Genomic DNA, 55,089 nt, shown 5'->3' on the forward strand with positions numbered 1-55,089 from the left:
CGATCGAGCAACTGCTCTCGGTGCTGCCCGAGGACGTGCGGATCGGCGTCATCGGCGGCGCCGGCGGCAGCCTCGTCGCCGAGGGCGGCCCGCGCCTCGTCGACACCGAGGGCTTCGCGGACGAGTACAAGCCCGAAGCGCTCGAGGCGATCGGCATCCTCGAAGACCTCCAGACGCGCGCGGGCGACCGCGACTGGTTCTACATCCACCCCGCGGGCGGATTCGGTGCGTGGGCGCCGGGGGAGCGCACGGGCTCGTATCGCGACGGCGGCGACGTGCTCGTCGTCGACGAGAACGGCGAGTCGTTCATCTCGGGCGCCGACCTCGCCGTCGCCGTGCTCGACGAGATCGAGACGCCGCGTCACTCGCGGGAGCGTTTCACCGTCGGCTACTGAGCCGACGCGGGCGGATGCGGCGAGCTGCGGTCCGTGATCAGACCAGATCGCGCCAGTCGATCTCCTCGTCCTCATCGTCGTCCGTGTCGCGCGGCACGTAGTCGTCGCGCAGCACGGGGATGATCGAGGTCGCCTCGGTGGGCGGACCCACCACGGTCGCTTCATCGCGGCGGTGGCGCAGGACGTCGTCGATGTAGCTGGTGAGCACCTCCGCAAGCGGCACGGAGCGCCCGCGCGCCTGCGACATGTACCAGCTGTGCTCGAGCACCTGGTGGTAGACCTCCGCGGGCTCCAGCTTGGAGCGCAGGTCGAAGGGGATCGCCTTGACGACCGGCTCGAACTTCCGCGTGAGCCACTCGTGCGCGACCATCTCCTCGTCGGAGCCGACGCGGGAGATGCGCGCGCGGAACTCGTCGAGGTCGTTGAGCAGACGTCGCGCCTGGTTCTCCTCGACATCGAGCCCCGTCAGGCGCAGGAGGCGCCGCTGGTGGTGCCCGGCGTCGACGACCTTGGGCTGGATGGAGACGAGCGCTCCGTCTGTCGCAGTGTCGATCGACATCTCTCCGATGTCGAAGCCGAGCGCGTTCAGCCGCTGCACGCGCTCCGTGATCCGCCACGACTCCGCCGCGGAGAAGCTCTCCTTGTCGGTCAGCGCCGCCCAGAGCGAGCGGTAGGAGGAGACGATGCCGTCGGCGATGTCGAGCGCGTCGACGTCGCCGGCCAGGCGACCGCCGGCGGCGAGGTCCATGATCTCGCCCGCGATGTTCGTGCGCGCCACATCCAGGTCGTGCTCGCGCTGACCGCGCGTCAGGCCGCCCTCGTGGAGCTCGCCCGTCTCGGCGTCCACGAGATAGGCGGCGAAGGCGCCCGCATCCCGTCGGAAAAGAGTGTTGGAGAGCGAGACATCTCCCCAGAAGAACCCCACGTTGTGCAGACGCACGAGCAGGACCGCGAGCGCGTCGACGAGGCGGGAGGCGGTGTTCGGTCGCAGCACCTGGGTGAACAGCGCTCGGTAGGGCAGGGAGAACTTGAGGTGGGCGGTCACCAGAGCCGCCGGCAGCGGGTGGCCCGCCGCATCCGTCCGCCCGTCGATCACGGCGAAACGGTCGACGCACGGAACGTCGAGGCGGGCGAGGTTGCCGAGCATGTCGTACTCGCGTCGCGCCATCTCCCCGGTGGTCTCCTTGACGGCGATGACTTTGCCGCTGAGGGTCGAGAAGCGAACCAGGTGACGCGAGAGGCCCTTGGGGAGCTGAACGATGTCGTTGCTGGACCAGTCCGCGAGCGGCGTGCTCCATGGCAGCGTCAGCAGCGCGGGATCGATCGCACTGGCCGTGATGGTCAGCGAGTCCGCCATGGTGTCCCTCCACATATGTCGCGGCGCGGCGGATCCGGGTGGATCCGCCGCGCCGCGGGGGTCGTTCCGATCAGACCGAGGCGATCGCCTTGTCGTTCAGGCGCTCGCCGGTCTCGAGGTCGAACACGTGCACGTGTCCGGGCACGGGGGCGAGGATGACCGTCTCGCCGGCGCTCGGGTGACGGCGACCGTCGACGCGCGCCACGATGTCGGTGCGCTTGCCGTTGATCTCGGAGTGGCCGTACAGGTAGCCGTCGGCGCCGAGCTCTTCGATCAGGTCGACGACGACAGACAGGCCCTTGCCGTCGGCGGGAGCCACCTGGATGTCCTCGGGGCGCACACCGATGGTGACCTCGGTGCCGTGCGCCTTGCCGATCGTGTCGGCCTCGACGGGGACGATGAGGTCGCCGAAGCGGACGCCGCCCTCGGCCAGGTCGGCCGGGAAGAGGTTCATGGCGGGGGAGCCGATGAAGCCGGCGACGAACACGTTCTTGGGCTTCTCGTACAGGTCGCGCGGGGTGCCGACCTGCTGCAGCAGGCCGTCCTTCAGCACGGCGATGCGGTCACCCATGGTGAGGGCCTCGGTCTGGTCGTGCGTGACGTAGACCGTGGTGACGCCGAGGCGACGCACCAGCGACGCGATCTGCGTACGCGTCTGCACGCGCAGCTTGGCGTCGAGGTTCGACAGCGGCTCGTCCATGAGGAAGACCTGGGGCTGACGCACGATGGCGCGACCCATGGCGACACGCTGACGCTGACCACCCGAGAGGGCCTTCGGCTTGCGGGTCAGGTACTCCTCGAGGTCGAGGAGCTTGGCGGCCTCGAGGACACGCTGGGCGCGCTCCTCCTTGCCGACGCCGGCGATCTTGAGCGCGAAGCCCATGTTCTCGGCGACCGTCATGTGGGGGTAGAGGGCGTAGTTCTGGAACACCATCGCGATGTCGCGGTCCTTCGGCGGGACGTCGGTGACGTCGCGGTCGCCGATGCGGATGCTGCCCGAGTTGACCTCTTCGAGGCCGGCGAGCATGCGCAGCGAGGTGGACTTACCGCAACCGGAGGGGCCGACCAGGACGAGGAACTCGCCGTCTCCGACCTCGAGGTTGAGCTTGTCGACGGCCGGGCGGGTTCCGCCCGGGTACAGACGCGTTGCGTTGTCGAACGTGACAGTTGCCACTGTTTCTTCTCCTTCACCGGCAGGTACGTGCCGGACGATCCGTAGTGATGGATGCGCGGGGGTGACCCGCAACGCCCGCCATCGGGCGCACCTCTCAGTATGGCACGAGCGTCTGGGCATTTCTCAGGCTCTCTGGCTAGCATCGGATCGGCCGTTTCCCGTGCGGCCCGACCGGACTCCGCCGGTCCTACGTTTTCTTCAGAGGTCCTATGTCGAGCGACGACTCATCGAACGTCCCGGCGCCGAGCGACCGCCGCGAGGCGGTGCGCGAGAAGGCGCAGCGAGTGCGGCAGCGTCATGCGCGGGTCGGCCGACTCCGCGTGGCCGCGCTCTCGATCAGCGGCGTGGCGGTCGTCGGTGCCGTGGTCGCCGCCGTCGTTTTCGCGGTGAGCTCGTCGACTTCCTCCCCCCAGCTCCAGCCGAGCGGCGCCGTCGACGGCGGTTTCGCCGTCGCATCCGTCGCCGGCGTGTCGGTGCTCGGCGGGTCTGTGGACGAACCCGCACCGACCGAGTCCGCTTCGCCGCAGGGCGACACCACCCCCACGCCCGTGCCGACGAACCGTTCGTCCGTCGACATCCGCGTGTACGTGGACTACCTCGCGCCCGGGGCGAAGCAGTTCGAGACGGCGAATGCTCCCCAGCTCTCCTCGTGGGTGACGGAGGGGGCGGCGACGCTCTCGTACCACCCGGTCGCCATGCTCACCGCCAAATCGAACGGCACGAAGTACTCCCTGCGTGCAGCGGGCGCGGCGGCCTGTGTCGCGACCTATTCGCCCGACACGGTGTTCGCGTTCAACCACCAGCTGCTGCTGCAGCAGCCCGAGGCCACATCCGACGGGCTGAGCGACGACACGCTCGCCGACATGGCGCAGGCAGCGGGAGCGACCGAGCCTCGTCAGGTGCGTTCCTGCATCGAGAACGGTGAGTTCATGGCATGGGCCAAGAACGCGACCGACACGGCCGTCGCCGGCATCCCGGGCACGGACGGTCTGACGCTCACCAGCACGCCGATGATCTTCGTCAACGGCGAGCTCTACCAGGGTGCGCTCGACGATCCGAAGGAGTTCGCGCAGTTCGTGCTCACCACGGCGAGCGACGCGTACTACCGCACGGCCAGCCCCACGCCGACACCGACGCCCTCGTCGTAATCCGCCCGCGCCGAGCGCATAGACTCTTCCCTGCGCTCGCGAGGGCGTCAGGCCGCCAGGCGGTCACGCCGGCTTGGCGCAATTGGTAGCGCACCGTACTTGTAATACGGGGGTTGCAGGTTCAAGTCCTGTAGCCGGCACTTCAGACGTGGAGGGCGTCGACGCGCACGTTGTCATACGGGGGTTGCAGGTTCACGTCCTGTAGCCGGCACTTCAGACGTGGAGGGCGTCGACGCGCACGTTGTCATACGGGGGTTGCAGGTTCACGTCCTGTAGCCGGCACTTCAGACGTGGAGGGCGTCGACGCGCGCCTTATCGATACGAGCGAATCTCGAAGTCCAGCCGGCTGACGCGCACCCTCTGCGCCTCGCCGACCGCGTGCTGTGTGCACGACTCGCACTGTTCCGGGAGGGGGAGCCGGATGAGTTCGTGGGTGAACTGGTGGGTGAGTCCGCGCGCGACACCCGCTTCTCGGGGAGACCGAACCCGTATAAAGACCTAAGCAAGCGAAGCGACCGAGTGCGACGCGCGATCTGTTCCCAGCCCGAGCGGGGAGACGGCTGGTCGCCGCAGCCCGCGACTCGGGGGCGACAGAGTAATGGGAATTGATCGTTGTTCGATGTGAGTCAGGCCGAGCGGGCAGCACTGATCGGGCTCCGCGGCACTGATGAACTCGGGGCGTCACTTCTGCATCGGGTGGCCGCGATCTCGTCTTTGTCGCTCGCCGAAGCCGATGGTGCCGTCCGATTGCGCGCATCCAGCGGCGTCATCCTTGCTCGGCTGCAGATCGGTGCATACGCCGAAGCTCTCGAACTGGCCGAGCGCATCGCCGAGATGATGCCGGCCTCCGCGGGTGCGGTTCTCTCGCCTCTCGAGTGCAGCGTGATGTGGTCCGCGGTCGCCGAAGCGTTCGTGACGTCGGGACAGGCGCGCGACGGCGCAACGTTCTCCTACCGCGCTGCACATGCGGCCGAAGCAGCAGAGAGCGACACCGCCCTCTTCCGAGCTCATTCCTTGGTCTGTGTCTGCTCGGCGCTGTTCGGAGACTACGTCGCCGCTGCCGAGGCCGCGACAGCAGCCCACGCGATCTCGCAGAGGTCTGGCTGGGCGCCCGATGTGAGCAGTTTTCCGCTGATCCTGGGCGAGATCCTCATCCACTCCGCCGAGCTCGACCCGGACAGGCTCTCCGCGTCGGCCAGCGCCTTGAGGACGTTCGGGTCGAATCCGCGATATGCGGCCACCGCTGCTGCGGTGGAATCCATGGTCGCGCTCGTCAGCGGTGACACCGGTGCCGCTGTGACCATCGCGACCAACGTCGTGGCGAGCACGCGCGACGAGAGAGTGCTCCCCATGGTTCGCGGATTCGCGACGGGAATCCTCGCTGATGCCCTTCTGACTCGCGGTGAGCCGGACCGGGCGCTCACCGTGCTGGATCAGATCCCGTCCCCTCCCGGACACGCCCTCTGTTTCGATATGCAGCGCGCGTCGGCCTACCTGATGCGGGAAGACTATGCGGCTGTGCTTCGTGTCACGAGCGGCTGCGTGTCTCTGGGGATGGAGCACAGCCTGCGAACTCTGACGCCCATTCTCCTTCGCCGAGCGCTTGCGCACCTCGCGCTCGGAGACCACCGCATCGCGGACATCGAAGTCGAGGACGCCCTGAGGATGATGGCGGAATCAGGGTCGGCTACACCGCTGCTGACGCTGTCGACCACGCAGTTGCAGACGCTTCTGGCCAAGTTCGCCACGCGCAACGAGGCGTTGGAAGCTCTCGTGACCTCGCTGTCGCACCGGTTGAAGAAGCTGCCCAGGCTGTCCGGGTTGCGTGTTCGAGCGTTGCCGTTGCTTACTCCACGCGAGACCGAGCTGGCGTGGCAGTTGCGGGAGGATCTCACCCTCGATCAGATCGCTCGCGAACGGTTCGTCTCCAGGAACACGGTGAAGTCCCAGGTGCGATCGCTCTACGTCAAGCTCGGGGTGACGTCGCGGCAGGGTGCTGTGCAGCTTCTCGAGCGCGGCGGGTTCTACGAGCGTCAGCCGCCTCGCCGGACCTGACGCCGGTGAGCCCGCTCACGGCGCGAAGCCGTACGTGGCGGCGAGCGAGCGCAGTTCTTCCACGGACGAGATGCCGAGTTTGCGGTATGCACTGCGCATCTGGGACTTCACGGTGTTGACCGAGAGGTAGTGCTCCGTGGCGATCTCCTCGAGCGTCGCGTCCGTGAGGCGGACGCCGAGTACCGCTCGCTCGCGTGGTGTGAGCTTCTGAAACGGATCGCCCGCATCGACTCTTGCAGCGCGCACAATCGCGTCGACGACATCCGGTGAAAGTCCGTTGCTGTCAGCGGCGAGTCTGCGCACGTCCGCCCGCGGAAGCAGCACGAACGGCGAGTACAACTCCTGTTCCGACGCGATGGATGCGGCCAGACGGAAATCGTCCGCGCCCGCGCCGATCGTGAGATCGCGGGAGGCAGCGGCGCGCAGGGCGAGCGCTGCGACCAGCGCGCGCGGCGTGTGCGAGGTGCTCGCGCTCATGAGCGAAGCCGCGCGGAGCACTCTCTCGTCGAGTCCCGCGTGCGCGTCCGCGGCGATGCGCTGAATCCGCACGAGCGCGGAGACCACCTCGCCACCGAGGTCGTCGTCTGTGCCCAGGGCGTCGCGCGCGGCGGTGTGCATTCCCAGCCTTGTGAGAAGAGCATGCTTCGAAAGGGCGACGAATGCGGCGCTCTGGCCCCGCGAGGCGGAGTGCGCGATGGCCATTGCGGGCGCTTCCAAGCCCACCATCAGGCGCATGGCCTCGGCGGACGAGTCCGCCAGGAGCGCGCTGACGTACATGTGTGCGTGAGTCCGCTCGGTCGCCGCCTGCAGATCGACGAGGGAGAGGCGCTCTCTCGCCTCGTCGAAGCAGAGCCGGTCGTAGAGAAGCAACGCCTCGGCGAGCATGACCACGGCACGGCTACGGGGCACCCACCAGCCGTCCCTCATCTCGGGCACGCGCTGCAGCCAACGTCGGGCCTCCGAGTTCCGCCCGGCCAGCGCGTGGCACCATGCGATGGCCGCGGCGCTCCGGGCCCGACCCATGAGATCTCCCAGGAGCAGGGCGAGGTCGTAGCTGTAGGTGTACTCGCGGAACGCGGCGCGGAGATCGCCGGCCTGCTCCCACACGTAGCCCCACGCGTACGTCATCTCCGGGAGAGCGGGCTGCATGTTCTCACGTTCATCCGCCGCGCTCTCGTCCACGATCCGCCGCGCGCGCAGGGCGTACTGCGTCGCTTCGTCGAGGTCACCGCCGGCGCGTGCGGCGGCCGCTCGGATGGTCAGTTGCGTGACCCGGTCGAAGGCTGACTGCGCTTCGCTGGCGGACGTGCTGCCGCGGAACTTGGTCGTGTGAGCGGCCGGATCGTCGATGATCCTGTCCAGGTACACCTTCCCCTGGATGATGCGCGAGTTGCGCCGAGCGAAGTCTTCAGGGAACCGCAACAGCCACGCCCGCAGACGGTGGGGCTCCGAAAGCAGTGCTTCACCCCAGTGCGCCTCGACAAGAGCGGCTGCGCCGTTCCAATCGCGCGCCTCCAACAGCCGTTCAATCCGTCGGCCGATGGCACCAGTCAAAATCGTCACCCCCGAGACGGCGTCGACGCTGCCTCGGGCAGGCGCATCTCGTCCGCGTCCCGACACCCCTTGTCGGTCGCTTCGACCCTAACAGCGCAGCTCCAGCCGGCGTGGGCTTCTGGCCGCACTCAGCGGCGACGGCGCCTCAGCGGACCGTCTTGGCCATCGACTCGCGAAACGACCGGTCGGACGGGTTCCAGGCGAAGAGCCACTCGAGCGCCGGATACCGGTCCACCAGCCAGGTGATGATGAGCGGGGGCACGAAACCCAGCACGAGGGCGACCCCGAGCATCGTCCATGGTTCTGTGTCCCCGACGAAACGCAGGTAGGCGAGGGGGAACATGGTGAAGGGGACGTGCAGCACGTACAACCTGATCGTCCGGCGACCGATGTAGCGGAGGAAGGCGCACCATCGCGCCGACGCGAAGATGGCCACGCATCCGGCCGCACCGAGGAAGCCCGCGACGTAGAGCGGCATCTGCCACACCGCGATCGACAGGCGAGCGATCCCGAGCGTTCCTGCCGCGCTGAGGGCGATGGCCGCGCCGAGGAGGAAGATGCTCGTCCACCTGCGTCGGATGAACGCTGCGAGGGTCGGCAGGTGGGGCCCGAGTGTCACACCGATGAAGAAGGCGGCCGCATTGCTGAAGAATCGGGGGCCTTCGCCGGTCGACAGGAAGGCTCCGGCCATGATCAGCGCGAACACGACCACGAGGGGAGGGATTCTCCGCGTCGCAAGAGCGAGCAGGTAGTAGACGAAGAGGTAGGCGAGGAACCAGAGGTGATCGCCGGGGCGGATGAAGATCAACCAGAAATCGGGTTCCGGGTGGTATCCGAAGTTCTCGTACCACTGCGCCGCGATCCAGAACATGATGATCGCCCACAGCAGATACGGATACAGGACCCTCCTCACCTTGCCCGAGAGGTAGGTCCACGGCCCCTTCGCGAGCGATCTCGTAACGAGAAGCCCGGAGAGGATGAAGATGATCGGCATCCGTAACGGGGTGATGATCACGCCCACCGTTTCCAACCGATTGAAGGGGTGATCAGCGTAGAACCCGGCCAGTCCCACGCAGTGGAACAAGATGACGAGGATGATCGCGAGTCCCCGGAGGACATCCATCCAGTCCACGCGGGTGGAGCTCGAGGTGAACAACTGATGCCTCTCTGGTGAACATGGGGCAATCGTCGAACTCTATTCGATCGTCCCTGTTCGAGGCGAGGCGGGCTCGCCGTCCGTAACCTCGCTGGGGCGCAGGTCACATCCAGGAGGGCGAGGTGCGGGGGGCGCGTGTCGCGCGCGTCAGAAGCCCGGAAAGAGGACTCCGGCGGTGACGGCCGCGGCGATCGCGGTGAGGCCCGCCCACGTCGCGACCACGAACGGGATGCGCTCGCGTGCGTGCAATCTCCGACGATTGACCGGGTCGGAGACGACCGTCGTGAGCGAAGCCTTCGCGGCGGCGAGACTCGCGTAACGCCCTACAGGGGACGAGAAGCGGTCGAAGGCCACATAGCTGCCGTCGTCGTTGCGGTCGATGTAGCCGAAGAAATCCCCGTCGCGCTGAGCGACGTACAGTCCGTCGTCGGCCTCATTCCATGTGGTCCGAGTTGCGGCTGCGACGAACGGGGCGAGCGTTGTCGTCATGCCGCCCGCCGGCGTGGCTGCTGCTGAGCGGCGGGAACCTCGTCGTCGAGGTCGACCGTGAGCCCCGCCGTCGAACTGGCGGACTCGGCGAGCGACTGGAGGAAGACGGGGTTCAGGGATTCGGGTTCGGCGGAGGAGAAGACGAACCGCAGGGGGATCGATGAGTGGATCCAGAGCGTCTCGCGTCCGTCCGCCCCACGCAGGTTGAGCGTGAAGGACTCTTGGCGACGCAGCTTCGTGGTGGCGACCACCTTGACGTGGGCCAGCAGGCGATCGTTCATCTCGACCGGGGCAGTGGCGTTTGCGTAGTAGAGCTGTCCCATGGGGTGCCTTTCGATCGATACGAAGCTTGTTCGATGAGGACATTACTAGGTAGGCTAGCGATATGGCAAACAAACATTTCGCGAATCGTGAGTTTCGATGAGCGACCGCGCGATGTACTGGTACGACGCGAATGACGTCCGGCAGCACGCCGGCCGGCGAGTGCTCGACGCGCTTCGTACCTACCGCGCCTCCGAGATGGCGATGCGCCGCCGCACCCAGGAATCCATGGGCATGGGCGAGAACGACCTTCTCGTGCTGCAGTTCCTCATGGGTGCGGCCAAGCGGGGCGGGGAGGTCTCGCCGGTCGATATCGGCCGCCACCTCGGCGTCTCGACGCCCTCCGTCACCGGAATACTGGATCGGCTCGAGCGCAGCGGGCACCTCAAGCGCAAACCGCACCCGCAGGACCGACGGCGATTGCTCGTCGAGACGACCGAGCTCGCCCACATCGAGGTGCGCCGCACGCTGGACGGTATGCACGCGCGGATGATGGCTGCCGTCCGGCCTCTCGATCCGGACGATGCGGATGTCATCGTCGGCTTCCTCCACGCGATGACGGAGGCCGTGGATGCGGTGGATTCGCCCGGCAGCGTGGAAGCCTCCACTGCCTGAAGGGCGTCTCGGGGTGCCGGTCGTGCCGGGCGTGCACTCGCGCGTAAGGGGGAGGCGTCGCCGAGCGAAGGGTATCCGTGCCCGCTGGGGGTCCTGAACCTCGCCGCCGCGTAGTCTCGATCGGTGACCTCGCCCCACCCGCGTCGCCTGCCCCGACCGATCGCCGTCGCCGGCGCCGTTCTCGTGGGCGTCCTCACCGCGACGCAGGCGCAGATCAACGGCGCGCTCGGCGCAGCGATCGGCGATGCGCTGACGGCCGCCGCCATCTCGTTCGGATCGGGCTTCGTCATCCTGTTGGCCCTCAGCACCCTGCTGGCCGGCGGGCGCGTGGGAGTCGCCCGCCTCATCTCGGGGGTCCGCGAGCGCCGCATTCCGGTGTGGATGATCCTCGGCGGCGCCGCGGGAGCGTTCACCGTCTTCACGCAGGGACTCGCCGTCGCGGCGATCGGCGTCGCAGCCTTCACCGTCGGCGTGGTCGCAGGTCAGACTGTCAACGGCGTCGTCCTCGATCGGGTCGGCTACGGACCCGCCGGCGTCGTCGGGGTCACGATCGGCCGCCTCGTCGGGGCACTGCTCGTCGTTGCGGCGGTGGTGGTCTCACTGGTGGGCGAGGGAGCCGCATCCGTACCGATCTGGCTGCTCGTGCTGCCCCTGCTGGCGGGAGCGGGAATCGCTTGGCAGCAGGCGACGAACGGACGGCTGCGCAATGAGGTGGGCAGCCCCTTGACCGCCACACTCGTGAACTTCGCCGGTGGCACCGTGCTCCTGACGACGGCAGCCGCCGTCAGGCTCGGGATCGCAGGACCGCCTCGGCTGCCGTCCGAACCATGGCTGTACGTGGGCGGTGCCATCGGCGTCGTCTACATCTTCCTGTCGGCGGCGCTCGTCCGGCACACCGGTGTGCTGCAGCTGGGGCTCGGGTCGGTGGTCGGCTTGCTCGGTGCCTCGGTCGTCATCGACGCGCTCTTTCCCGGACATTCCGGACCGCCCATACAGCTTGCGTTGGTCGCCGTGGCCATCGCCGTCGTCGGCGTCGTCGTGGCGACCGTGCCACGCTGGCGACGCCGATGATCAGCGCGGGAGCCTGCTGAGGAACGCGGCACCGTCGATCTGCTTGACCCGCATCTCGCGGGCGAGCCCAGGCTTGCCTCCGACGTAGAGCCACCCCAACAGCCGTTCGTTCTTGCGCAGCCCGTGCGCCTTGGCGACGGCTTTGCTGCGGGTGTAGTGACCCGTGCGCCAGATCACGCCCCATCCGGCCTCGTCGAGAGCCAGGCTCAGCATGTGTGCGACTCCGGACGCGACCGCCTCCTGCTCCCAATCCGGCACTTTGTCCTTCTGGATGCGGGCGACGACCGCGATGAGCAGCGGGGCACGCAGCGGCTTGGTCGATGCGCCGTCCTTCTTCTCCGCCTTGTGGATCGCGCGTCCGAGACGCTCGCGGTCTTCGCCGCGCAGTTCGATCAGCCGCCACGGTCGCAGCGATGAGTGGTCGGCCACCCGTCCTGCGGCCGCGACCATGTCGACGAGTTCGTCATGCGTCGGCGCTTCGTCGGTCACTTTGGACCACGATCGGCGCACGCGCATCGCGTCGCGTGCGCCGGTGGTCATTCGCCGGCCTCCGGGGTGAACTCGAGCGCGATCGAGTTCATGCAGTACCGGTCGCCGGTGGGCGTGCCGAAGCCGTCGGGGAACACATGGCCGAGGTGCGAGCCGCAGGAGGCGCAGCGCACTTCGGTGCGCACCATCCCGTGGCTGTTGTCCTCGATCAGTTCCACGGCCTCGGGGCGGACCGACTCGTAGAAGCTCGGCCAGCCGCAGTGCGAATCGAACTTCGTTCCGCTCTGGAACAGTTCGGCGCCGCAGGCGGCACACGCGTACAGACCTGCTCGCGACTCATCGAGCAGCTCGCCCGTCCAGGCACGCTCGGTCGCCGCCTCGCGCAAGACCGCGTACTTGTCTGCTCCGAGCTCCTCGCGCCACTGCTCCTCGGACTTGTTCACTGCGTAGCTCATTGGTCCTCCTTCTGTTCCATTCAACCCGACCTGCGAGGGCACTGTTCCCGTGTGACCGAGAATGAGCGGGTGAGCGAACTCGAGGCAGTCATCGCGCGCTACCGGCGCTTCGCCGAGGAAGAGGCGCCGGGTCGCAGCACGCTCTACGAGCAGTGGGCGCACGCGGTGCATACCGCCCCGGAACTCGCCTCCGTTCTCGCGCGGATCCCGGCGACGCATCGGCAGCCGCCCCTCGTGTTCGCCGTCAGCAGGCTCCTGGGAGCGCCGGAGACGGAGGGTGAGGAGTGGGGAGCGTGGGTGCTCACGCACGCCGACGTCCTCGTGGCGGAGTCCGCGGCGCGCTCTGTGCAGACGAACGAGCCCGGGCGCTGCGCCGCGCTGCTTCCCGCGCTCTCGCAGATCGAAGGCCCCATCGCCCTCCTGGAGATCGGCGCGAGCGCGGGCCTGTGCCTCTACCCGGACCGCTACTCCTATCGCTACGTCGCGGATACGGGCCGGACACGACGGCTCGATCCGATCGCCGGTCCGGCACCCGTCGTGCTCTCATCCGACTGGAGCGGTCCGGACGCGGGGCTGCGGATCCCGACGGTCGTGTGGCGGGCGGGCATCGACCTGCATCCGCTCGACGCCCGCTCCGCCGGCGATCGCCGCTGGCTCACGGGGCTCGTGTGGCCGGGGGAGAGCGGAAGACGGGAGCGTATCGACGCGGCCCTCGACATGGCGGCCGAAGAGCCTCCGATCCTGCGAGCGGCGGATGCGGCGGCGCCCGGCGTCATCGCCGAGCTGGCGCTGGCCGCACCACCCGACGCGACCCTCGTGGTCACGACACCGGGAGTCCTGGCGCACGTCCCCTGGGAGGGGCGGCGTCGCATCATCGACGCGGCACGGGCATCAGGGCGCTGGATCACGATCGACGCACCGCGGCTGCACGACGGCTGGAGCGGGCCGATCGACGAGGCCGCCTGGCCGAAGGGTCGCTTCGCGCTGGCCCTGGATGGCGAGGTGCTCGCCGCAGTCGACCCGCTGGGGGCGGCCGTGGAGTGGCGTCCGGCTGCGGCGGGAACCCTCGGTTAGCGTTGCCTCGTGCCCGTGCGCGACTCCGCATCCGACGCTCTGAGCGAGCGCGACTCCCAGCTGCTCGCCTTCGAGGCGCGCTGGCTCGGACACACCGGCGCCAAGGAGGAAGCGATCCGGGTCGAGCTTCAGCTCGCGCCGGCACGGTACTACCAGCTGCTGGGGCGACTGATCGATTCGCAGGCCGCTCTGGCCCAGGATCCGCTCCTCGTCGGCCGGCTGCGCCGCATCCGCGACGATCGTCGGCGTGAGCGTTCGACAGCTCGCCGCGGCGCCTGAGGCCCGTTCCGCAGACGGAGCGAGGGGCTCCGGTAGCATCGTGGGGTGTCCCGAAACCCGCATCCCCGCGACCGATTCGACGACCTGCCGAACACCTCGGGGCGTGTCGGAGCCCACCGCGCCGAGAACCCGCGAATGCGGGCGGGCGTCGTCACGCTCTGGGCGATCGTCGTCACGATCGTCCTCATCGCTGCGGGGATCTTCGGGAGCCTGGTGCTTTCCGGGCGCATCGTGCTGGTGCCCTCGCCGACACCCACCCCGACTCCGACGCCCGAGGTGACGCCCGTGGTCGACATGTCCTTCTCCGTGCTGGTGCTCAACGCGACGCCGGAGACAGGCCTGGCGACCACCATGAAGGACGAGCTGATCGCCAAGGGCTGGGCTGCAGACCTCGTCAACGCGAGCAGTGCCAGTGCCACGGACTTCCCGCAGACGACGGTCTATTACGCGTTCCCGGGCGACGAGGCGGCGGCCAAGGGTCTCGCCGAGCTCATCGGCGGAGCGGACGTCGCCCAGAGCACGCAGTATCAGCCGACGGACGATGCAGGCACGGCCGATGTGGACGAGTCGCAGGCGAAGCAGCTGACGATCGTGATCGGACTCGACCGCACCGCCGCAGGGGCGCCCAGTCCCACGCCGACCCCCTGAGCCTCCCCATCGAGGGCCGCGTGTTTCCGCGGCGTAAATAGTTCGCTGCTGCTGTGTCAACTGTGTCGGATCCGTCGCTTCCACGCTGTTTCCGCTGCATACGATGACTGCGTTCTACAGCATCAGGAGACTCGTATGGCCCAGGGCACCGTCAAATGGTTCAACGCCGAGAAGGGGTATGGATTCATCACCTCCGGCGACGGTGAGGACGTCTTCGTCCACTACTCGAACATCGACATGACCGGATTCCGCGTCCTCGAAGAAGGGCAGGCCGTGGAGTTCACGGTCGGCAGCGGACAGAAGGGTCCGCAGGCGGAGTCGGTTCGCATCGTCGCCTGAGACCTCCTCTCACGAGACCCCCGCGCACCCGTCGGTGCGCGGGGGTCTCGCCGTGTGCTCCGCCTTCTTCCGGGCAACGCGCGGCGGCTTGCACTCCCAGGGGGCGAGTGCCAGAATGAGTTAGCACTCGATATCACTGAGTGCTAAAGACGCAAGCCAACGTCCGGGAGGGACGAGACACACATGGCAAAGATCATCGCTTTCGATGAGGAGGCCCGTCGTGGCCTCGAGCGCGGCCTCAACATCCTGGCCGACGCCGTCAAGGTGACCCTGGGTCCCCGTGGCCGCAACGTCGTCCTCGAGAAGAAGTGGGGCGCACCCACGATCACGAACGACGGTGTCTCCATCGCCAAGGAGATCGAGCTCGACGACCCGTACGAGAAGATCGGCGCGGAGCTCGTCAAGGAGGTCGCGAAGAAGACCGATGACGTCGCCGGTGACGGAACCACGACGGCCACGGTCCTCGCGCAGGCGCTCGTGCGTGAGGGTCTGCGCAACGTCGCGGCCGGCGCCGACCCCATCTCGCTCAAGAAGGGCATCGAGAAGGCTGTCGCCGCGGTGACCGAGGCGCTGCTGGCCGACGCCAAGGAGATCGAGTCCAAGGAGCAGATCGCCGCCACCGCGTCGATCTCCGCCGCTGACCCCGCGATCGGCGAGCTCATCGCCGAGGCGATCGACAAGGTCGGCAAGGAGGGTGTGGTCACCGTCGAGGAGTCCAACACCTTCGGCACCGAGCTCGAGCTCACCGAGGGTATGCGCTTCGACAAGGGCTACCTGAACCCCTACTTCGTGACCGACCCGGAGCGTCAGGAAGCGGTCTTCGAAGACCCCTACATCCTGATCGCCAACCAGAAGATCTCGAACATCAAGGATCTCCTGCCGATCGTCGACAAGGTGATCCAGGACGGCAAGGAGCTCCTCATCATCGCCGAGGACGTCGAGGGCGAAGCCCTCGCGACCCTGGTGCTGAACAAGATCCGCGGCATCTTCAAGTCGGCTGCCGTCAAGGCTCCCGGCTTCGGCGACCGCCGCAAGGCCCAGCTGCAGGACATCGCGATCCTCACGGGCGGACAGGTCATCACCGAGGAGGTCGGTCTCAAGCTCGAGAACGCCACCCTCGACCTGCTCGGCCGTGCCCGCAAGGTCATCATCACCAAGGACGAGACCACGATCGTCGAGGGTGCCGGCGACTCCGCTCAGATCGAGGGTCGCGTGACCCAGATCCGTCGCGAGATCGACAACACGGACAGCGACTACGACCGCGAGAAGCTGCAGGAGCGCCTCGCCAAGCTCGCAGGCGGCGTCGCCGTCATCAAGGCGGGCGCGGCCACCGAGGTCGAGCTCAAGGAGCGCAAGCACCGCATCGAAGACGCCGTCCGCAACGCGAAGGCCGCCGTCGAAGAAGGTGTCGTCGCCGGTGGTGGCGTCGCGCTCATCCAGGCCGGCAAGACCGCTTTCGAGGGTCTGCAGCTGACCGGTGACGAGGCGACGGGTGCGAACATCGTTCGCGTCGCCATCGAGGCTCCGCTCAAGCAGATCGCTCTGAACGCGGGCCTCGAGCCCGGTGTCGTCGCCAACAAGGTGGCGGACCTGCCCGTCGGTCACGGTCTGAACGCCGCGACCGGTGAGTACGGCGACCTCTTCGCGCAGGGCATCATCGACCCCGCCAAGGTCACCCGTTCGGCGCTGCAGAACGCCGCGTCGATCGCCGGTCTGTTCCTGACCACCGAGGCCGTCGTCGCCGACAAGCCGGAGAAGGCTGCCGCCGCTCCCGCTGACCCGTCGGGCGGCATGGACTTCTGAATCCAGACCTCACGAACGGATGCCCCGGTCCCGCAAGGGACCGGGGCATCCGCCGTTTCCGGTGGGGGGACCGGAGATCTCAGCGGAACAACGTCATGTTCGCCTGCTCCGCCTCGGTGTAGTGCTGTGCGGCCACACCGAGCGCCACGTGGATGCTCGCGAGGGCGTCCTCGACGGTGCGCTGCGCGGCCCGCCACTGTTCGATCGTGCCCTGGAACATGCCGGATGCGGCACCGGTCCACGAGCTCTGCAGCGCACCGAGCTGAGCGAGCAGTGCCGTGGACTCTCCCTGCAGCCGGTCGATGGTTCCGCGGATCGCGATGGTCGCTGCCGCCACTTGGTCGCTGTCTACGGCGAAGGTCGCCATGGGAGCTCCTCTCTGTCGGAGACTCCGACGTTAGAGGCCGCGCGCTGCGACATCGCGTCCGCTCCGACGGATGGGGACCACATGCCGGCTCTCGCCGATTGGGGAGATCAGGACAGCGGGAGATCCGGCAGACGCTCCAGCGGCTGGGTGTCGATGAGCAGGTGCGCGGAGGCGTCCTGGTCGACGGCGAGGGGGAGCGAGACCCGGAAGGTCGCTCCGCCGCCCTCGGTGTCGCGCACCTCGACGGTTCCCTGCAACGACTCCACGATGGAGGCGACGATCGACAGCCCAAGTCCCGATCCGCCCGTCTCCCGGGCGCGCGAGGTGTCGGCGCGCCAGAACCGCTGGAAGATCTGCGTGCGGATCTGCTCCGGAATGCCCTCGCCGTGGTCGATCACATCGATCCAGCCCATGCGGGTCTCGAGATCCGTGCCCACGCGAAGCTCGATGGGGGAGTCCGGCGCCGAGAAGCGCTGCGCGTTGCCCAGCAGATTCGCGACCACCTGACGGATGCGGTTCTCCTCGCCCATGACGACCGGCGGCATGATCGGCGTGCGCGGATGGAAGGCAACGGGCAGCGGATGCACCTCTCCGGTGTCGCCGCCGTCGCGCGGGCGCCGCCGCAGACGGGCAGCCAGGGTGATCGCGGCCGTGGGAACGGCTCCGCGCCGACGCGGGGGCACATCTGCGGGCGCCTGCGGCGAGGCCGATACCGGCGGTGTGCGCAGGGGCTCGGGAGCGGCGGAGGTCGTGTCGATCACGCTCACGCTGCGCTGCGGTGCCGATGCGCCCACATCCAGTGCCGCATCGCGGGCGATCGGGCGCAGATCGACGGGGGCGAGCACGAGATCGCGCTTCTCATCGAGGCGTGCGAGGGCGAGGAGATCCTCGACCATGGAGGTCATGCGCATGGCCTCCTTCTCGATGCGCTCCATGGCCTGCGCGGTGGCCTCCGCATCCGGGATCGCGCCCATCCGATAGAGCTCCGCGTAACCGCGCACGGTCACGAGAGGCGTGCGCAGCTCGTGGCTCGCATCGCCGATGAACCGGCGCATCTGACGCACGGTGGCGTCGCGCTGCGAGATCGCCGCGTCGACGCGCCCGAGCATCGTGTTGATGGCACGTTTGAGTCGGCCGACCTCGGTGGTGTCCGGCTCGATGTCGGTCATGCGCTGGCTGAAGTCGCCGCCGGCGATCGCATCGGCCGTGCGCTCGACCTGCCCGAGGCTGCGGAAAGTGAGGGTCACGACCCACCGGATGAGAAAGGCGCTCGCGATCACGATGACCAGCGCCAGGATCGCGTAGATGCCGAGATAGGTGGCGACGATCCGCTCTGTCGGCCCGGTGGGCACCGCCACCAGCTGCACGACGGTCGCGTTCGTCCCCTCTACCGGGGTCACGATCACCGTCGCGCGGAAGTGCGAGTTGTTGCTGCCGTCGAGCGTCGTGACGGTGTCCTGGTCGATGTACGCGCGATCGCAGGGGTAGGTGTCGGGCAGCACCGGCGTCGTCGACGCATCCTGGCCCCCCGCGACCGCGAGCCGAGCGCCCTCCGCCGTGCAGGCGTACAGCGCCACCGTGTACGCGGTGCCGCCGGCTTCCTCCCTCGGCGCGAACTCGAGGGTGCCGTCGGAGTCGATCGTGGCCTCCACCAGTGCACTCGCGATGGCCGACTGGGCCACCTGCTTGAGGTTCTGGTCGAGGTTCGTCAGCAGCGTCGTGCGCAGGAACACCATGGTTCCCAGACCCGCCGCGAGAAGGCCGATGACGAGCACCGCCACCGTCACCCCGGTCACCTTCGCGCGCAGGCTGATCCCGCGCCACCAGCGTGTGACGCTGTCGCTCTCGGTGCCCAGGGCGCGCTCCGGTGTCAGGACTTGGTCTTCAGCATGTAGCCGAAGCCGCGCTTGGTCTGGATGAGGGGCTCGGAGGAGTGCGGGTCGATCTTGCGGCGCAGGTACGAGATGTAGCTCTCGACGATGCCGGCGTCGCCGTTGAAGTCGTACTCCCAGACGTGATCGAGGATCTGCGCCTTGGACAGAACCCGGTTCGGGTTGAGCATGAGATAGCGCAGCAGCTTGAACTCGGTCGGGCTCAGCTCGATCTGCGCGTCGCCCACGTACACGTCATGCGTGTCCTGGTCCATGGTGAGCTCGCCGGCGCGGATCACGGACTCCTCGTCCGCCTGCATCGTGCGGCGCAGGATCGCCTGGATGCGGGCGACGATCTCATCGAGCGAGAACGGTTTGGTGACGTAGTCGTCGCCCCCCGCGTTCAGCCCGGTGATCTTGTCCTCCGTGTCGTCCTTCGCGGTCAGGAACAGGATCGGAGCGGTGTATCCGGCCTCGCGGAGGCGCTTGGTCACGCTGAAGCCGTTCATGTCGGGCAGCATGACATCGAGCACGATGAGATCCGGCTCCTCCTCGAGGACGGCCGAGATCGTCTGTGCCCCGTTGGAGACGGCGCGAACCTGGAAACCGGCGAACTTGAGACTCGTGATGAGCAGGTCGCGGATGTTCGGTTCGTCGTCGACGACGAGGATGCGCGGTGCGGTCATAGGCCCATTATGGTGACCGATTCGGTGGGATGGCTGGATGCGGGCGTTCCGGCGGGTCAGCGCGTTGCCGCCAGCAGGTCGTCCGCATCCAGGATCGTGTAGCTGTAGCCCTGCTCGGCGAGGAAGCGCTGACGGTTCTGCGCGAAGTCCTGATCGACCGTGTCGCGGGCGATGAGCGTGTAGAAGCTGGCCGTGTGGCCGTTGCTCTTCGGGCGGAGCAGGCGACCGAGGCGCTGCGCCTCCTCCTGGCGGGACCCGAACGATCCGGAGACCTGGATGGCGACGGACGCATCCGGCAGGTCGACCGAGAAGTTGGCGACCTTCGAGACCACGAGCAGCGGCACCGTGCCCTCGCGGAACGCCTGGTAGAGCTGTTCGCGCTCGTCGACCGGCGTCGCGCCGGTGATCTTCGGGGCGCCGAGCGCCTCGGCGATGATGTCGATCTGGTCGAGATACTGGCCGATCACGAGGATCTGCTCGTCGCTGTGCCGCGCAGCGAGCGCGCGGACGACATCGATCTTCGCCGGCGCGGTGGCGGCCAGACGATAGCGGTCCTCGTCGACGGCGGCGGCGTACTCGAGCCGCTCGTCGGCGGGCAGGTCGACGCGCACCTCGAAGCAGGCGGCGGGGGAGATGAAGCCCTGGGCTTCGATCTCCTTCCAGGGTGCGTCGAAGCGCTTGGGGCCGATGAGGCTGAAGACGTCGCCCTCGCGGCCGTCCTCGCGAACGAGCGTCGCCGTGAGGCCGAGGCGCCGCCGAGCCTGCAGGTCGGCGGTCAGCTTGAACACGGGCGCCGGCAGCAGATGCACCTCGTCGTAGACCACGAGGCCCCAGTCCAGCGCATCGAGCAGGGCGAGGTGGGCGTACTCGCCTTTCCGCTTCGCGGTGAGGATCTGATACGTCGCGATCGTGACGGGCTTGACCTCCTTGACCTGGCCCGAGTACTCGCCGATCTCCTCGGGGGTGAGGGTCGTGCGCTTGAGCAGTTCGTCGCGCCACTGGCGTGCGCTGACCGCGTTGGTCACGAGGATGAGTGTCGTGGTCTTCGTGTCGGCCATCGCAGCCGCTCCCACGAGGGTCTTGCCCGCGCCGCAGGGAAGCACGACGACGCCGGAACCGCCCTCCGTGAAGATGTCCACGGCCTGGCGCTGGTAGGGACGCAGCGACCAGTCCGTCTCTTCGAGATCGATCGGATGCGGGGTGCCGGGGGTGTAGCCGGCGAGGTCCTCGGCCGGCCAGCCGATCTTCAGCAGTTCCTGTTTGATCTGGCCCCGCGCCCACGCGTCGATCACGTGCACGCCGGGGGAGGGATGCGCGATGAGCAGAGGCTGGATGCGCTTGTTGCGGGAGACCTCGGCGAGCACGGCCGCATCCGTGGAGCGCAGCAGCAGCGCGTCGTCGTCGTCGCCGTACGGACCGCGTTCGATCACGAGGCGCCCGTAGCGGCCGACCGTCTCTCGGATGTCGGTGGCGACCGACGGCGGCACGGGGAAGCGCGACCAGCGGTCGAGGGTGTCGAGCATGTCCTGCGCGTCGTGTCCGGCGGCGCGGGCGTTCCACAGCCCGAGACGCGTGATGCGGTAGGTGTGGATGTGCTCCGGAGCGCGCTCGAGCTCGGCGAAGACGGCGAGCTCGTGCCGTGCGTTCTCGGACTCGGGGTGGGCGACTTCGAGCAGAACCGTGCGATCGCTCTGGACGATCAGGGGGCCGTCGGACATAACCGTCGAGTTTACCGGCGCCGAGGCGGATGCGGGTCGGCTCGCCGTCAGCGCGGACTCACCGAGACGATGCTCGTCATCGGCAGGGTGCGCTCGACATCGGCGGCGCGGTCGAGTCCGCGAAGGCGCCCGCCGCCGAGGCCCGTCGCCTCGAGCGCGAAGACCCGCGTCGATCCGTCGGGCAGGCTCACCGTGACGTCGATCGCCGCGCGGGTGCGTACGGCCTGCTCGAGCTCGCGCTCGAGCCATGCGGCATCCGCATCCCCGGACTGCGCACCGCGCAGTGCGGCGATGAGTGCTCCGTACTGCTCTCGCGGAGGAGGCTCGGTCGCGGCCTGCCTGGTCGTTCGACGCACGACCCGCTCGAGCTGGTCGTTCTCGTCGACGGCGACCACGGGGTAGCGCGCATCCACGAGCGACCAGTAGACGGCATCCCGTCCGGCACGCGAGACGAGGGCGCCCTCGTGCTCGACAAGACCCACGGGGCGCAGTGACTGGTCGACTCCGATGGTCGCGAGCAGCTGCGGGGACGAGCTGCGTACCACCGTACGGCCCGTGGCCGCATCCGTGCCGACACGGATCGCGCCGTGACGCGCGGCGGTCGCGTCGATGAGATACGCCAGCGGCTGGGGGATGCCGGTGAGGGAGATCTCGCTCAGGAAGGCGTGCACGGACTCGGCGCTCTCGCCGCCGCTCATCGCGGCCGTCAACGACTCGGCGGTGAAGCGATAGGTCGAGGCCTGCGCCCTGGTCTCACGCGTCGCCATCCGGCGCAACCGCTGCTCGAGCCGCGGCGCGAGCGGGCCGGGAGAGATGGCCGACAGGTCGGCCTGCAGGTAGATGTTGTCGACCTCCGGAGGCAGCGCCGCCGTGAGCGTGCGGGTGTCGACCTCTCCGGTGCTCGACAGCTGCGCGGTCCAGGGCAGCACGCCGTCTTCGGCGAGGACGCCCCACAGCACCCCCCGGCGCGTCAGGGCCGCAGCCTGATCCGGCCATTCGGGGTCGAGGCGGTACACGCCCGGCCACACCGGGGGCGGGAGGAAGCCGCCCTCGGGCGTGCGCAGTGCGTCGGGAAGAGCGCGCACGTACGCCGTCGCGACCTCACCCCACCGTTCGCTCGTACCCGAATCGAGCCACTCGGGCGCCGCATCCGTCGCCTGCCAGCTGCGATCCTCGTCGCTGAGCAATCCGGCGTCGGCTCCGAGGAGGATCAGATCCTCGAGCTGCTCGGACGAGGCGACCGCGCCGTCGTCGATGAGCCGGCGGCGTTCGGTCGCGCTGACCGCGCCGGCGCCCGTGCGCGACAGGGGAGCGGATGTGGCGGCGAGCAGGATGTCGGCGAGGGAGGCCACCTGCTCGAAAGCGCGTTCCGCCGCCGCCGCGGCGCTCTGCGGATCTGCGGGGACGAGCGGGCTCACCTCGGGCGAGGCGAACGCCTCGGACCCGGCGCGTTCGGCTAGTCGCGACCGCACCGCCTGGAACGGGACGCCGTCGGCATCGAGCAGGGCGCGGGATGCGAGCGCCGCGCGCAGGGGCGGAGCGACCGGCTCCGCCTGCGCCGATGCCAGGGCCGCGAGCTCGGGTGCGGCCAGTCGTGTCAGGGCGCGATCGATGCTGACGTCGCTGAGAAGCGTCGCCGCGACGTCGAAGAAGTCCTGCGCGGGAGTCGACGGCGCGAGCCTCCGGGCGGCGAAGAGCTGGGCCAGCTCCTCATCGCCGGACGCGGCAAGCAGCGACGCCAGCGCGCGTTCGTCCGAGGGGCCCGCCACCGTCACCCGGCTCGGTTGGCCCGAGCCCTTCTGATGAAGGCGCGGATGATGACGGTGAGCATGAGCACGAACGCCAGCGGGGGAGCGATGTAGACGATGGCGCTCACGGCCGGCCAGATGCCCGTGCCGTAGTCCTCGTGGGTGAGACCCATGGCCGTGCCGATCATGATCGACAGGAACGACAGCACCGAGAGCGCGAGCAGCCCCAGCGCCATGAACGCGAGGATGCGGTCGAGGCGGCTGACCGGGAGGTCGCTGTCGGGCGTGGGCTTGCTCATCCGCATCAGCCTATCGCCTCGGCGGGGGTGTCGTAGGCTGGAACGAGGGGATCTTCCGATCCGCGTTCCGTCGCGCCCGCGAACGATTTCCGGGTGCAGAGCAGCAGCGAGGTGTCCATGCCCACCGGCAAGGTCAGGTTCTACGACGAGGAGAAGGGGTTCGGCTTCATCTCCTCGGATGACGGTCAGGACGTCTTTCTTCACGCCACGGCTCTCCCGCAGGGCACGACCTCGGTCAAGCCCGGCACGCGGCTGGAGTTCGGCGTGGCCGACGGCAAGCGCGGACTGCAGGCGCTGTCGGTGCGGGTGCTCGATGCCCCCGTCAGCCTCGCGAAGCGTGCGCGCAAGCCCGCCGACGACATGGCGATCATCCTCGAGGACCTCGTGAAGCTGCTCGATGGGATCGGCGGCGACCTGCGCCGCGGGCGCTATCCCTCGTCGTCGCACTCGAAGAAGATCGCCGCTGTGCTGCGCAAGGTAGCCGATGACCTCGACGCCTGAGCCCGGCGCGGAGCCGGTCTGGGATGAGGCCGTCGATGCGGAGTTCGTCGCGCAGTCCGATGAGACCGTGGTGACGGAGGTGGCAGCGGAGGAAGCCGCCATCGCCGACGCTGTCGAGCTCGAGGTCGAGCCCCGTGAGCCCGATGCCGAGCTCCTCGCCGCTCACGCGCTGGCGCTGTCGGCGCTCCACGAGATCACCACGCCGCAGAGCGTCGGCCCGGCGGCCGGATACTCGCTCGAGCCCGACGGTGTCGTCTCGCTCCGTTTCGAGAACCGCCTGGCCGGATACCCGGGCTGGTACTGGACGGTCTCGCTGGCACGTGTCGAGGGGGCCGAGCCCACGGTCCTCGAGGTCGAGCTGCTCCCCGGCGACGGCGCCCTCCTCGCGCCCGAATGGGTGCCGTGGGCCACTCGCCTGGCGGAGTACCACGCCCAGCAGGCCGCGGCGGCGGAAGCGGCCGCGGAGGCCGAAGGCGATGAGGACGACGCCGAGGACGACGACTCCGATGAGGATGCGGACGATCTCGACGACGACGCCGATGAGGGCGACGAGTCGGAGGACGACGGCGAGTCGATCCTCCACGCGGGCGACGTCGACGGCGTCGACATCGACGAGCTCGACGACGACTACGACGAGGACGAAGAGTCCGACGATGAGGACGAGTCCGACGAGGACGAGCCCGATGAGGATGAGGACGAGCCCGACGAGGACTGAGTCGGCCACGGGCGACGCCCACTGAGCATCCGTTCGCCGGGTGAGCATCACATCGAATGCTCACCCGGCGAACGTGTACTCACCCGGCGGTGCGCGCAGACCCGCCCGATCAGAGGCGCTCGAGGGTGTAGTCGATGCTGCGCGTCAGCTGGCGCACGTCGTCGGGATCGATCGAGGTGAACGTCGCCACCCGCAGCTGGTTGCGGCCGAGCTTGCGGTACGGCTCCGTGTCGACGATGCCATTCGCGCGCAGGCTCGCGGCCACGGCCGCCGCATCCACGCTCTCGTCGAAGTCGATCGTGACGACCACGGGGGAGCGATCGGCGACGTCGGCGACGAAGGGCGTCGCGACGCTCGAGGCCTCGGCCCAGTCGTAGAGCACCTGCGACGACTCCGCGGTGCGTGCAGCCGCCCAGCCCAGGCCGCCGTTGCCGTTGATCCAGCGCACCTGCTCATCGAGCAGCACCAGCGTCGACAGTGCGGGGGTGTTGAGCGTCTGCTGCAGGCGGGAGTTGTCGAGCGCGTTCTTGAGGCTCAGGAACTCCGGGATGTAGCGACCGGATGCGGCGATGCGTTCGATGCGCTCGATCGCCGCGGGTGAGACCGCCGCGAAGAACAGGCCGCCGTCGGAGCCGAGGTTCTTCTGCGGGGCGAAGTAGTAGACATCGGTCTCGGCGACGTCGAAGTCGATGCCGCCCGCCGCGCTCGTCGCGTCGATCACCGTCAGCGCGCCGGCGCCGGCGTCGGCGGCGACGCGGGCGATGCGCGTGGCGACACCCGTCGAGGTCTCGTTATGCGGCCAGGCGTACACGTCGACGCCCTCCACGGCCTCGGGCGACGCGCTCGTGCCGGGTTCGGCTTTGCGGACGTCGGGCGCCTGCAGCCACGGTGCGGCCGCGGCCGCGGCGAACTTGCCGCCGAACTCGCCGAACACCAGGTTCTGCGCGCGGTTCTCGATGAGGCCGAAGGCGGCCGCATCCCAGAAAGCGGTCGATCCGCCGTTGCCGACGACGATCTCGTACCCCTCGGGCAGGCGCAGCAGCGCCGCGAGGCCCTCCCGCACACTCGCGACGAGGTTCTTCACGGGAGCCTGGCGATGCGAGGTGCCCAGCAGCGACGAACCGCGCTCGGCCAGAGCAGCGACCTGCTCCGGGCGGATCTTCGAGGGGCCGCATCCGAAGCGGCCGTCGGCGGGCAGGATCTCGCGAGGGAGCACGACGTGGGACATGGCTCGATTCTAGGGGCGTGCTCGCCGCCGACCGCCGTGACCATCGTCACGTTGGATAGGCTTTCTTCGGGCCCCCTATGACTTCGAGGACACGTTCATGACCGATCTGATCGACACGACAGAGATGTATCTGCGCACCATCCTCGAGCTCGAGGAGGAGAACATCGTTCCGTTGCGTGCACGCATCAGCGAACGCCTCGGTCACTCCGGCCCGACCGTCTCGCAGACCGTCGGGCGGATGGAGCGCGACGGCCTCGTCATCGTCTCCGACGATCGCTCGCTGGAGTTGACGGGCGCCGGCCGGCAGAAGGCCGTCGACGTCATGCGCAAGCACCGCCTCGCGGAGCGTCTGCTCAGCGACGTGATCGGGCTCGACTGGGCGTACGTCCACGAAGAGGCCTGCCGCTGGGAGCACGTCATGAGCGAGCAGGTCGAGCGTCGGCTCGTCGAGTTGCTCGGACACCCCACCGAGTCGCCCTACGGCAACCCCATCCCGGGCCTGGACCAGCTGGGCGACCTGCCCAGCTCCACGTTCGAAGAGGGCGTCGTCGGCCTCGTCCGCAAGCTCGACGCCGAGGGCGGCCCGATCGCCGGCACCGTGCGTCGCCTTGCCGAGCCCGCCCAGGTCGACCCCGAGCTCCTGCAGCAGCTGCGGGCCGCCGGCGTGGTCCCCGGTGCCGCCGGATCGTTCCAGTACAACGAGGGCTACGTCCTCGTGCAGATGGACGGTTCGGATGAGGGGCTGGAGCTCCCGGTCGAGGTCGCCGGCCACATCTTCCTCGTCGCCGACGCCCGCTGAGAGCTGCTCTCCACAGCCCGTCGGGGTATTGATCCGGCCGCCGCCGGCGTGACTTATTCGTTACCTTCGGGTAGCCTCGGACAGTCCGCAGGTGAGAAGCCCACCGATGGATCCCGCACGGATTGCCTCTCCGGCTCGTCGTCCGTGTGGTGCAACCCGCATATCGTGCCCCGACATCGAGTGCCGACGAGCCAGCGCCATGAGCGCGGAGGCGCCGGAGGATGATTTGGCTGAACAGAACGACGATTCGTCGGCAGGCGCGCCCGAGGCCGCCGCGAATCCCGTGACCAGTCGCCGCAGCATGCGCGAACTGGCTCGCACCGCCCAGGGTCAGGTGACCCGCACCAAGACCGCAGTCGTACGCGCCGCACGCCCGGCCCGCGCCGGCCGCAGCTTCCGCAAGCCCCTGCGCAGCGTCGTGATCCTCAGCATGGTCGGTGGTCTCGTCGCGACCGTCGCCCTTCCCGCCTACGCCGCGTTCAACGGCGGTACAGATGCGGCGACCATCGAGCAGGTGGCGGCAGAGAACCCGCAGTCGCTCGTCGTCGCCTCCACCGTCACCTCGGCGGGTCTCGACCGCGGCAGCTATGCGGCGACCACGCCCGAAGAGGTCGAGAAGAAGAAGGCCGCCGAAGCCGCCGCCGCGCGCATCGCCGCCGCCGGTTCCGCCGCCTCGTTCTCCGCCGCCAACATCGACCTGAACATGGTCGCCCCCGGCAGCGGTGCCGTGCGTTGGCCGCTCGACATGTCGCAGATCCGCGTCGGTCGCGGATTCGGAGCCGACGGCTATCACCAGGGCGTCGACCTGCTCGGCGCGGCCGGTACCCCCGAGTTCGCCGCCGCCGCAGGAACCGTGCGCGTCGCCGGCTGGTACTACGGCTACGGCTACGCGGTCGTGCTCGACAGCGTGATCAACGGCCAGAGCGTCACCACCCTGTACGGCCACATGACCCAGACTCTGGTGAACCCGGGCGACTACGTCGAGGCCGGCCAGATCATCGGCCTGATGGGAAGCACCGGCTCCTCCACCGCCAACCACCTCCACTTCGAGGTGCGCATCGGCGGCGGCCTGGTCGATCCCTACGCCTGGCTGCAGGCCAACGCGGGCTGACCCCGACACGATTCCGAGAGTTCATCAAGCACGCGTCCCGGGCGCGTCGCGGTGGGCTACCCTGAGGGCACGACGCTGAGAGAAGCGGAGGGCGCCGATGGGCAGTTCGCCACGCATCCGAACCATGGATGCGCTCGGTCTGCTCGTCCTTCGGCATCACGTGACCGACACTCACGGGTTTCCCGTGCGTTCAAGGCGCTGTCTATGAGACAGCGCCTTTTTTCATGCCTCCGCACCCCCGATGCGTCCATCGAATCGAATATCCGCGAAGCCGTCCGGGCCATTCGAGAGGACAGGGAATGCGCACACTGGTGCTGAACGCCGGCTACGAGCCATTGGCCGTCGTCTCCTTCAAGCGAGCACTCGTGCTCGTCATGAACGAGAAGGCGACCATCGTCGAACGCGTCGAGGACGTGCCCATCTGGGGGACGACGCAGATCTATGACCGGCCCGCGGTCATCATCCTCACCCGCTACGTGCGCATACCGAATGTGCGCAACGTGCCGGTCACCCGCCGGGGCGTGCTGCGCCGCGACGGGCACCGTTGCGCCTACTGCGGGAAGGCCGCATCCACCATCGACCATGTGCTGCCGCGTTCCCGCGGCGGGCGCGACACCTGGCAGAACCTGGTGGCGTGCTGCCTGCGCTGCAACAACGTCAAGGGGGATCGCACGCCGCAGGAGATGTCGTGGACGCTGCGGCTCGTGCCGGATGTGCCCCACGGTTCGGGCTGGAGCGTGCGCGGGACCGAGCGGGCCGATCCGCGGTGGGAGCCGTACCTGGCGCTCGCCGCCTGAGCCCTCCTACCGCTCGAGCCGCTCGCTCCAGTGCTGCAGGATGCGGGCGAGCTGCTCCGCATCCGGCGCGTCCAGCATCGCGACCAGTCGATGTTCGTTGGCGATGTGGGCGGTGAACGCGTCGTCGATCAGCGCGCGTCCCGAAGCGGTCAGCGCGACCAGGCGGCGCCTGCCGTCGGCATCGGACCCGGAGCGCGTGACGAGGCCACGCTCGACGAGGCGGTCGACGCGTTTGGTGAGCCCGCCCGAGGTGACCATGGTGTGCTCGGCCAGCTCGCCGGCAGGTCTGCTGTGGGGCGCGCCTGCCCGCCGGAGTGAGGCGAGCAGGTCGAACTCCGCCTCGGTGAGCCCGAAGCGGGCGTAGACCGCGGTGAGCTCGCGGGTGAGAGCCAGGCCCACGCGGTGGATGCGGCCGATCACGCCCTGGGGGGAGGGGTCGAGATCTGGGCGCTCTCGTCGCCAGTCGTCCTGGATGCGGCTGACGCGATCCTCGGTTCCGCTCATGCGACCACGATATCTTCCATGGAAGGTAGTATTTCCTTCCATGGAAGATAAATGGCGACGGTGGATCCTCGTCACCGCGATCGCACCGATCGCCTGGGGCAGTACCTATGTCGTGACCCGGCACCTGTTGCCGCCCGATGTCCCGCTGTGGGGCGCTGTCATCCGATGCCTGCCCGCGGGACTGCTCGTGCTGCTGTTCGCCCGCCGGCTGCCGCGCGGCTCGTGGTGGTGGCGGTCGCTGCTGCTGGGCCTCTTGAACGTCGGCGGCTTCAGCGTGCTGATCTACATCGTCGGCCAGCGGCTTCCCTCGAGCCTGGCGGCGACCCTCATGTCCACCTCCGCGGCGTGCATCATGCTCTTCGCCTGGGCGCTGCTGGGGCAGCGGCCGCGCCTCGCCGCTGCGCTGGGGGCGGCCGTCGGGATCGCGGGTGTCGTGCTCATGCTCGGCGTCGGCGCGGGGTCGGTCGATCCGTGGGGCATCGCCGCCTCGCTGGGGGCCATGGTCGCCTCCTCCTTCGGGTTCGTGCTCACCTCGCGCTGGGGGCAGGGCGTGCCGGCCCTCGCGATGACGTCGTGGCAGCTCTTGGCGGGCTCCGTCGTCCTCGTGCCCGTCGCGCTGGTCGTCGAGGGGCCGCCCCCGCAGCTCACGCCCGAGGGCTTCGTCGGGTTCGCCTACGTCATGCTCATCGGTACGGCGGTGGCCTACGCGGCCTGGTTCGCCGGTCTGCAGCGGCTGCCCGCCGCCGCGGTCGGTCTCGTCGGGCTGCTGAATCCGGTCACCGGCGTCGTGCTGGGGGTCGTGCTCGCGGGGGAGTCGTTCGGTCCGGCGCAGGTGGTCGGGCTCGCTCTCGTGCTCGGCGGCGTGGTGTGGGGCGTGCTGCCGCATCGCCGACGCGTGCTGCGGCAGGAATCGGTCGTCGGTCGGCAGTCGGGTGAGGCGCCGCAGCGGGCGTCGCGTGGTGGGATGAAGGCATGACGCGCGCGCTCGTGGTGATCGACATGCAGAAGGGGTTCGACGACCTGGAGTTCTGGGGGCCGACGGCGAACCCGCAGTGCGAGCAGAACGTCGCCGCGCTGTTGCGGTACGCCGACCTCGAGGGCATCCCGGTCGTCGTGGTCCGCCACGACTCTCGCAGCGAGACATCTGTGCTGCATCCGTCTGCCGCCGGCAACGCGCTCGTCGATGTCGTCGGCCGCGCCCCGGCCGCGCTGCTGATCACCAAGAGCGTGAACTCCGCGTTCTACGGCGACCCCGACCTGCATGCCTGGTTGCAGGAGCGGGGGATAGGGGAGCTGCTGATCTGCGGCATCCAGACCAACATGTGCGTCGAGACGACCGCGCGCATGGCCGGCAACCTCGGGTACGACACCACGGTGGTGTGGGATGCGACCCGCACCTTCGATCTCGATGCCGAGATCAGCGGCATGGGGCGCGTGACGCGAACGGCGGCGGAGATCATGGCGACCACGGCCCTCGTCCTTCAGCAAGGCGGGTTCGCCCGCATCCGGACGACGGCCGAGATCGTCGGATCCGAGCGACGTGTGCACGATCGATCGCTGGCCTGATGTCCCAGGCGGCACGTAGGGTGCCGCCTGCCCCACTCCTCGTGCAGACGTCGCGGGTCTGCGCGCGAAGGGGATGTCCGAACTCGTTCGTATCTTCGAATCTGACATTGAAGAACTAGAACATCCGTTCTAGCCTGTCGGAGTGAAGGTGATCGTGCGAGAAGACGCCGTGGGTGAGGTCCATCGCCTCCGCGCGCAGCTCGAGCGCGTTCAAGGCCGGCGGATGGATGCGGCCGTGCGGCCGGTGCACCCGGCGCTGGCCGAGCTCCTTCCCGGCGGGGGGCTGCGTGCCGGCTCCGCCTATACGGTCGCCCCCTCGACGTCGTTGCTGCTCTCGCTGCTCGCCCGTCCCTCGCGCGAGGGGGCGTGGTGCGCGGCCGTGGGGATGCCGGAGCTGGGCGCCGAGGCCGCGGCGGGGCTGGGGGTCGCGCTCGAGCGCCTCGTCCTCGTCCCCGAGCCCGGCCCGCGCTGGCTGGCCGTGGCCGCGACCCTCGCCGAGGTCATGCCGGTGGTCGCCGTGCGCCCGGCCGGCGCGGTCTCGGATGCCGAGGCCTCCCGCTTCATGGCCCGACTGCGCGACCGCGGGGCAAGCCTTCTGGTGCAGGGGGTCTGGCCGCAGGCGGAGGCCGCGCTGCAGATCGTCGATTCCCAGTGGGACGGACTCGGCGACGGCTACGGCTACCTGTCGTCGCGCACGGTGACGATCGCCGTGCAGTCGCGCCGCTCTCCCGTGCCCCGGCGGGCGCGTCTCATGCTTCCCGATCGCGACGGCGCCCTCACTGCCGTCGCTCCCGCAGCTCCCGTGCCCATGAGGGCGGTGGGCTAGATGCCCGTGCGCGCTCTCGTCGTCTGGATCCCGGACTGGCCGGTGGTCGCCTTCGGACGCGAGAGCGGCGAGGATGCGGCGGCGGTCGCCGTCGTCGAGAAGAACGTCGTGGTCGCCTGCTCCGCAGCGGCCCGTGCCGACGGGGTGCGCCGTGGCCAGCGTCGTCGCGACGCGCAGGGCGCCTGTCCTCGTCTGCAGATCGTGGCGATGGATGCGGCACGAGATCATCGCGCCTTCGCACCGCTCGTGGCGGCGATCGAACGTCTCGCGCCGCACGTGCAGATCATCCGCCCGGGGCTCTGCGCCCTGAAGGCGCGGGGGCCCGCCCGCTATTACGGCGGCGAAGAGGAGGCGGCGAACGTGCTGCGTGCGGCGCTGCACGAGGCGGGCGTGAACGATGTCCGCATCGGCATCGCCGACGGCCCTTTCACCGCCGAGCAGGCAGCCCGTGCCGCAACGACCGCCGAGGCGCCGGTGCGGTGCGTGCCTTCGGGGCTCTCAGGACCGTTCCTCGCGCCCCTGCCTGCCACCCTGCTGCACGACGCCGGTGCCGAGACCTCGCTCGCCTCGCTGCTGGCGCGACTGGGAATCCACACGCTGGGTGCGTTCGCCGAGCTGCCGACCGACGGCATCCGCGATCGCCTCGGCGAGCAGGGCGTGCGGCTTCAGGCGCTCGCCGCGGGAGCGGACTCCCGCACGGTGACCCCCCGCGACGTACCGCCCGAGCTCGATCGCGAGGTCGTGTTCGAGCCGCCGGTCGAACTCGCCGAGCAGGCTGCCTTCGGGATGCGGGTGGCCGCGGAGGAGTTCATCGCGGGTCTCGACGCGCTGCGGCTGGTGTGTACCGAGCTGCGCGTGGAGCTCGAGTCCGAGCGGGGAGAGCGCAGCGAACGGGTTTGGCTGCATCCGGGAACCTTCGATGCGGCGGCGGTCGTGGACCGGGTGCGCTGGCAGCTCGCCGAGCAGCAGGAGCTGCGCAGCCCCGTGGCGCGCGTGCGCATCTCACCCGAAGCCGTCGACGACCAGGCTCACCACGTCCCGGGGCTGTTCGGACGGGGAGAGCGCGAGAAGGTGCACCACGCCCTCTCGCGGGTGCAGGCGATGCTCGGGCATCGGAGCGTTCTGACGCCGGTCATCGCCGGTGGGCGCTGGCTCGACGAGCGACAGGTGATGGTGCCCTGGGGTGACCGCGCGATCGCCCCGCGCGACGCGTCGCTGCCCTGGCCGGGGTCGCTGCCGGCGCCGCTGCCGACCACGGTGTTCCCCGAGCCCCGTCCGGCCGAGGTACGTGATGCCGAGGGCGCCCGCATCCTCGTCGACGAGCGCGGGGCGCTGTCGGGAACGCCCGCCGACATCGCCGTCGGGGGAGTCCGGCGCGGGGTGCTCTCGTGGGCGGGGCCGTGGACGGTCATCGAACGCGAGTGGGATGCGGCCCGCCGCCGTGTGGCGCACCGGTTCCAGATCGTCGACGCCGCTCAGGTCGCCTGGCTGCTCGTGCACGAGGACGCTCGCTGGAGCGTCGAGGCGAGGTACGACTGATGGGCTGGCACAACCCGCCCGTCCCGTGGTCTGAGCTCGAACGCGCCCTCAGCGACGCGCGCCGCCCGAGGCCCGTTCCCGCCGGGGCGGACGGTGGCGACAGTCCGGCGTGGTCGCACAAACGCGGCCCCTATGTGCCGCCGGCGATCGAGCGCCCCGAGCAGGTCGTGCCCTACGCCGAGTTGCACGCGCACTCGTCGTACTCGTTCCTCGACGGGGCGTCCTCGCCCGAGGAGCTCGTCGAGCAGGCCGAGCGACTGGGGCTGCACGCCCTCGCCGTCACCGACCATGACGGCTTCTACGGTTCGGTGCGTTTCGCTGAGGCGGCGGAGCCCCGCAGGCTGCAGACGGTGTTCGGTGCCGAGCTGTCGCTCGATCTGCCCGCCCCGCAGAAGGGTCGCCCGGATCCGGTCGGACGTCATCTGCTGGTGCTCGCCCGCGGGCAGGAGGGGTACCACCGCCTCGCGGGCGCCCTCACCCGCGCCCAGCTGCGGGGCGCTGAGAAAGGGCGTCCGGTGTACGACGTCACCGAGCTCGCCGAGCAGTCCGGCGGCCCGAGTGATCCGCAGTGGGCCGTGTTCACCGGATGCCGCAAGGGCGCCGTGCGTCAGGCGCTCGCGCTCGAAGGCCCCGCGGGGGCGGCGCGCGAACTCGACCTGCTCGTCGACCTGTTCGGACGGGATGCGGTGCAGGTCGAGCTCATCGATCACGGCGACCCGCGCGACACCCGCACCAACGACATCCTCGCCGCCCTCGCCGCAGAGCGCGGCCTTCCCGTCGTCGCGACCGGAAACGTGCACTACGCGGTGCCCGAGCGGCGGCTCCTGGCGGCGGCGATCGCCGCCGTGCGGGCGAATCGCAGCATGGACGAGCTCGACGGCTGGCTCCCCGCCCACGGTGGCGCCTTCCTGCGCTCGGGCGCCGAGATGGCAGCCCGCTTCGCCCGGTATCCCGGCGCGGTCGCGCGCAGTGTCGCGCTCGCCGACGAGCTGGCGTTCCCGCTGCGCAAGGCTTCGCCCGCGCTGCCCAAGCTCCCCGTTCCCGAGGGGCACACGCCCATGTCGTGGCTGCGGCAGCTGGTGTGGGACGCGGTGCCGCGCAACTATCCAGACCTCACCGAGGACCAGCGTCGGCGCATCGAACGCGAGCTCGAGGTCATCGAGATGAAGGACTTCCCCGGATACTTCCTCATCGTCTACGGCATCGTGCAGGAGGCCCGGCGCCGCGGCATCCTCTGCCAGGGTCGCGGCTCGGCGGCGAACAGCGCCGTCTGCTATCTGCTCGACATCACGGCGGTCGATGCGATCGCCTACAACCTGCCGTTCGAGCGGTTCCTGTCGAGTCTGCGCGACGAGGAACCCGACATCGACGTCGACTTCGACTCCGATCGGCGCGAGGAGATCATCCAGTGGGTCTACCAGCAGTACGGGCGGGAGCGCGCCGCGCAGGTCGCCAATGTCATCCAGTACCGCCCCAAGAACGCCGTGCGCGACATGGCGCGGGCACTCGGGTTCTCACCCGGACAGCAGGACGCCTGGTCGAAGCAGGTCGAGCGTTGGGGTGCGTCGCTCGAGAGCGCGCCCGACCACGACATCCCGGATCAGGTCGTGGCCTATGCGACCGAGCTGCTCAAGGCGCCGCGCCACCTCGGCATCCACTCCGGCGGCATGGTGCTCACCGAGCGACCGGTGGGCGAGGTCGTGCCGATCGAGCACGCCCGGATGCCGGGGCGCACCGTCATCCAGTGGGACAAGGACGACGCCGCCTGGATGGGGCTGGTCAAGTTCGACCTGCTCGGGCTCGGAATGCTCTCCGCTCTCCAGTACTGCTTCGACCTGATCCGGTCGGCGACGGGGGAGACGTGGGAGTTGCGTTCCCTGCCGAAGGAGGAGGCGGCGGTCTACGACATGCTGTGCCGCGCCGATTCGATCGGCGTGTTCCAGGTCGAGTCGCGCGCGCAGATGGGGTTGCTGCCACGCCTGCAGCCCCGGGCGTTCTACGATCTCGTGATCGAGATCGCCCTCGTCCGCCCCGGCCCGATCCAGGGCGGGGCGGTGCATCCGTTCGTGCGGCGCAAGCTCGGCCACGAAGAGGTGACGTACCCGCATCCCGACCTCATCCCGGTGCTCGAGCGCACCAAGGGAATCCCCGTCTTCCAGGAGCAGCTGATGCAGATGGCGATGGTGGTGGGAGACCTCTCCGGCGAGGACGCCGACCTCATGCGCCGGGCGATGGGCTCCAAACGCGGTCAGGAGCGCATCGACTCGCTCAAGGAGAAGCTCTACGCCGGCATGGCGCGCCACGGCCTGATCGGCGAGGACGCGGATGCGATCTACCGCAAGATCCAGGCGTTCGCGAACTTCGGGTTCGCCGAGTCGCACTCGCTCTCGTTCGGCCTCCTTGTCTACGCGAGCTCATGGATCAAGCTGCACTACCCGGCGGCGTTTCTCGCGGGGCTGCTGCGGGCGCAGCCCATGGGCTTCTATTCGCCTGCGACGCTGACCGCGGATGCCCGGCGCCACGGTGTCGAGGTGCGCCGGCCCGATGTGCAGCTCTCGGGCGCCCAGGCCGGACTCGAGCCGCTCGGAGACAGCACCGAGCCGACGGGGATGGATGCCTGCCGTGGTCCGCAGCCGCCGGTGGGGCTGTTCGACGCGGCGGCTCCCGATGAGTCCGCTGCGCATCGTCGCGACGGTGCGTTCGCGGTGCGGCTGGGGCTCGGGGCGGTGACCGGTGTCGGTGAGAAGGTCGCCGCGCGCATCGTCGCCGAGCGCGACGCGGAGGGGCCGTTTCGCGACATGCGCGATCTGGTGCGCCGGTGCGACCTCTCTGTGGCGCAGCTGGAGGCGCTGGCCACGGCCGGTGCCTTCGACTGTTTCGGGCTGACCCGCCGCGAGGCCATCTGGTCGGCCGGCACCGCCGCGCAGGACCGGGCGCAGTTCCTCCCCGACACCGTCATGGCGGTGCAGCCGCCCCTGTTCCCCGACCCGTCGAGCTATGAGACGCTCGCGGCCGACCTGTGGGCGACGGGCATCTCCACCGACGATCACCCGCTGACCCATTACCGTTCCGCGCTGGATGCGCGAGGGGTGCTGACCTCGCGCGAGATGCGCGCCCACGAGTCGGGGCGGCGCATCGAGGTCGCGGGCCTCGTGACCCACCGCCAACGGCCGGCGACCGCATCCGGCATCACCTTCCTCAACCTCGAAGACGAACACGGGCTGGTGAACGTGATCTGCTCGACCGGCGTATGGAACCGATACCGACGCATCGTGCGCGACTCGCCGGCGCTGATCGTGCGCGGGATGCTGGAGCGTTCGGTGGAAGGGGTCACCAACCTCGTCGCGGATGCGTTCGAAGATCTCCGTGTGGGGATCTCGCACCGTTCGCGCGACTTCCAATGACACGGAAAAGGCCCCCGGGTGAACCCGGGGGCCTTTGCGCGGGGTCTCAGCCCCGGACGCCGAGGGCGAAACGGACTGAGCCGTCATCGCCGACCTCGGCATCGAGCACCCTGTCATCGAGGGCATCCGTCGCACCGGAGTCCACGAAGACGCGAGCGCCCGACGTCTCCACCACCGCGTCCTGCGGTTCGGGGGCGGCAGCGAGTGCGAGCTCGAACCCGGTCTCGGTGCCGGTGTCGCGAATGCGCAGCCCGCCACCTTCCGCCGGGATCTGGGACGAGATCGTCTTGACCGCCGAAGCAGCGTTCTCCGTCAGAGTGAGCATGGTGCTCCCTTCCATCGATGTCTGCGGACCGGCCACGATTCCGAGAATCCCGAGCGGAATCAACCCCTGCACGCGGATCGGATCGAACTCACACGAGGTTCACCGGGAACTTTTCAGGACGTCAGCCGCTGGTCCGTGTTCGAGTAACTGATCGAATCGGCCGTCGCCCCGACGAGTCCGAGCGTCACCCGCAACAGCGTCGGGGTGATTCCGTCGCGCGGCGGGGGAGTCTCGGCCCCGAGGGTGTACGACGTGCCGTCGGCGCCCGTGGCGGTGAGGGAGTTCAGATAGACCGAGACATCGCCCGAGAGCGTCATGGTGTCCGCCGTGGTCACCAGGGCAGGACCCTCCGCGTGTCCCACAGTCAGAGCGAAGCCGGTGATCGTGATGCTGTCCGCGCTGATCTTGAGAGCGTGCGTCCGGGTGCCGTCGGCCAGCGGAACGGTCACGAGCGAGATGCCTGTGAGGCCGCTGATCGACAGGCCGTCCGAGCCGAGTTGTGCCGGCGGCTGGGTGAACACGGGTGCGGTCTCATCCGGCACCGCCTCGACGGGCGCCTCCGGCTCGGCGGGAGCCTGCGGGGTCGGCGACACGTCCGGGGTCGGGCTCTGTCCGCCGAGGTCCGGGAGCCCCGGCAGGCCGGGCACGGATGACGCGCTCGGCGACGGCGTGGGCGACGGTGTCGGGGTGGGGTCGTCGCACGACATGAACAGCGGAATGCACCACGCCGTGGGCCGCTCGATCGGAGCGGCGGCGCCTGTGGTCGCGATCAGCGCCCCGGCCAGGGCGACGGGCAGCAGGCGGCGGATCATGCGGTCTCCTTCTCGCCGCTGGTTCGCACCTCCTGCTCCTCGCCCGGTGCGAGCGCGGATGCGGCCTCACCGGACCGCGGCGCCCACGAGACGACCGTGATGCCACCCACGCAGCCGAGCAGCATCCCAACGATGAACCCTCCGAGGTTCACCCCGACGATCGAGTACACGGCCAGGCCCAGAGTGATCACGCCGTAGAAGATGCGGTGTGCGGGCATGAAGATCGACAGGGCGCCGAGCAGGACCAGAGCCAGCGGCACGATGGTCGCCTGCAGGCCTTCGATACCGAGCTGGATGTGCAGCTTGCCGAAATCGAGCTGGCTGGACAGGAACATCACGAGACCTGCGACGATGACGAACACGCCGCCGACGAACGGGCGCTGCGTGCGCCAGGCGCGCCAGCGCGACGGCTTCTTCGCGGGCTCCTCCTCGATCGCCTCGCGCTCGGCGAGGGAGCGACGCGTGGCGTTCAGAAGCATGTCTTCGTTCCGTCGGTCAGCTCCAGCTTCATCCCCGTCAGGGTGAAGGTCGACGCCTGGGTGCTCCAGGAGTTCTGCTGCAGGTTCGCGATGCTCACCGTGTCGGCATCCTGCGCGAAGTCGCCCGCGGATCCCTTGGCCGCGGTGTTGACGGTGGACGCATCCACGCCGATGCGGATGTTGCCGAAGGACGAGTCGCCGCGCAGACCCGTCATGCCGATCTGCAGGTTCGTGGCGCTCGCCGGGTTTCCGCCGCCGCCGGCCGTGATCAGCACGCCGACCTTGCCCAGCGGAGTGTCCGACACGACGGACTGGCACAGATCGGCCAGCGTCGCCGAGGCGATGTTGGCGATCGCGACCGAGTGCTGGTTGCCGGCGGTGTCCTGGGTGACACCGGCGTACTGCGAGAACCCGCTGCCCTCGAGTTGCGAGGCGCTGATCTGGAACTCGCTGCCGGACACCGCGAACGAGACGGGCACGGCGCCCTGCGCGACACCTCCGAACAGCAGGCTGGATGCGGCCACGACAGGGATGGTGGCCAGGGCGACACGACCGGCGCGCGAGCGCACCATGTTGGGGAACTTCATCGATCCTCCGGGGGTGAGGGGACGGCGACGATGCCGTCGGTGAGTGAGCCTAGACCTCGTTGACGAACTGTCAATAGCGTGAGAGCGGGTATGAGAGGACTCTCACCCCGGGCGCAGCCGACGTCTCGCCTAGGCTCTGGCTATGGGGAGTGAGCGGCGCACCAGGCTGAGTCCGGAGCAGCGTCGCGCGCAGCTGGTCGCCCTCGGCGTCGCGTTCTTGGCGGACAGGCCGCTCGACGACCTGACCATCGAGGAGCTGTCGGAGCAGGCGGAGGTCTCGCGCGCGCTGATCTTCCACTACTTCGGCTCGCGGCAGGGCCTGCACCAGGCGGTGGTCGCGCGCGCGGGTGACGCGCTGTTGGAGGCGACCCAGCCGCGCGAGGAGCTGGCCGCGGTGGAGCGGCTGCGCGACACCCTGCGCCGCATCGCACTGTTCGTGCGGGAGAACCGCGGCACCTTCTTCTCGCTCGTGCGCGGCGTCGCCAGCGGCGACCCCGAGGTGCGGGTGGTCGTGGACCGCGCCCGGGATGCCAACGCCCAGCGGCTGCGCGAGGTGTTCGCCGAACTGGGAGTCCCCGCCAGCCCGCTGCTCGACGTCGCCTTGCGTTCCTGGGTCGCGTTCGCCGAGGAAGTGCTGATCGAGCTGGCCGTCGATGACGACGTCGACATCGACGACATCGTGGGCTTCCTCGAGCGCAGCGTGCAGGGTGTCGTGTCCGCCGTGGCCCTCTGACACACGTCGGGTGCCCGTTCGTCAATCGTCTTAGCCGGATCCGGTGGTCCGCTTTAGCGTGGTGCCATGGCCGGAAACGTCGCAGAACTCTTCGTCCGCACTCTTCGTCACGCCGGGATCACCCGCATCTGGGGGTTGCCCGGCGACTCCTTGAACGCGTTCACGGATGCCCTCCGCAAGGACGGCGGCATCGAATGGCTGCACGCGCGGCACGAGGAGTCCGCGGCGTTCGCGGCGGGGGCCGAGGCGGAGATCACCGGGGAGCTCGCCGTCGTCGCCGGCAGCTGCGGGCCGGGCAACCTGCACTTCATCAACGGCCTCTTCGATGCGCACCGCTCGCGCGTGCCGCTGCTGGCGATCGCCTCCCACATCCCGTCCGCCGAGATCGGCAGCGGCTATTTCCAGGAGACCCACCCGCAGGAGCTCTTCCGCGAGTGCAGCCACTACGCCGAGCTGGTCTCCGACCCGGCACAACTGCCGTGGGTGCTCGAGACGGCGATGCGCACCGCCGTCGAGAAGCGCGGCGTGGCCGTCGTCGTCGTCCCGGGTGACGTCTTCTTCGCGGACGCTCCCCACCGGCGCCCGTCCGCTCCGATCCGCGCCACACGACCCGTCGTCGTGCCGTCCGCATCCGAGCTGGAGGAGGCGGCCGCCGTGCTGAACGCGGCGGGCAAGGTGACGATCCTCGCCGGGGCCGGGGTGGCGGGCTCCCACGACGAGGTACTGGCGCTCGCCGGCCGCCTGCAGGCGCCGATCGTGCACGCCTTCCGCGGCAAGGAGCACATCGAGTACGACAATCCCTATGACGTCGGGATGACGGGGCTGCTGGGCTTCTCCTCCGGCTACCGCGCCATGGAGAAGTGCGACGCACTGCTGATGATCGGGACCGACTTCCCGTACCGGCAGTTCTTCCCCGAGAAGGCGAAGATCGTGCAGATCGACATCCGCGGCGAGCAGCTGGGACACCGCACGCCCATCGACGTCGGGCTCGTGGGGGATGCGGGCGCGACCGCATCCGCTCTGCTGCCGCTGATCGATGAAGGCCGCAAGGACCACCACCTCAAGGAGTCGGTCGAGCACTACCGCAAGACGCGGCGCGAGCTCGACGGTCTCGCCAACGACGACGGCAAGAAGCCGATCCACCCCCAGTACGTCGCCCGTCTCGTGGACGAGCTGGCGGCCGCGGATGCGGTCTTCACCGCGGATGTGGGCACGCCCGTCATCTGGGCGGCGCGCTACCTGCACATGACCGAGCAGCGGCGCCTGCTGGGCTCGTTCACGCACGGCTCGATGGCCAATGCGCTGCCCCAGGCGCTCGGCGTGCAGGCCGTCGACCGCTCCCGCCAGGTGATCGCGCTCGCCGGTGACGGCGGACTGGCGATGCTCATGGGAGACCTCCTCTCGATCCGGCAGAACGACCTTCCGGTGAAGATCGTCGTGTTCGACAACTCCGCGCTGGGCTTCGTCGAGGTCGAGATGAAGGCGGCCGGGATCGTCAACTACGGCACCGACCTGCACAACCCCGACTTCGCCGCCGTGGCCGAGGCGGTCGGGATCACCGGCATCCGCGTCGAGAGCGCCGCCGACCTCGAGCCCGCGCTGCGGCGTGCGCTGGCCGATCCCGGTCCGGTGCTCGTGAACGTCGTGGTCGCCCGCGAGGAGCTGTCGATGCCGCCGTCGATCACCGCGGCGCAGGCCAAGGGCTTCTCGCTGTGGGCGCTGCGCACCGTGCTCTCGGGCCGTGGTGACGAACTGCTGGATCTGGCCGACACGAACCTGTGGCGTCGCCTGTTCGACTGACGCGGCGTCATCCGGTCACCTGTCCGTCGCGTCGCTGCCGATAGACTCGACGGGCCAGCCTCTGTAGCTCAGTGGAAGAGCCACTCCGTCCTAAGGAGCGGGTCGGGGGTTCGAATCCCTCCAGGGGCACCAAACGTACTTCTTTAGAACCCTCAGAGGCCGAAAGCACCGTGTTTTCGGCCTCTTCTCTTTCCTCAATGTCAGTGGGCGCGGATGGAGCGGGCCTGAACACGACCTCGAACAGCTCCTGTAGTTCCCCGTCCGCGGGCTCGTCTTCGCAGATCAGTATCCGCTTGAAGAAGGCCTGGTTGTAAGTGCGGCGGAGGGCATCAGGCGCACGTCTGTACGCCTCGTAGCAGTTGGAAGCTAGCTCGATGGCGCCGGTGAGATTGCGCTCGAGCTCATCGAATCCCACGCTCAGTGCTTCGAGCCGCTCGACCACGGTTGCAAGCTGCTGACTGATAGACCGCTGCTCTTCTTTGTACAGCTCGGCCGGGATGACTCCGTCGAGATGAGCGTCGAGGAGCTTTCTGCTTCGTGCGTCGAGGCGTGCCTGTTCCAGGGCAAGGTCGCGTTGCGCGCGTCGGGCCTCTAGCGATCCGCGCTCGAGTTCCGTCTTGAGGTGCTGCTCGATGGAGCGCCGAACCTCCGGCTCGAGCTGGAGATGCTTGTACAGCGCGACCACCATGTTCTCGACGCGGCTGACCGAAAGCGCTCTCTGAGTACATCCATTCCGCTTGGAATGACGCCCGGAACAGATGTAGTACTCGTAGGTGGTGCCGTGCCGGTTCCGCGGCATGTGCACGAGTAGCCGTGAGCCGCATTTTCCGCAGAAGACCGAGCTCTTGAGGTACAGATGGTGCTTGCGGACCTTCTCGCCCAGCACCCGAGAGGCCATGAGATCCTGCACCTTCTGCCAGGTCGCCGCATCGACCAGAGCCCGATGTCGTCCGGGGTATACGCCGCCCTGAAAGCGGACCTCACCCTTGTAGTACGGGTTCGAGAGAATCTTGTGCAGCATCTTCGCGTCCACCGGCCGTGAGGGACGCGCGGGCGTAGCGGGGGAGGTGAGGCCACGCGCCGCTGCCTCGTGGGCGACCCCGCGGACGGTGAGCCGGCCCTGGGCGTAGGTGCGAAAGGCCCACGAGATCAACTCAGCGCGCTGATCGTCCACGATCACGGTGCGGACTTCCCGGCCGTCTTCGTTGATGACGGCGCGGTTCAGGTAGCCGATCGGGGCGCGTCCCGGAGTGCCACCTGTCTTTGCCTTCTGGCTCATCCCTTTCACGACCTCGTTGGCAAGGTTGCGGGAGTAGAACTCAGCGATCGAGCTCATGATGCCGTGAAGAAGCATCCCTGATGGGGTCTCGTCGATGTTCTCGCTGACGGATACCAGTCGCACCCCTGCCTGCTGCAGAGCAAGACTGATAGCGACGTCGTCGGCCCTGTTACGGGCGAGTCGGTCCACCTTGTGCACGATGACGAAGTTCACGGGATTCTCCGCCACGAACTGGAGCATCCGTTGCAAGTCAGGTCGATCCGCCGAACGAGCTGACTCGCCGCGATCCACGAACTCTTCAACGATTCGGGCCCCGAGTGAGAGCGCCTTACGCTCGTTTGCCTCGCGCTGCGCGGGCAAGCTGTAGCCTTCGGGATCGCCGTCGCGCTCTGCTTGCTCTTTGGTGGAGACGCGCAGGTAAGAAACGGCGGTAAGTGTGTGCCCGGAGGTTAGCTCGGCAGCTGGGGTGTCTTCGTTCATGGTGCGCTCCTTTCTGCCGCTCAACGGGCGGACTTGGCTCCTTGATTTACGCTCACTTCGCCTGAGAAGTCGAGATGCTTGGCGACGTAGAATTCACATCGCTGATCTGGGAAAAAGTCGGGCATGGCTCCTCTTCTTCGGTTCAGCGGTGAGCGTGGGGCCAGGCGGCTGGCTGCGCGTCTGACCCCACGGGTGACGGTTAGTGCTGCTTCCTCCGGTCGATAGCGGGGATGAGCGTGATCTGGCTGTCGATGAGCAGCGTCATGAGCAGCCGGAAGTCGCTCCGCCGCCGAGCCAGGTACTCTTCGCGGGCGACGAAGAGCTCTGGGACTCCGGTTTCCGACATGAATGACACGGCGCTGTTGAAGGCGGGCCGGTACCCCTCGTAGTCGGCGTACTCGATGTACTCGGCGACGATGATCACGCCCTGGACTCTGGCGGCTTTGGCGATGAACTCTCGTTGCCGATCGATCGAGTACGTGCCGACGCGTCTGGGTGCCCGGTCGTCTCCCTCTTTGCGTGCCCTCAGGTAGGCGACCCCTGTCCGGTAGGTCTCTCCGAGGTAGTGCTCTTCGTAGATTGACTTGATGTGCATGGTGCGCCTCCTTTCGGTTGAAGCTCCGAGGCCGCTCCTGTCCGTCGCAGGAACGTCCCTGGTCTGTGTGGTTGTAGTTCTCCACCCGTGAAGGTGAAGCCTTGGCCCCCACCGCACGCGTGCGATCGACGGGCATGATGGGGACTACTTGTGGAAGACGTGCCACCAGCCGTCGAGGTGGACGATGTCGTAGGTCTCGACGATTCGCTGGTCGATTACGTCGTGGTTCCAGGTGAGGTGGTCTTCGGGTAGCCCGTGCTCGTCCATGAACGTGCGGAGCGCCTTGATCCAGCCGAGGCCTTCGAGGACGTCGTTTCGGAACTGGTCGAAGTGTTCCCAGGTGGCGGCGTAGTGGTCGTAGAAGCTGTCGCCGATGTCCTTGGCGGCGACGTTGGTGTCGGGCAGCAGGAGGTACGCGGCGAAGGCTGCACCGTGTTCGTTGACGAGCGACAGGATCCGAAGTGCGTCGTCTGGGTCTTTGAGTGCTGCGAGGGAGCGCTCGACGGATGCTTGCGCTTCGGGGCCGAACGGCGGTTCCCTGCGCGGCGGGTCTTGCTCGCCACGGTCGGCTGGGGGTGGTGTTTCGGGGTTCATGGTTCCTCCTTTCGTTGTTCGGGTGATGATGCTTCTGCGCGCAGGGTGGCCGGGAGTTCTTCGGGTGTGATGCAGGTGAAGATCCGGTCCGGAAGGCCCAGGTCGGCGTGAATGGCGGCTTCGAGCCGCGCCACGCGCCGCTGTGTGGGCACGATCCAGACCACCCGGGGGAACACGCCGTGCTCCGCCTGTGCGGCCTGCGTGGCGCGGTACGCGGCGTACACGTGGCTCTTGGCGAGGAGCACGGGCAGACTCTCGGTTCCTCGGTCTACTTCGAGGTACCAGTGGTCGTCGTAGTCGTCGCTGGAGAGCTGCGCGTAGAGGTCGGGTTTGAGGATGACGGGAATGCCATGTGGGCCGAGGAAGCGGCGCCAGGCAGCCGTCTCGACCTCGAATCTGGTGAGGGCCGGTCCGCCGTCCTGCGCGAGCTCGTGGAGCGCCACGACGGTGTCGGTGACGGCGAGGGTGTGCTCGAGGAAAGCGATGGATGGTTCCCTGACGTGGCGTTTGGGTGCGCCTGCTGGTCGGGTGAGTCGTTCGCCGGCAACGTCCAGGTGCCAGATGAACCCGGCGGACCCTCGGCGCCCACCGCCCACTCGGCGTTCCAGACGGCCGACGAGGCGTCGCTCGAGGAGCCGGTCCAGCACGCGCAGGGTGGCCCTGGTGGCAGCCCCGATCGTGGCGTGGTCGGTGAAGCAGAGACGCCGGAGGTGCGTGGTGGTGGCGAACTTCTGCGCGGAGACGAAGTTCAGGATGCGCCAGTCGCGACTGCTGAGGGTCCGTGCGATGCGGTCGAGCTCGTTGGGGCTGATGTTCTTCATCGGCGGCCCCCTTGGTGGCTGGTGGATCCCGCCAGGGGCGGGATAGTCGGCAGCGAGAAGGGGCGACGTTGCGCGAGTTTCCGCGGGAGAGGAGCTTTCGTCGGCGACGCGACCAGACGGGCGACCGGACATCTCTCCTCCGCTTCGCGACCGCTCATTTCGCACTCCGCTTCGTGCGTCCGACGGGCTCGTCATCGAGGTCCACACCGCTGAAGTTCGCCGACGATGCCCGCGAAGGTTCGTCGACCGGGAATTCGATGGCGCCGTAGCGGAGTTGGCTTTCGGCGATGACGGCATCGGGATTGGAGATCGCGGTCGGTGGAGGGAGGACGCGGGCGGAGAACCAGCCGGTGCGACGCCCCTCGTTTTGGAGGCTGGCGTAGATCTCGTAGGGAGGCAGGCGACTGAAGTCCTCGGCGTCGAGGCCGGTGATGCGCGCGGCCGTCTTGGCTTCGTCGTCCTCTAGGCCGAAGACGATCTTGTTGCGGGCGTTGGCGTCGATGGCGCGCAGCAGCTTGTCGGGCATCTGGGCGCGGTGTTGGTGCGCGAGGTGCCAGGCGGCGCCGAGGGATCGGGATTGTTCGAGGGCCTCGGCGAGGTCGCCGAGGTGGAGGAAGTTCTGGGCTTCGTCGATGTAGATGCTGATCGGTCGACGCTTCGAGGCGGGCAGTGCGGCGCGGCTGAGGATCTGTTGCCACAGCTGCGCGACGACGAGCGAGCCCAGCAGCGACGCGGTCTGGGTTCCGAGCAGTCCCTTGTTGAGGCTGACGACGAGCACCCGCGGCGCGGTGAAGAGATCCTCGATCCGGAAGGCCGGCGCACTCTGCTCGAGCACGGCACGCACACCGGGCCGAAGCAAGAACTGTCGCAGGCGGGTCATGACAGGGCCGACGGCCGCTGCCTGCTGCCCGGCGGACTTGGCGTCGTACTGGACCCAGAAGCTTCGGAGCTCCGGGTCCGTGATCTTCGCCAGCACCTTCTTCCGGTACAGCGGGTCGGTCAGCAGGCGCGGCAGTCTCGCGAGCGACGCATCCGGGGTGTAGGTCAGGGTGAGGAATGATGCGTGGAGGGTGTCGGCGGTGAGCGGGCCGAAGGCGTTCGGGAAGAGGCCGCGGAACAGATCCAGCATCGTCTCGGCGACCAGTGAGCGGCGATCGTGATCGCCCTGGGCGTTGAAGCCTGCGAACGGGTTGAGGCCGGCGGGGCGATCAATCGAGGGATCGATGAGCGCCACGTGGCCGAGCCGCTTCTCCGGGATGAGGCTGAGCGTGTCCATCGCGAGATCGCGCTTGGGGTCGATGACGACGACCGATCTGCCAGCCCGGATGTCCTCGGCGATCAGGTGGAGCAGCAGTGTGCTCTTCCCGGCGCCAGTCGGCCCGTAGATGTGCGTGTGGCGTAGGGCGTCGTTGATGTCGATGCCGATAGCGCGCTTCGATCCCGGCGCCGTCGCGGTCGCGAAGATCCGCGCACGCGGCGAGCGGTAGCTGCTGGGAGCGGCCAGTCGCACAGGGCGGGGCGACGGAAGACCGGGGAGGTCTTGATCGGTGACCGGCCAGCCGAGCAGCGGCAGGAGCTCCTGTGCGGTGAGACGGAGAGGCTGACGCAGCGGGACACGCCCTTCGTCAAGCCTGGCAGGCTTCTTGCTGGTGATCGAGATCACCGTGCCCGCGCTCTGAAGCGTGCGAATGGCGGCGAGTAGTTCGTGGACGAGCAGGCGGCGCCGGACCGGTGACGGTGAGGCGACGCCGATCCGGACCACGGCTCTGAACCGGTACTCGGACAACTTGTCCTGCAGTCGGGTTCGTATCGAACCGGAGGCGGAGCGGGCGCCCCACAGGAGCAGTGAGGTGACGGGTGCGGTCGGGTCGGACGCGGTGTCCGGTAGCACCTCGGGAGCCAGCGCCTGCCCCATCACCACTTGCAAGACGAGCACGTCGCCCTGGTCTTTCGCTCCCGAGAGCGCCGCGAGGATTGCTCGCAGCGTCTCGAAGCCGCTGGCGAGCGTCAGATTGAGGCTGCGTTGGCGGACCTGAATCCGGCCCGCCCGTTCGACCTCGACCCGCTCGGTCTCAGGCTCCGCGAGGACCGCGCCGGGGACGAGGCGTCGAAGCTGCGAGCTAGCGCTGCTGAGATCGGTGGTCGAGCCACCGAGGAAGTAGCGGGTCTGCCCGGCCTCCGTGCGAATCTCCCAGACCAGCGCACCGCGCCTGCCGTCCGCGGCAAGGGCACGAAGGAACCCGAGCGCGTGCATTTCGTCGATCGGCGGCTGCCAGTAGATCTCGCGCCATACCGTCATTCGCTCGCCTCCTTCGCCTCGGAGGGGGCGTCGGGCTCGGGGTTCGCGGCTTCGGCGTCGCGGCGGGCTCGTTCCTGCATGGCAGCGTGTTCGAGCAGAGCGCGGGCGAGCTTTTCGTAGTCGGGACGTTCTCGACGTTCCGCGCGGACACGGATCTGGTACTCGCGGCGCGGGCGACCAGGGCGACGACTCATCGCTGGCCCCTTACCGCAGCCAGCGATTGCGACGCCACCGCACGATCACGACGACGAGCCACACGATCACGACGGCCGCGAACCCGGCGACGAGCCAGACCCATACCTGCTGGATCAGCCACACGGCGATCCAGATCATGAGCGCGGCGAACAGCAGCATGGCGCTGGCGCCGACGATGCGGCGCAGGAGCGACTTCTCGGACATGACGATTCTCCTTGAGGGAAAGAACGGGGGTCGGGTGCTCAGGCATCGGCAGCCTCCGTTCGCGGATCGAGCTCGGGCGGCGGGAGCAGGTCGCTCGGCACGGGGTAGCCCGGAATGCGGATATCGCTCTCCACCTGGTTGCCCCAGACGTCCCAGCCAGGGAACGGTCGACGAGCGAACAGCTCGAGATACGGCCCGGGGCTCATGCGCATCACCATCTGGTGCACCTCCTCGGGCTTGTGCGAGTGGTCCTGACGGGGCAGCATCGCGAAGCTGCGCTGGCCCTTGAACCGGACGGGCAACTTCCCCTTCACACCGAGGAGCAGCGTTTCGTGGGCATGGCGGAAGTACTGGCCGAGGCCCATCTGGTCCTTGCCCCAGATGAACTCGTCGACGAAGCGGAATCCCCAGCCGCGCAAGATGTCCTCGGCGACGTGGCGAGTAGACGGATAGCACCAGAAGTAGACGTGCGCGTTCTCGTCCGCGAGGTCGCCGATGGGCATCGCGGCGATGGCGTCGAGCGTCATGAGCGGGTACTTGCTCGCGGCCCCGTATTTCCCGGACTGGCCTGTGGGCCAGGGTGGGTCGACGATGAGTGCTTGGTACCTCTTGCGTGGCCACTCGACCGGCGGGTCGTGGTCCGCGGTGGTGTTGGTGTTGGTGGTCATTGAGTCCTCCTTTCGGCAGCCGTTTCTTATGCGGGCGCGACGAACGTCGATTCATGACGAAGACGTCATGGCGAGAACGGGGCCCGGGACTGCTGCCCTGAGTTATGACGGACGAGGGATCGGACGTAAACCGTCCGATCGTGCAACTTCGGGGTTGTTAAGTGAGGTTGAAGAAATCAACGTGGGGGCCGCGTAGCGGCGAGGGTGACGGCCCCCACGTTGACGGTGGATCGGATGAACGATCGTTCGCAGTTCCTCGTTGCCTGGATGTATCTGCCCGGCTATTTGGGGAGCTCGCCGCGTGCGATGTAGATGGCGCGGGTGATGCTGTGTTTGGTGTCGTCAGCGGCGATGGACTCTTCTGCCAGCGCGGATGCCAAGGAGAAGATCGCTGCGCGCAGCTGGCGCTGGCGCCGATCGAGCTCACGCTCGATTCGCGCCCGACGAGCCGCGCGGTGTCGCCTCACAACTTCGAGCATCATGCGGAGCATGAGGGCCGCAATGACGCACGCCAGCCCAAAGGCGATGCCCGTGCTGACAAGATCGAGCACGCGGGTGACGTCCATGAGTGATCGCCCCTTCGCTCAGTACTGCTGCGAGCGACGGGCGGCACCTTGCACGTAGCCCATGAGCAGCGGCGCGACCAGTGGAGCGGCTTCGGGGATGTCGTGCAGCTGCGCCTGCGTCATGCGGTAGAGCGAGGCGGCGTTGTTCACGCCGAGCGCCACGTGGACCATCGCGATGTGCTCGGTGACCGCTGCGATTTCGCTTCGCGCGGCGAGCTCGTCGAGTTCACGCTTCGCCTGGCGCGCCGTCGCCCCGGTGAGCTTGTGGCCGGTCTGCGTGATGTGGGTACTACCCCCGAAGGGCATGAGATCCGACATTGGTTGGAACCTTTCGTCCGTTGGTTTCTGCGGCTGGTTCGGCCGCAGAAGCGACGGTAGGTCCGCAGTAATCACCGGGCGGAAAGTAGGAATAAAGTCGGAGCAAGACGCCTGGCTACTTTGGGGAGTAACCGATGACGCAACAGCACCCGGTCACAGCGGATGTCTACTTCGATCTCGCACTTCTACGCAAGAACGAAGGCTTCGTCGCGCATCGACTCGACCGCGTCGACACCGTCGCCGAACTCCTCCAAGGGGACACGACGGACTCGTTCGACAGGCTCCGCCACCGCTTCGTCTCAGCGATCCATGCGCTCCCAGCAGCAGACGCGGAACTACTGCTCGATATCTTCGCGCTCAGCCCAGAGACCGAGGGCGTCCCGCGGCTGCAAGAACGCCGCCGAATCCACGGCAAGAAGATTGAGCGACGCATCGACACCGTCGCCAATCGCGAACCAGCCGCGCTGAATCAGCTCGCGTCGCGGCTGATCCGTGGCACGTACCCGCAGTCCCCGCTCCGACTCGACGTGCCCGAGATGCACAACGGGATCATCTACGAGACCATCAGCACCCGCATCATCGTCGAAAACCGCATCTGGACGAAGACCTACGAGCACTACCGCTTCGTCCTCACGATCGACGAGTTGGACTGGGTCAACGTCGTTCGTTCCTACGACGGCACCGTCTTCCCCGACCCCGACGGCGCGTTCAAGGTCAACACGCGTCCGATCACCGGCGCCGGCTGGAACGACTACTTCTGGCACCTCAACACCGCCCGCACCGCAACAGAGCCGATGCGACGAGGCGAAACCTACGACCTCAGATTCGCCATCCGACCGCCATCGAGCACAACGAACAACCCGCTCACACTGGCAAGCCGAGCCTTCCATGAGCGCGCACTCCTGGCCATCATCGAAGTGCAGTTCATCGGAGACATCCCCGACACCATCTGGAAGTACTCACAGCTCAGCCCCTTCGCCCGCCCCACCGAAGCGAACGAGTACAACAGCGCGACCGCAGACCACAACGGCATCGTGACCCTTCGTGGACGAGATCTTCACGGCGGGCTGTTTAGCGGCATCGCGTGGACGTGGGATCAGGGCTAAGAGGTGTACTGCCGCCTTGGCGTGTCGCACCGCCACGGCGAGCCAAGCGCGGCGTGAGCGTGGGGCAATCGACCCCGACTCTGCGCCGAGTCAGCCTGCGGTGAACGTCAGGCGCGGGACTTCGGGCAGTAGATCGCCGAGGCGAACATCCAGCACCTGACAAAGAGTCAGCACGGTCGCTAGCCGTGGGTTCGTTGCCGTACCGCCGCGCGTCACGGCTCCCCGCTCGTACTGCTGGTAGGCGTACAGCGAAATGCTGGCTCGCTCAGCCATCTGCTCCTGTGTGAGCCCCTTCGCGTCACGCGCGCGGCGCAGGTTCATCCCCAGTTCCCGAGCAAACTGCGCCCATTCGGGGGACGCTGCTGGGCTTGGGTTCACTGCTTCAGCCTGAAACCAAGAAGAGTTGGTGAGAACCAATAGAAATTGGTAAAGTCGCGAACTAGGCTGCCCCGATGCTCCCGAGGTGGCTTGCCGCATGCCCCGGCTCACCGTTTATCGCTCTTGGGGGAACTTCCAATGACCCGACCCTGGCGCCGCTTCCGGCGCACTTCATCCGTCGCCGCCGCAGTCTTCGCTGTCGTTGGCGCACTCGCGATCGCTCCACAGGCGGCGAGTGCCGCCGAAGACGTACCCCAGGTGATCGTGAGTAACCTCGCCGTCGACACGACCACGCCCGAAGCTGCGACGGTCACCTTCGACTACGCGCCCAATGTCAGCGCCGAGGCTCCCACTCGGCCCTACAGCTTGCGCGTCTACGTCTACCCGTCGAACGCGAACCGTGAGGAGGGCACCATCGACTTCGTCACCATCTCGTCGGCTGGCTCCTACAGCAAGGCGTTCACCCTCGCCCCCGGCAGCTACAACGCCTCGGTCGGGGTCTACCGGATCGAAAACTGCGAGTGCGGCGGCCCGGAACCGACCATGTTCACCACGGTGCCGTTCACGGTCACGGCGGTCACGCCGACCCCGGAACCTACGCCGACCACACCCGAGCCGACGCCGGAGCCCACGACACCTGCGCCTCAGCCTTCCGAGACGACCGCACCCGCCACCCCGACAGCCTCGCTCTCTGCCACGAGCGTTCCTGCCGGAGGTGGCGTGACGGTCACAGCAACCGGGCTTGCGTCCAACGAACCCGTCGAGCTCTGGATCCACAGCACCCCCATCCAGCTCTGGACTGGCACGGCCGATGGCTCCGGCGCACTGACGCAGGCCATCACGATCCCCGCTGACCTCCCGCTGGGTGCCCACCAAGTCGAGGTGCGCGGTGCCGCGAGCGGCTCGCTGTGGCTGAACATCTCCGTCCGCGGTGCTGAGCTTGCCGCGACGGGCGTGGACGGAAGCGTCGGCGCAGGCTTGGGCATCGGTGCGGCGACGCTTCTTCTCGCCGGTGCGGCCGTCCTGCTTCTCGCGAAGCACCGCCGCCGCGAAGCTGCCTAATACGTTCCCGGCAAATAGGGCGTCCGCATCGCGGGCGCCCTATTTGTTTGCGCGTGCATGAAATAGCGCAGATCGGATTTGATGCAAGTGACGGTGTTTCATTGATTTGGTGTGTCATACTCCCTAGCTATGGCTAAGCAGCAGATCACCCGACTCATTGACGACCTCGACGGCGAAGTTCTCGAGGCCGGCAAGACCATTCACTTCTCTCTCGAAGGTCGCGCCTACGAAATTGACCTCTCGGACAAGAACGCCGAAAAGCTTCGTGAGGCATTCGCGCCGTTCATCAAGGCGGGTCGCTCTATCGGAAGTGCTTCCCGCAGCACATCAACGCGAGGACGTACCACAAAGAAGGACAGCCGTGACCTTGGGGCAGTGCGCGAGTGGGCAGCCGCCAACGGCTACGAGGTGAGTGCCCGTGGGCGCGTTCCCGCCGCTGTGCTTGAGGCGTACGACGCCGCGCAGTAATGCTTCCGACCTGGAAGCGTGTCTTGTGTCGGGCGAGAGTTCCGGCGGAGCGAACACAGAAGGCGTTGCCACGTGGAGATAGTCCGCGTGGCAACGCCTTCTGGTCATGTGCGTCGGCGGTAGGTTGGCCCGACGTAGGTATCCAGAATCAGCAGCACGACAGCGAGCAAGGCGCCGCCGATCAGAAGTACGCTGCCGAACGGGATCAGACTGAGCGTCGAGGCCTCGTAGGTCTCGCTGGTCGGCTCCAGTCGCGTCCAGACAGTGGTTTCGGACGCAGACAGTAGGACGAGGCCCGCGATGACCGCGGCGGCCGCAATCAGCCAGAGTAGCCAGTACCGGAGACGGGGCCAGTCTGCGGTTCGTTGGGGCGCGTCTTCAGTGCTCATCGAGTGCAGTAGAGCATATTGATGGGCGTGAACGCTACCTGATTTCGGGAGGTCTCCATCAGGCGACGAGCGGTTATGCCGCCGGCCTTGGTGACCTTCCATTTCTGCAGGTCGAAGTACTTAAAGGTTCCCATGATGTACGCCTTGTACTCGCTCCTGGCCGGCATCTTCGGCGATGTACACGTGATCGCTCCAGTGATACTCGCCGATGCGGACATGCCGATCGTTGTCCCTACCTGGCTAGCTGAGAGCCCCATCGTCGCATTGACCGTGGCGCCGACTGTGTAGGACCCAGACACGGTGCAGGTCGTATTCGCTACCGCTGTCTTGCAACCGCCGACCAGCTTCTTGAGGTTTGGTTGCTTCGTTTTGGTCGTCACATTGATCGGGATGTACTCGTAACGAGTCACCGTGATTGCCGGGTCGGCCACCACCGGGTACGCGTCCTTTGACACGGCAGAATCGTCGACGATCTGAGTCACGACATTGGCAGAGATCTCGTACCGCGTTGGTACCGATCCGCCGTTCGCGTCCACTGCCCAAGGCGCGGTCGCGGTCGCGATCTCGTCGCCTGCAGCGTCAAGAACAGCGAAACCGCCGTCGGGCAGTGGAGTCACCCCGCCGCCACCGTCCACGTCAATCACGTAGCTGAACGATGAGGTCGCGCCCTCCTCAGAGAGAACGGTCAGGACCTGGATAACGCCGTCCGCCCCGATGACGGGGACCGTGGTTGATCCGTCGGCGTTGTCGTAAGCGACGGTCGAACCTGTCAAGGGCTGAGCTGCCGCCGAAGTGTCCGCGGCAGGCAGCGTGATGGAGATAGTCGGACCATCAACGGCCTGGATGACCAAGGGGCCGGCGCTGTCTACTGGCACCGCCACGGATACATCGTCGACGACACCCTCCACCACGATGCCATCTTCGTCAGACGGAACCAGCGTGGCTGCTCCCTCCAGCGCTTCTTGAATCGCTGGCTGATCGATCACCGTTGCTTCCGTCGAGTCGGGCTCATCGGCGAACGCAGCGGGCGTCATGATCGTCGTCATGCTGGCCACTAGAACCGCCGCGCCTATGAGCGCGGTAGAACGTTCGATCTTCATTTATCTTTCCCCCAGTTGGAAATCGGCTGGAGTGCTCCAGCCTCGCTCAACGTAGGGTTCGCCACGATTCGTCGTCAACGAGATTCGCGCCGTGTCCCCCGAAGAGGGGACACGGCGCGAACACTGAATGCGCCGCGACTAGCGGTGATGTTCGATCCGACACTTGCCGCATTTCTCACTCTGTCATTCAATGCGGCTGGGCAGCTGCTCTCTCCTTGCCGGTCTGCGGTCTCCGTGAGAACCGATCGAGTTCTCGGCCGCACCTGTCAAGGAGGTGACCCGCATGAGCGAGTCAGAAGCAACACCCACCACTGCCAACAGCCTGGGCTACGGTCCGGTCAAGCCCCTCGCGGTCAGACTCAACGAGTCCACCCGCACCCAGCTGGACATCATCGCCCAGCTCCGTGATCGCAACGTCACCGACGAGGTACGCCTCGCCATCGACGCCTGGATCGAGGCAGCGAAAGCCGACCCCGCTTTGCAGCAGCGCGCCCAAGCCGCGCGCGAAGAGATCGAGCGTGAAGCCAGCACGAAACGCGAGGCCATCGCCGCGATCTTTGACGTCGGCACCGTCTCACCGAAGGGCAACCGGTCGCGCGCAGCCGCGGGCTGAGGCATCAGCAAACGTGGCCGGCCAGGATCGAGCGCTCCCGCGTTCTCCTGGCCGGCTACCGACTCACACGCCCCCTTCCCAACCCTCGTTCGTCTTCTGCGATCTGCAGAGAACCAATCCGGTTCTCGGTCGCTCACGCGAAGGAGAAGAAGATATGTTGCGTGGCGGTCTCGTCCCCGCAGCAGACAGTCACGACCTCGCCGCTACGAGGCTGCGGAGCTCGAGGACTACCAACGAGCGACGGCGGCTGGATCGAGGCAGTAGGTCTCGTCTCGTTCGGCGGCACGCTGTTCGTGAACGAAGTAGGACTGCTCCGCGGCCGGTATGGCGGTGATCGTCGAGACTTGAGTGGTATCGCTGTCGCGCTCGACGCTCACCTCCTGTTTGCCCGTCCGAGGGTTGGGTATCAGCTTCTATGAGTGAGACCTCAACGGATGTCGGCAGCTCGGCAGTGCAGCGGATCGACCTCTCCGACCTCAAGGACGACGCGTCTGGGCCAACTCCAGCGATCGTCGTCGCCCCTAGCGAAAGCTGACACGTCAGGATCGATCGGCGCAGCACACCGGAGGACAGACATCGTGATCTGTGCGCCTCGGGCGTGTCGTCGAGGTGCTATTCTGAGCCAACTTTCGTGAACGGGGAGATTGGCGCATCTTGGGCAGTACATCGCACGGCTCTGCGGATGCAGGCGAAGCGACGCACTTCGATTCTGAGCTTCTGGTCTCAAGCGCTATTGCCGAGGCCTTCGACGACCAGTACTCCTATGTCAGCGAGCTGACTTCGTACCCTGATCCACTTCGCGTGACGGCCGTCGTGCGCGCCAAGGACTCGAAGGCCATGTACGTTCTCCACATACAGCCATGGGAGGATTCGAGATCCCTCGCTGAAGCTACGGAGATCCAAAACGACGATCATCTCGTGGCGCAGACCCTCAAGATCGCTTACGTTCCGCTGGTCGGGCGGCGCCTTGCCCTAACGCTCCGTTTGAAGGCGGATCAGGTGCTTGCGGATATGGAGTTGAATAAAGCGTTTGACGTCAAGGATCGCGATAGTGCTCTTGAGGTTCGACTTGAGATTCTCTACTCAGTCCTCAGTGGTTTGAACGCGCTACATTCCG

59 protein-coding genes, 2 tRNA genes and 1 pseudogene (2 of these 62 running past the window's edge) are annotated in these 55,089 nt (G+C 67.9%); 29 read left to right on the top strand and 33 right to left on the bottom strand.

Features of this window, described 5'->3' with window-relative positions:
• Positions 1-395, top strand: partial view of an NAD(P)H-binding protein gene (locus QE374_RS13770; RefSeq protein ID WP_309735754.1) — the 3' portion only. It extends 247 nt beyond the left edge of the window; only the last 395 of its 642 coding nucleotides appear in the window; its start codon lies beyond the left edge, outside the window; the stop codon is at positions 393-395.
• 37 nt (positions 396-432) lie between these two features.
• Here QE374_RS13770 and QE374_RS13775 read toward each other — a convergent pair whose 3' ends face one another.
• Together QE374_RS13775 and QE374_RS13780 are read right to left on the bottom strand one after the other, a co-directional pair.
• Positions 433-1,752, bottom strand: a complete 1,320-nt coding sequence (locus tag QE374_RS13775; protein ID WP_309735756.1) for a DUF4032 domain-containing protein — start codon at positions 1,750-1,752, stop codon at positions 433-435.
• A gap of 70 nt (positions 1,753-1,822) precedes the next feature.
• Positions 1,823-2,926, bottom strand: coding sequence for a sn-glycerol-3-phosphate ABC transporter ATP-binding protein UgpC (locus QE374_RS13780; RefSeq protein WP_309735758.1), 1,104 nt, complete (start codon positions 2,924-2,926; stop codon positions 1,823-1,825).
• A 209-nt stretch (positions 2,927-3,135) separates the two neighbouring features.
• On the opposite strand from QE374_RS13780, the gene QE374_RS13785 reads away from it, so the two are divergent.
• The 3 genes from QE374_RS13785 to QE374_RS13795 all read left to right on the top strand — a co-directional run bounded on the left by QE374_RS13785 (position 3,136) and on the right by QE374_RS13795 (position 6,129).
• The gene (locus QE374_RS13785; RefSeq protein ID WP_309735759.1) at positions 3,136-4,074 is read left to right on the top strand and encodes a thioredoxin domain-containing protein; all 939 of its coding nucleotides are present in this window, start codon (positions 3,136-3,138) and stop codon (positions 4,072-4,074) included.
• 67 nt (positions 4,075-4,141) lie between these two features.
• A tRNA-Thr gene (locus tag QE374_RS13790) sits at positions 4,142-4,214 on the top strand.
• A 607-nt stretch (positions 4,215-4,821) separates the two neighbouring features.
• Entirely contained in the window at positions 4,822-6,129 is a 1,308-nt protein-coding gene (locus tag QE374_RS13795; protein WP_309735760.1) for a LuxR C-terminal-related transcriptional regulator, read from the top strand.
• 15 nt (positions 6,130-6,144) lie between these two features.
• Here the strand turns inward: QE374_RS13795 and QE374_RS13800 are convergent, their stop codons facing one another.
• The 4 genes from QE374_RS13800 to QE374_RS13815 form a co-directional block, all read right to left on the bottom strand.
• A complete protein-coding gene (locus QE374_RS13800) occupies positions 6,145-7,683 on the bottom strand; it encodes a helix-turn-helix transcriptional regulator (RefSeq protein ID WP_309735762.1) in 1,539 nt (512 codons plus the stop codon).
• A gap of 145 nt (positions 7,684-7,828) precedes the next feature.
• Positions 7,829-8,839, bottom strand: coding sequence for an acyltransferase (locus QE374_RS13805; RefSeq protein ID WP_309735764.1), 1,011 nt, complete (start codon positions 8,837-8,839; stop codon positions 7,829-7,831).
• 147 nt (positions 8,840-8,986) lie between these two features.
• The gene (locus QE374_RS13810) at positions 8,987-9,328 is read right to left on the bottom strand and encodes a hypothetical protein (protein ID WP_309735765.1); all 342 of its coding nucleotides are present in this window, start codon (positions 9,326-9,328) and stop codon (positions 8,987-8,989) included.
• Entirely contained in the window at positions 9,325-9,651 is a 327-nt protein-coding gene (locus QE374_RS13815; protein WP_309735766.1) for a hypothetical protein, read from the bottom strand. Before QE374_RS13815 ends, QE374_RS13810 begins: the two co-directional genes overlap by 4 nt.
• A 97-nt stretch (positions 9,652-9,748) precedes the next feature.
• On the opposite strand from QE374_RS13815, the gene QE374_RS13820 reads away from it, so the two are divergent.
• Together QE374_RS13820 and QE374_RS13825 are read left to right on the top strand one after the other, a co-directional pair.
• Positions 9,749-10,264: a MarR family transcriptional regulator gene (locus QE374_RS13820; protein WP_309735768.1), complete on the top strand. Its 516-nt coding sequence runs from the start codon at positions 9,749-9,751 to the stop codon at positions 10,262-10,264.
• Between the two features lie 123 nt (positions 10,265-10,387).
• Positions 10,388-11,335, top strand: a complete 948-nt coding sequence (locus QE374_RS13825) for a DMT family transporter (RefSeq protein WP_309735769.1) — start codon at positions 10,388-10,390, stop codon at positions 11,333-11,335.
• Here QE374_RS13825 and QE374_RS13830 read toward each other — a convergent pair whose 3' ends face one another.
• Positions 11,336-11,875: a nitroreductase family protein gene (locus QE374_RS13830; RefSeq protein ID WP_309735771.1), complete on the bottom strand. Its 540-nt coding sequence runs from the start codon at positions 11,873-11,875 to the stop codon at positions 11,336-11,338. It abuts the gene before it with no gap.
• Complete coding sequence (gene msrB, locus QE374_RS13835) at positions 11,872-12,279, bottom strand: peptide-methionine (R)-S-oxide reductase MsrB (protein WP_274285921.1); 408 nt, start codon at positions 12,277-12,279, stop codon at positions 11,872-11,874. Before msrB ends, QE374_RS13830 begins: the two co-directional genes overlap by 4 nt.
• A 69-nt stretch (positions 12,280-12,348) precedes the next feature.
• On the opposite strand from msrB, the gene QE374_RS13840 reads away from it, so the two are divergent.
• The 5 genes from QE374_RS13840 (at position 12,349) to groL (ending at position 16,422) form a co-directional block, all read left to right on the top strand.
• Complete coding sequence (locus tag QE374_RS13840) at positions 12,349-13,353, top strand: DUF2332 domain-containing protein (RefSeq protein WP_309735774.1); 1,005 nt, start codon at positions 12,349-12,351, stop codon at positions 13,351-13,353.
• A gap of 9 nt (positions 13,354-13,362) precedes the next feature.
• Positions 13,363-13,632: a DUF3263 domain-containing protein gene (locus QE374_RS13845; protein ID WP_309735776.1), complete on the top strand. Its 270-nt coding sequence runs from the start codon at positions 13,363-13,365 to the stop codon at positions 13,630-13,632.
• A gap of 45 nt (positions 13,633-13,677) precedes the next feature.
• Complete coding sequence (locus QE374_RS13850; protein ID WP_309735779.1) at positions 13,678-14,280, top strand: LytR C-terminal domain-containing protein; 603 nt, start codon at positions 13,678-13,680, stop codon at positions 14,278-14,280.
• A 135-nt stretch (positions 14,281-14,415) separates the two neighbouring features.
• A complete protein-coding gene (locus QE374_RS13855; protein ID WP_137417657.1) occupies positions 14,416-14,619 on the top strand; it encodes a cold-shock protein in 204 nt (67 codons plus the stop codon).
• 183 nt (positions 14,620-14,802) lie between these two features.
• The gene (groL, locus tag QE374_RS13860; protein WP_309735782.1) at positions 14,803-16,422 is read left to right on the top strand and encodes a chaperonin GroEL; all 1,620 of its coding nucleotides are present in this window, start codon (positions 14,803-14,805) and stop codon (positions 16,420-16,422) included.
• Positions 16,423-16,501: 79 nt separating this feature from the next.
• Here the strand turns inward: groL and QE374_RS13865 are convergent, their stop codons facing one another.
• The 6 genes from QE374_RS13865 to QE374_RS13890 form a co-directional block, all read right to left on the bottom strand.
• Complete coding sequence (locus QE374_RS13865) at positions 16,502-16,789, bottom strand: WXG100 family type VII secretion target (RefSeq protein ID WP_307323669.1); 288 nt, start codon at positions 16,787-16,789, stop codon at positions 16,502-16,504.
• A gap of 107 nt (positions 16,790-16,896) precedes the next feature.
• A complete protein-coding gene (locus tag QE374_RS13870) occupies positions 16,897-18,576 on the bottom strand; it encodes a HAMP domain-containing sensor histidine kinase (RefSeq protein WP_309735787.1) in 1,680 nt (559 codons plus the stop codon).
• Between the two features lie 83 nt (positions 18,577-18,659).
• Positions 18,660-19,346: a response regulator transcription factor gene (locus QE374_RS13875; RefSeq protein ID WP_307323673.1), complete on the bottom strand. Its 687-nt coding sequence runs from the start codon at positions 19,344-19,346 to the stop codon at positions 18,660-18,662.
• Between the two features lie 56 nt (positions 19,347-19,402).
• Complete coding sequence (locus QE374_RS13880; RefSeq protein WP_309735789.1) at positions 19,403-21,064, bottom strand: DNA repair helicase XPB; 1,662 nt, start codon at positions 21,062-21,064, stop codon at positions 19,403-19,405.
• Positions 21,065-21,111: 47 nt separating this feature from the next.
• Positions 21,112-22,839 (bottom strand): helicase-associated domain-containing protein, encoded by a 1,728-nt coding sequence (locus QE374_RS13885; protein WP_309735791.1) that lies wholly within the window; start codon positions 22,837-22,839, stop codon positions 21,112-21,114.
• Complete coding sequence (locus QE374_RS13890) at positions 22,836-23,111, bottom strand: multidrug ABC transporter ATPase (RefSeq protein WP_309735793.1); 276 nt, start codon at positions 23,109-23,111, stop codon at positions 22,836-22,838. Before QE374_RS13890 ends, QE374_RS13885 begins: the two co-directional genes overlap by 4 nt.
• Positions 23,112-23,228: 117 nt before the next feature.
• On the opposite strand from QE374_RS13890, the gene QE374_RS13895 reads away from it, so the two are divergent.
• Together QE374_RS13895 and QE374_RS13900 are read left to right on the top strand one after the other, a co-directional pair.
• On the top strand, positions 23,229-23,612 hold the full coding sequence (locus QE374_RS13895; protein WP_137419171.1) for a cold-shock protein: 384 nt from the start codon (positions 23,229-23,231) through the stop codon (positions 23,610-23,612).
• Complete coding sequence (locus QE374_RS13900) at positions 23,596-24,327, top strand: DUF3027 domain-containing protein (protein ID WP_309735795.1); 732 nt, start codon at positions 23,596-23,598, stop codon at positions 24,325-24,327. Before QE374_RS13895 ends, QE374_RS13900 begins: the two co-directional genes overlap by 17 nt.
• Before the next feature lie 109 nt (positions 24,328-24,436).
• On the opposite strand, the gene serC is transcribed toward QE374_RS13900, so the two are convergent.
• A complete protein-coding gene (gene serC, locus QE374_RS13905; protein ID WP_309735797.1) occupies positions 24,437-25,555 on the bottom strand; it encodes a phosphoserine transaminase in 1,119 nt (372 codons plus the stop codon).
• A gap of 97 nt (positions 25,556-25,652) precedes the next feature.
• Between serC and QE374_RS13910 the strand changes: the two genes are divergently transcribed.
• From QE374_RS13910 to QE374_RS13920, 3 genes are all read left to right on the top strand, one after another.
• Positions 25,653-26,354 carry a metal-dependent transcriptional regulator gene (locus QE374_RS13910; RefSeq protein WP_309735799.1) on the top strand — a complete coding sequence of 234 codons (702 nt, stop codon included), beginning with the start codon at positions 25,653-25,655 and terminating at the stop codon, positions 26,352-26,354.
• 226 nt (positions 26,355-26,580) lie between these two features.
• Positions 26,581-27,465 carry a M23 family metallopeptidase gene (locus QE374_RS13915; RefSeq protein WP_309735801.1) on the top strand — a complete coding sequence of 295 codons (885 nt, stop codon included), beginning with the start codon at positions 26,581-26,583 and terminating at the stop codon, positions 27,463-27,465.
• Positions 27,466-27,764: 299 nt separating this feature from the next.
• Positions 27,765-28,262: an HNH endonuclease gene (locus tag QE374_RS13920; protein ID WP_137417646.1), complete on the top strand. Its 498-nt coding sequence runs from the start codon at positions 27,765-27,767 to the stop codon at positions 28,260-28,262.
• Between the two features lie 6 nt (positions 28,263-28,268).
• Here the strand turns inward: QE374_RS13920 and QE374_RS13925 are convergent, their stop codons facing one another.
• Positions 28,269-28,766, bottom strand: coding sequence for a MarR family transcriptional regulator (locus tag QE374_RS13925; protein WP_309735804.1), 498 nt, complete (start codon positions 28,764-28,766; stop codon positions 28,269-28,271).
• 40 nt (positions 28,767-28,806) lie between these two features.
• Between QE374_RS13925 and QE374_RS13930 the strand changes: the two genes are divergently transcribed.
• The 5 genes from QE374_RS13930 (at position 28,807) to QE374_RS13950 (ending at position 36,101) form a co-directional block, all read left to right on the top strand.
• The gene (locus tag QE374_RS13930; RefSeq protein ID WP_309735806.1) at positions 28,807-29,742 is read left to right on the top strand and encodes an EamA family transporter; all 936 of its coding nucleotides are present in this window, start codon (positions 28,807-28,809) and stop codon (positions 29,740-29,742) included.
• Complete coding sequence (locus QE374_RS13935) at positions 29,739-30,332, top strand: cysteine hydrolase family protein (RefSeq protein WP_309735809.1); 594 nt, start codon at positions 29,739-29,741, stop codon at positions 30,330-30,332. The genes QE374_RS13930 and QE374_RS13935 overlap by 4 nt, the downstream gene beginning before the upstream one ends.
• A 142-nt stretch (positions 30,333-30,474) precedes the next feature.
• Complete coding sequence (locus tag QE374_RS13940; RefSeq protein ID WP_274285904.1) at positions 30,475-31,158, top strand: hypothetical protein; 684 nt, start codon at positions 30,475-30,477, stop codon at positions 31,156-31,158.
• Positions 31,159-32,697: a DNA polymerase Y family protein gene (locus QE374_RS13945; RefSeq protein WP_309735812.1), complete on the top strand. Its 1,539-nt coding sequence runs from the start codon at positions 31,159-31,161 to the stop codon at positions 32,695-32,697. It begins immediately after the preceding gene.
• Positions 32,697-36,101 (top strand): error-prone DNA polymerase, encoded by a 3,405-nt coding sequence (locus QE374_RS13950; RefSeq protein ID WP_309735814.1) that lies wholly within the window; start codon positions 32,697-32,699, stop codon positions 36,099-36,101. The genes QE374_RS13945 and QE374_RS13950 overlap by 1 nt, the downstream gene beginning before the upstream one ends.
• A 46-nt stretch (positions 36,102-36,147) precedes the next feature.
• Here the strand turns inward: QE374_RS13950 and QE374_RS13955 are convergent, their stop codons facing one another.
• From QE374_RS13955 to QE374_RS13970, 4 genes are all read right to left on the bottom strand, one after another.
• On the bottom strand, positions 36,148-36,426 hold the full coding sequence (locus tag QE374_RS13955; RefSeq protein WP_137417641.1) for a Fe-S cluster assembly protein HesB: 279 nt from the start codon (positions 36,424-36,426) through the stop codon (positions 36,148-36,150).
• Between the two features lie 113 nt (positions 36,427-36,539).
• The gene (locus tag QE374_RS13960) at positions 36,540-37,238 is read right to left on the bottom strand and encodes a hypothetical protein (RefSeq protein ID WP_309735816.1); all 699 of its coding nucleotides are present in this window, start codon (positions 37,236-37,238) and stop codon (positions 36,540-36,542) included.
• Complete coding sequence (locus QE374_RS13965; protein ID WP_309735819.1) at positions 37,235-37,717, bottom strand: DUF6114 domain-containing protein; 483 nt, start codon at positions 37,715-37,717, stop codon at positions 37,235-37,237. The genes QE374_RS13960 and QE374_RS13965 overlap by 4 nt, the downstream gene beginning before the upstream one ends.
• Positions 37,708-38,304, bottom strand: coding sequence for a DUF6230 family protein (locus QE374_RS13970; RefSeq protein WP_137417638.1), 597 nt, complete (start codon positions 38,302-38,304; stop codon positions 37,708-37,710). The genes QE374_RS13965 and QE374_RS13970 overlap by 10 nt, the downstream gene beginning before the upstream one ends.
• A gap of 142 nt (positions 38,305-38,446) precedes the next feature.
• Between QE374_RS13970 and QE374_RS13975 the strand changes: the two genes are divergently transcribed.
• The 3 genes from QE374_RS13975 (at position 38,447) to QE374_RS13985 (ending at position 40,969) form a co-directional block, all read left to right on the top strand.
• Positions 38,447-39,037 carry a TetR/AcrR family transcriptional regulator gene (locus tag QE374_RS13975; protein ID WP_309735823.1) on the top strand — a complete coding sequence of 197 codons (591 nt, stop codon included), beginning with the start codon at positions 38,447-38,449 and terminating at the stop codon, positions 39,035-39,037.
• 66 nt (positions 39,038-39,103) lie between these two features.
• Complete coding sequence (gene poxB, locus QE374_RS13980) at positions 39,104-40,837, top strand: ubiquinone-dependent pyruvate dehydrogenase (protein WP_309735825.1); 1,734 nt, start codon at positions 39,104-39,106, stop codon at positions 40,835-40,837.
• A 57-nt stretch (positions 40,838-40,894) separates the two neighbouring features.
• A tRNA-Arg gene (locus QE374_RS13985) sits at positions 40,895-40,969 on the top strand.
• 550 nt (positions 40,970-41,519) lie between these two features.
• Here QE374_RS13985 and QE374_RS16115 read toward each other — a convergent pair.
• The 10 genes and pseudogenes from QE374_RS16115 to QE374_RS14030 all read right to left on the bottom strand — a co-directional run.
• Positions 41,520-42,596: pseudogene (locus QE374_RS16115) on the bottom strand (recombinase family protein); the annotation flags it as partial.
• A gap of 199 nt (positions 42,597-42,795) precedes the next feature.
• Positions 42,796-43,191, bottom strand: coding sequence for a recombinase family protein (locus QE374_RS13990; RefSeq protein ID WP_309735828.1), 396 nt, complete (start codon positions 43,189-43,191; stop codon positions 42,796-42,798).
• Between the two features lie 144 nt (positions 43,192-43,335).
• A complete protein-coding gene (locus tag QE374_RS13995) occupies positions 43,336-43,785 on the bottom strand; it encodes a hypothetical protein (RefSeq protein WP_309735830.1) in 450 nt (149 codons plus the stop codon).
• Positions 43,782-44,606, bottom strand: a complete 825-nt coding sequence (locus tag QE374_RS14000; protein ID WP_309735833.1) for a replication-relaxation family protein — start codon at positions 44,604-44,606, stop codon at positions 43,782-43,784. Before QE374_RS14000 ends, QE374_RS13995 begins: the two co-directional genes overlap by 4 nt.
• A gap of 154 nt (positions 44,607-44,760) precedes the next feature.
• Positions 44,761-46,905: a helicase HerA domain-containing protein gene (locus QE374_RS14005; protein ID WP_309735834.1), complete on the bottom strand. Its 2,145-nt coding sequence runs from the start codon at positions 46,903-46,905 to the stop codon at positions 44,761-44,763.
• Entirely contained in the window at positions 46,902-47,099 is a 198-nt protein-coding gene (locus QE374_RS14010; protein ID WP_309735836.1) for a hypothetical protein, read from the bottom strand. Before QE374_RS14010 ends, QE374_RS14005 begins: the two co-directional genes overlap by 4 nt.
• 10 nt (positions 47,100-47,109) lie before the next feature.
• The gene (locus tag QE374_RS14015) at positions 47,110-47,304 is read right to left on the bottom strand and encodes a hypothetical protein (protein ID WP_309735838.1); all 195 of its coding nucleotides are present in this window, start codon (positions 47,302-47,304) and stop codon (positions 47,110-47,112) included.
• A 38-nt stretch (positions 47,305-47,342) separates the two neighbouring features.
• Complete coding sequence (locus tag QE374_RS14020; protein ID WP_309735839.1) at positions 47,343-47,972, bottom strand: MT-A70 family methyltransferase; 630 nt, start codon at positions 47,970-47,972, stop codon at positions 47,343-47,345.
• 281 nt (positions 47,973-48,253) lie between these two features.
• On the bottom strand, positions 48,254-48,538 hold the full coding sequence (locus QE374_RS14025; protein WP_309735841.1) for a hypothetical protein: 285 nt from the start codon (positions 48,536-48,538) through the stop codon (positions 48,254-48,256).
• Positions 48,539-48,556: 18 nt separating this feature from the next.
• Entirely contained in the window at positions 48,557-48,856 is a 300-nt protein-coding gene (locus QE374_RS14030) for a hypothetical protein (RefSeq protein WP_309735843.1), read from the bottom strand.
• Between the two features lie 134 nt (positions 48,857-48,990).
• Between QE374_RS14030 and QE374_RS14035 the strand changes: the two genes are divergently transcribed.
• Complete coding sequence (locus QE374_RS14035; protein WP_309735845.1) at positions 48,991-49,962, top strand: hypothetical protein; 972 nt, start codon at positions 48,991-48,993, stop codon at positions 49,960-49,962.
• Between the two features lie 90 nt (positions 49,963-50,052).
• On the opposite strand, the gene QE374_RS14040 is transcribed toward QE374_RS14035, so the two are convergent.
• Positions 50,053-50,283, bottom strand: coding sequence for a helix-turn-helix transcriptional regulator (locus QE374_RS14040; RefSeq protein WP_309735847.1), 231 nt, complete (start codon positions 50,281-50,283; stop codon positions 50,053-50,055).
• Positions 50,284-50,478: 195 nt separating this feature from the next.
• Here QE374_RS14040 and QE374_RS14045 point away from each other — a divergent pair, with 195 nt between their 5' ends.
• Complete coding sequence (locus QE374_RS14045) at positions 50,479-51,402, top strand: hypothetical protein (protein WP_309735849.1); 924 nt, start codon at positions 50,479-50,481, stop codon at positions 51,400-51,402.
• Between the two features lie 129 nt (positions 51,403-51,531).
• Positions 51,532-51,870: an Lsr2 family protein gene (locus QE374_RS14050; RefSeq protein WP_309735851.1), complete on the top strand. Its 339-nt coding sequence runs from the start codon at positions 51,532-51,534 to the stop codon at positions 51,868-51,870.
• Positions 51,871-51,974: 104 nt separating this feature from the next.
• On the opposite strand, the gene QE374_RS14055 is transcribed toward QE374_RS14050, so the two are convergent.
• Together QE374_RS14055 and QE374_RS14060 are read right to left on the bottom strand one after the other, a co-directional pair.
• On the bottom strand, positions 51,975-52,259 hold the full coding sequence (locus tag QE374_RS14055) for a hypothetical protein (protein ID WP_309735854.1): 285 nt from the start codon (positions 52,257-52,259) through the stop codon (positions 51,975-51,977).
• Positions 52,256-53,359, bottom strand: coding sequence for a hypothetical protein (locus QE374_RS14060; RefSeq protein WP_309735856.1), 1,104 nt, complete (start codon positions 53,357-53,359; stop codon positions 52,256-52,258). The genes QE374_RS14055 and QE374_RS14060 overlap by 4 nt, the downstream gene beginning before the upstream one ends.
• 283 nt (positions 53,360-53,642) lie before the next feature.
• Here QE374_RS14060 and QE374_RS14065 point away from each other — a divergent pair, with 283 nt between their 5' ends.
• A complete protein-coding gene (locus QE374_RS14065) occupies positions 53,643-53,972 on the top strand; it encodes a hypothetical protein (RefSeq protein WP_309735858.1) in 330 nt (109 codons plus the stop codon).
• 654 nt (positions 53,973-54,626) lie between these two features.
• A protein-coding gene (locus QE374_RS14070) for a hypothetical protein (RefSeq protein WP_309735860.1) crosses the window boundary here: on the top strand, positions 54,627-55,089 show its start. Its footprint extends 1,196 nt past the window's final position; the window shows 463 of its 1,659 coding nt (coding positions 1-463); the start codon lies at positions 54,627-54,629; its stop codon lies beyond the right edge, outside the window.

Source organism: Microbacterium sp. SORGH_AS_0428, assembly GCF_031453615.1.
GTDB lineage: Bacteria > Actinomycetota > Actinomycetes > Actinomycetales > Microbacteriaceae > Microbacterium.

Coding starts and splice junctions, on each gene's coding strand:
- QE374_RS14055 (WP_309735854.1), bottom strand. CDS start 52,259: ATGAGCACTGAAGACGCGCCCCAACGAACCGCAGACTGGCCCCGTCTC.
- msrB (WP_274285921.1), bottom strand. CDS start 12,279: ATGAGCTACGCAGTGAACAAGTCCGAGGAGCAGTGGCGCGAGGAGCTC.
- QE374_RS13955 (WP_137417641.1), bottom strand. CDS start 36,426: ATGCTCACTCTGACGGAGAACGCTGCTTCGGCGGTCAAGACGATCTCG.
- QE374_RS13935 (WP_309735809.1), top strand. CDS start 29,739: ATGACGCGCGCGCTCGTGGTGATCGACATGCAGAAGGGGTTCGACGAC.
- QE374_RS14045 (WP_309735849.1), top strand. CDS start 50,479: ATGACCCGACCCTGGCGCCGCTTCCGGCGCACTTCATCCGTCGCCGCC.
- QE374_RS13950 (WP_309735814.1), top strand. CDS start 32,697: ATGGGCTGGCACAACCCGCCCGTCCCGTGGTCTGAGCTCGAACGCGCC.
- QE374_RS13970 (WP_137417638.1), bottom strand. CDS start 38,304: ATGAAGTTCCCCAACATGGTGCGCTCGCGCGCCGGTCGTGTCGCCCTG.
- QE374_RS13895 (WP_137419171.1), top strand. CDS start 23,229: ATGCCCACCGGCAAGGTCAGGTTCTACGACGAGGAGAAGGGGTTCGGC.
- QE374_RS13900 (WP_309735795.1), top strand. CDS start 23,596: ATGACCTCGACGCCTGAGCCCGGCGCGGAGCCGGTCTGGGATGAGGCC.
- QE374_RS13975 (WP_309735823.1), top strand. CDS start 38,447: ATGGGGAGTGAGCGGCGCACCAGGCTGAGTCCGGAGCAGCGTCGCGCG.
- QE374_RS13820 (WP_309735768.1), top strand. CDS start 9,749: ATGAGCGACCGCGCGATGTACTGGTACGACGCGAATGACGTCCGGCAG.
- QE374_RS13810 (WP_309735765.1), bottom strand. CDS start 9,328: ATGACGACAACGCTCGCCCCGTTCGTCGCAGCCGCAACTCGGACCACA.
- QE374_RS14010 (WP_309735836.1), bottom strand. CDS start 47,099: ATGAGTCGTCGCCCTGGTCGCCCGCGCCGCGAGTACCAGATCCGTGTC.
- QE374_RS14065 (WP_309735858.1), top strand. CDS start 53,643: ATGAGCGAGTCAGAAGCAACACCCACCACTGCCAACAGCCTGGGCTAC.
- QE374_RS13965 (WP_309735819.1), bottom strand. CDS start 37,717: ATGCTTCTGAACGCCACGCGTCGCTCCCTCGCCGAGCGCGAGGCGATC.
- QE374_RS14015 (WP_309735838.1), bottom strand. CDS start 47,304: ATGTCCGAGAAGTCGCTCCTGCGCCGCATCGTCGGCGCCAGCGCCATG.
- QE374_RS13830 (WP_309735771.1), bottom strand. CDS start 11,875: ATGACCACCGGCGCACGCGACGCGATGCGCGTGCGCCGATCGTGGTCC.
- QE374_RS14040 (WP_309735847.1), bottom strand. CDS start 50,283: ATGAACCTGCGCCGCGCGCGTGACGCGAAGGGGCTCACACAGGAGCAG.
- QE374_RS14035 (WP_309735845.1), top strand. CDS start 48,991: ATGACGCAACAGCACCCGGTCACAGCGGATGTCTACTTCGATCTCGCA.
- QE374_RS13815 (WP_309735766.1), bottom strand. CDS start 9,651: ATGGGACAGCTCTACTACGCAAACGCCACTGCCCCGGTCGAGATGAAC.
- QE374_RS13875 (WP_307323673.1), bottom strand. CDS start 19,346: ATGACCGCACCGCGCATCCTCGTCGTCGACGACGAACCGAACATCCGC.
- QE374_RS14025 (WP_309735841.1), bottom strand. CDS start 48,538: ATGGACGTCACCCGCGTGCTCGATCTTGTCAGCACGGGCATCGCCTTT.
- QE374_RS13890 (WP_309735793.1), bottom strand. CDS start 23,111: ATGAGCAAGCCCACGCCCGACAGCGACCTCCCGGTCAGCCGCCTCGAC.
- QE374_RS13920 (WP_137417646.1), top strand. CDS start 27,765: ATGCGCACACTGGTGCTGAACGCCGGCTACGAGCCATTGGCCGTCGTC.
- QE374_RS13925 (WP_309735804.1), bottom strand. CDS start 28,766: ATGAGCGGAACCGAGGATCGCGTCAGCCGCATCCAGGACGACTGGCGA.
- QE374_RS13855 (WP_137417657.1), top strand. CDS start 14,416: ATGGCCCAGGGCACCGTCAAATGGTTCAACGCCGAGAAGGGGTATGGA.
- QE374_RS14050 (WP_309735851.1), top strand. CDS start 51,532: ATGGCTAAGCAGCAGATCACCCGACTCATTGACGACCTCGACGGCGAA.
- poxB (WP_309735825.1), top strand. CDS start 39,104: ATGGCCGGAAACGTCGCAGAACTCTTCGTCCGCACTCTTCGTCACGCC.
- serC (WP_309735797.1), bottom strand. CDS start 25,555: ATGTCCCACGTCGTGCTCCCTCGCGAGATCCTGCCCGCCGACGGCCGC.
- QE374_RS14020 (WP_309735839.1), bottom strand. CDS start 47,972: ATGACCACCAACACCAACACCACCGCGGACCACGACCCGCCGGTCGAG.
- QE374_RS13990 (WP_309735828.1), bottom strand. CDS start 43,191: ATGCACATCAAGTCAATCTACGAAGAGCACTACCTCGGAGAGACCTAC.
- QE374_RS13995 (WP_309735830.1), bottom strand. CDS start 43,785: ATGAACCCCGAAACACCACCCCCAGCCGACCGTGGCGAGCAAGACCCG.
- groL (WP_309735782.1), top strand. CDS start 14,803: ATGGCAAAGATCATCGCTTTCGATGAGGAGGCCCGTCGTGGCCTCGAG.
- QE374_RS13785 (WP_309735759.1), top strand. CDS start 3,136: ATGTCGAGCGACGACTCATCGAACGTCCCGGCGCCGAGCGACCGCCGC.
- QE374_RS14000 (WP_309735833.1), bottom strand. CDS start 44,606: ATGAAGAACATCAGCCCCAACGAGCTCGACCGCATCGCACGGACCCTC.
- QE374_RS13945 (WP_309735812.1), top strand. CDS start 31,159: ATGCCCGTGCGCGCTCTCGTCGTCTGGATCCCGGACTGGCCGGTGGTC.
- QE374_RS13960 (WP_309735816.1), bottom strand. CDS start 37,238: ATGATCCGCCGCCTGCTGCCCGTCGCCCTGGCCGGGGCGCTGATCGCG.
- QE374_RS13880 (WP_309735789.1), bottom strand. CDS start 21,064: ATGTCCGACGGCCCCCTGATCGTCCAGAGCGATCGCACGGTTCTGCTC.
- QE374_RS13775 (WP_309735756.1), bottom strand. CDS start 1,752: ATGGCGGACTCGCTGACCATCACGGCCAGTGCGATCGATCCCGCGCTG.
- QE374_RS13930 (WP_309735806.1), top strand. CDS start 28,807: ATGGAAGATAAATGGCGACGGTGGATCCTCGTCACCGCGATCGCACCG.
- QE374_RS13910 (WP_309735799.1), top strand. CDS start 25,653: ATGACCGATCTGATCGACACGACAGAGATGTATCTGCGCACCATCCTC.
- QE374_RS14060 (WP_309735856.1), bottom strand. CDS start 53,359: ATGAAGATCGAACGTTCTACCGCGCTCATAGGCGCGGCGGTTCTAGTG.
- QE374_RS14005 (WP_309735834.1), bottom strand. CDS start 46,905: ATGACGGTATGGCGCGAGATCTACTGGCAGCCGCCGATCGACGAAATG.
- QE374_RS14030 (WP_309735843.1), bottom strand. CDS start 48,856: ATGTCGGATCTCATGCCCTTCGGGGGTAGTACCCACATCACGCAGACC.
- QE374_RS13865 (WP_307323669.1), bottom strand. CDS start 16,789: ATGGCGACCTTCGCCGTAGACAGCGACCAAGTGGCGGCAGCGACCATC.